Here is a 51,866-nt window from a genome sequence, read left to right as displayed (position 1 = left end):
CACGTGTTACTCACCCGTCCGCCGCTAATATCAGGGAGCAAGCTCCCTTCAATCCGCTCGACTTGCATGTATTAGGCACGCCGCCAGCGTTCGTCCTGAGCCAGGATCAAACTCTCCATAATACCGGCCGGCGATACGCAGCGCATTGCGTTGTCGATTTCACTCGTTCAGTCAGTCACGTACTGTAGTACGCTCCTTCCTTCTCTCGTTCATCTCCTAGCACTGCACTACGTCTCCCCAGCCGGAGATCCACTATATAATAGTAGATCTTAGAGAAACTTGAATAGCTCGAGTTTCTTGCTGGCATCATTTAAGATGTCAATTTTGAATCCGAAGATTCGATTTGTCTGTCCGCCGACGGGGTCGGCTTTAAGACTTTATTTGTTGACGTTTTGCTGTTCAGTTTTCAAGGTTCGTTTTGCGCTTCTTCAAAAGCGACTTCTCTAATTTATCATGGCTAACTCTCTGAGTCAAGCACTTTTTTAAATTACTTTTTCGCTGCTTGGTAACTAACTTGCCTCAGCGACGAATACTATAATAGCATGGGCTCTTTTCATATGTCAACACTAAAAACAAAAAAACTATCCAGAATTCTAATTACTCGCAAACGCCGTTACGTAGAACGGCGTTTGCGAGTAAAAGCGAAGCGTTACGAACACTTCATTATAGAAAAACGATAGTTATAGGTTATCCCGGTTTACACGGTATTCTCTATGGAATACATATTCATTTTTCGATTCACTTTCCACGATTTGAATAAAACCTTTCTCAATTAAAAACTCAACGAGGACTTCAAGGTTAATGGAATACATCTGTAATTCCTCATGTTCATGAAGCTCCTGGATCGTCCATACCTCTTTCGTCGACATGACGTCCATAATATGCCTTGCTCCGTCTAGTGTACGGTTATGGATGAAGAATTCACTTGCCAAGAATAGAAGTTCCAATCTTTTCTCTATCGGTTCCTCGCTCATGATCAATTCCTCATATAGTTTATAGATTGCTGGGTCGATCCTTTTGACTTGGGACCATACTGTCACTTCGGGGGACAATCCTTTTTCAATGACGGTGAGCCTTGCAAGATGATGAAGGGATTGAATTGCATGATGATACGCATCCATATAATTGTGTTGTTCAAAAAACATTTTCCCTTCCATATACACTCTTACTAATCTCGAGAGCTCGAGTCCCATCTTTATCTTCCGACCGTAAAAAGGAAATTCTTTCAGTTCATTTTTCAGTCGTTCAACAAATTCGTTGCGATCAAAGAAGATCTTTCCGTAGAAAAGCCAGTCTACCACTTTTCTTTTCGTGCCGAGCAGTAGCCATTTTCGCAATTGCTTTTCGCTAATGACATGCATTGCTGCTTTTCCAGTGCCGTCTGTGTAATGTTTTGTGTATATTGGCGTTTCTTCATTAGATGTAATGATTAACATGATTTCATCAAACGTGTCTGTTATCGGATCACCTGCTCCCCTTTTTTCAACGAGAATAACACCTAACGTTTCGGGCGAGCTTGCACGCTCCTGGTAAATCGGTCTTAACACCTGCTCCATTATGACACCTCCACCTATAATTTCTTCGACAGGGCTTTCTTAAAATCCTTCAATATAAAATCGTAAAATATGATGCAAATCGAATTTGTGCTATATTGATTGAGGAACGTTCAATTCTTTTAAAACGTTTCTCATTCGAGAACGATCATTCTAAGGAGGATTACTGATGAAACCTTATAAAAATAAAATTAACCGAATCCGGTCATTTGCTCTATCCCTCATTTTCATCGGGGTCGTCATTATGTATCTTGGCATATTCTTTAGAAATAATGAAATCATTATGTTGATCTTCATGGTTCTTGGACTTCTAGCCATTATCGGAAGTACGGTTGTTTACGCGTGGATCGGGACATTGTCGACAAGGGCTGTACAAATCGTCTGTCCGAATTGCGGCAAGCAGACGAAAATGCTCGGCCGTGTTGATATGTGCGGACATTGCAGAGAGCCGCTTACGTTGGATCCTTCGTTGGAAGGAAAAGAATTCGATGAGGCCTATAACCGTCCTGCAAGAAAAAAGGAGAAATCCGCAAATAAATAAGAAAACCGGTTCCGTCTTTCGACTTCGGAACCGGTTTTCTTATTTCGCTCTATTCGCGCCTGCAGCACAATCAGGACATGTTCCATATACTTCGAGACGGTGAGAATTGACTTCAAATCCCGTGACATGAGAAGCAAGATGCTCTACTTCCTCAAGTCCCGGATGATGGAAGTCGACGATCTTTCCACAGTTATCACAAATGATATGGTAATGATCATGTGTGACAAAATCGAAGCGGCTCGAAGAATCTCCATAAGTGAGTTCCTTGACAAGACCGGCATTCCGGAAAACACGTAGATTATTATATACGGTCGCAACACTCATATTTGGAAAGTCATCTTCTAGCGCTCTATATATTTCATCAGCTGTAGGATGTGTCTCGGAAGAAATGAGAAATTCTAAAATAGCATGCCTTTGCGGTGTAATCCGAACACCGCTTTCCTTCAATGTGACAAGCGCGTCTTTCAAGAATACTTCAGACATCGCCAACACTCCAATCCATAAAGATTACTTCTTTATAATCATTATAATTAGTTTACTGTGAAGGGGCATGTTTGTCAACTAAAGTGCTGTACTACAGGCGTATACAGACCTTTGATCAATACCCTTTCTCCGGGTCAACCAAGTTGGTCAAGTCCCTATTTCCATTTTGCCACTTCTCCAGATTTTGTGTAAAAAACTCGAGTGCTCTCTCAATATACTTCCCAGAATGGCTCGAGACATGCGGAGAAATAGTTACGTTCGATAAATTCCATAGCTCGCTTTCAGAAGGCAGTGGTTCTATTTCAAATACATCGAGGACAGCGTGGCCGATTTCACCGTTTTTCAAAGCATCTTTAAGGACGGTTTCCTTCACTAGATCGCCTCTGCCGAAATTCATGAAAATGGCGGTTTCTTTCATCGCCTTAAAATGGCCTTCCGTCAACAAGCCTTTCGTCTTAGGTGTGCTAGGCAATACGGAAATGACAATGTCAGCTTCCGGGAGCGTGCTAACGAGCTTGCCCATTTGGATCGTGTCATCCATAAATGGAGCCGGCTCGCCTGAATAATTGCAACCGATTGTCCGTACACCGAATGCTTGTAGCAACCGACCTATTTCCGATCCGATCGCCCCTGGCCCCAGGATGATTGCTGTTGACCCTCGCAATTCCGTTTGGCGCACTTTCGTATTCCATTCTTTTCTCTTTTGCTGCTCCGCTAATACAGGCAGCGCCCTTCCGAGTGACAGGATATAGGCAAGTGCCGTTTCCGCCATCGGTGTTTTATGGATGCCACGTACATTACTTATAATAATTCCCCTATCGGCAATTTCGGCAAGCGGCATCTTTTCCACCCCTGCAGAAGCGACCATTAACCATTGTAATGACGTTGCCTTTTCAAGTACATCTACACTAATATCTTCGCCATAGGTGGCGATAACTTCGAATTGATCTATTGGCTCTTCAGTAATCTTTTTATCGAAACTAAATTGGACTTCAGGAAAATCCGCCTTCAATTTCTTCATCTGTTCTTCTTTGATTCTGAAGGTGAACAATACGTTCATCTGATTTCCCCCTTACGCCTTCTTCGTCAATTGCTCCAATGTTGCAAGTGCTTCTTCAATATGGCCTTCCACTTTCACTTTCCGCCATTCCTTTACGACTGTCCCAGTAGGGTCGATTAAAAATGTGGAACGCTCGATTCCCATATATTCTTTGCCGAACATTTTCTTCAATTTCCAAACACCATATGCTTCTGCCGCTTCATGATTTTCATCCACTAACAATGAAAATGGCAATCCTTGCTTTTCGATGAACCGTCTATGTGAAGCCTCATTGTCGGGGCTGACACCTAAAATAACGGCGTTCAAGTCACTAAAGCTTTGAAACGCGTCCCTGAAATCACATGCCTGTGTCGTACAGCCCGGCGTCGCGTCTTTCGGATAAAAATAGAGGATGACGTACTTCTTCCCCTCAAAGTCACTTAATGAAACGATTTCCCCGTTTTCGTCCGGCAATGAAAATTGCGGAGCCTGCATTCCTTCTAACTTTTCCATATTGATCCCTCCAACTTTTTCTATATCCTAATCGTACCGGACAACCGATGCAGTTTCAATTTCTTTGGCGTATCTACTCAAGTTTGTTTAAAATAGAAGATGTACCGATTCGAACGGAGGAATTTAAAATGAACAGAACGAAGTCAGAACAAATCTACAAAGAAGCTTGCGAACATATCGTCGGAGGAGTGAACAGTCCTTCACGTGGTTATAAAGCTGTCGGCGGAGGGGCACCAACAGTGATGGAGCGTGCGGAAGGTGCTTATTTCTGGGATGTCGATGGCAATAAATATATCGATTACTTAGGTGCTTACGGTCCCATCATCACCGGGCACGCACATCCACATATTGCGGAGGCGATAACGAAGGCGGCAACAACCGGAGTGCTATATGGAACGCCGACACGCCATGAAGTGAAATTTGCTAAAATGCTAAAAGAAGCAATCCCTTCTATGGACAAAGTGCGTTTCGTCAACTCGGGGACCGAAGCGGTCATGACGACAATCCGGGTGGCACGGGCATTCACTGGAAGGACGAAAGTGATGAAGTTTGCTGGTTGTTACCACGGCCATTCCGATCTTGTGCTCGTTGCTGCAGGATCCGGTCCAGCAACGTTAGGAACTCCCGATTCAGCTGGCGTCCCGGCATCCATTGCACAAGAAGTGATCACAATCCCTTTCAATGATCCGCAAGCTTATAAAAATGCAATGGAAAAATGGGGAGACGAACTGGCATGTGTACTGGTTGAACCGATTGTCGGGAATTTCGGCATCGTTGAACCGAATGAAGGATTCCTTCCACTCGTCCATGAGCTTGCAAAGGAGAAAGGCGCACTTATCATTTATGATGAAGTGATTACAGCTTTCCGTTTCCATTACGGCAGTGCCCAAACATTAGTAGGAACGACTCCCGACTTGATTGCCTTCGGAAAAATCATCGGCGGCGGTTTGCCGATCGGTGCATACGGCGGGAAAAAAGAGATCATGGAAACAGTTGCCCCACTTGGCCCTGCTTACCAAGCAGGTACGATGGCTGGAAATCCGGCTTCCATGTTAGCTGGGATTGCTTGCCTCGAAGTTTTGCAACAACCGGGCATTTATGAGGAGATGGACCGCCTCGGAGCAATGCTGGAAGAAGGCATCCATCAATTGGCGGAAAAGCATGGCATCACGTTAACCATTAACCGTCTAGGCGGCGCGCTTACTATATTCTTTACGGATGTGAAAGTGGAGAACTATGAGCAAGCTGAACAGACAGACGGAGAGATCTTCGCCAAATTCTTTAAACTGATGCTCAAAAATGGCGTCAACCTTGCTCCTTCCAAATATGAAGCATGGTTCCTCACAATTGCGCATAAAGAGGAGGACATCATTCATACACTAGAGGCGGTTGATCGTTCCTTCGCAGAGCTAGCAGGCTAAAGAATTGTTGACGAGTTAGAAATCGTAAGGTAAAGTATCGGAAAATGCCTTATTCTCGTAAGTGCTATTTTTTAGAATACCTTTAGTAGAAAGGATAATCTTATGAAACTTGGTGCCCGCATTTTCAAGACGGGTATAGCGATTGTTGTCGCATTGTTTCTCGCAGAAATGCTCAGCTTGCCCAATCCGGTTTTTGCAGGCATAGCTGCCGTCTTTGCGATTCAACCTTCTATTTATAGATCATATTTGACTGTCATTGAGCAAATTCAAGGTAACTTGATCGGTGCCGTTACGGCCGTCATCTTTGTACTATTATTTGGACATCAAATTGTAATTGTCGGATTTGCTGCTGTTGTCATTATCTTGGTCATGCTGAAATTAGGCCTTGAAAAATCACTTTCATTAGCTTTAGTGACGATGATCGCTATCATGGAAATTAAAGGGGAAGCGTTCCTGTCCTTTGCGTCATTACGGTTTGTTACTATGGTCATCGGGGTGTTGTCCGCTTTTGCTGTCAACTTGCTATTCATGCCTCCCAAGTATGAAACGAAGCTTTTCCAGGCAATCCATCAAGCTCAGGATGATATTATCAGATGGATTCGGCTTGCAGGCAGGCAAGCTTCCGAACATGTCGCCACGAAGAAATCGTTAGTCAAATTGAAGGATCGACTTGCGAACGTCGATCAGCTCTATTCCCTCTATAGAGAGGAACGAAGCTACTTTAGGAAAACTACTCGATCGAAGGCAAGGAAGCTTGTTATCTACAGGCAGATGATTGCAACTTCAAAAAGTAGTTATGACGTACTTTCTCGGCTTCATAATTATGAAAATGATATGATCAATCTCCCGGAGCATTTCCGGATGATGATCCAAGAAAGGCTAGATGTATTACTCACGTATCACGAACAGATTCTTTTAAAATTTGTAGGGAAATTGAAAGCCGAGAAGATGAGAGAAAGTTTGAATGAGGAATTTATTCAGAGACATGAAGTAATGGACATTTTCGCAAAAGAAATTGCCATCACGAAAGAGGAAGAGGAATTTACGACTTATCATCTTCTCCATGTACTCTCTTCCTTGTTGAACTATGAAGAACAGCTCGAGCACCTAGACAGGCTAATTATCTCCAATCAACGCAGACACGGACACGAAGTCAGCGATGAAATGCAAGAGGAGTTTTAAGTAAATACAAAGAAGCCGAAACCCCTCCTTGGACAATAAACCAAGGAGGGTTTTTTCAGTTTTTCATTTTGGGGTCAAGCGCGTCTCGTAAGCCGTCCCCCATCAAGTTGAAGCCTAAAACCGTCAGCATGATGGAAATTCCAGGAAAGATCATCGTCCATGGGGCAGATTGCAAGTATGACTTCGAATCGGCGAGCATTTTTCCCCATTCAGGCTGCGGTGCCTGCGCCCCTAGTCCAAGGAAACCAAGTGCTGCCGCTTCAAGAATGGCAGTGGCAATGGCAAGCGTTCCTTGTACGATAACAGGTGCCATCGAATTCGGAAGGATATGTGAGAATAAAATTCGGGCATCCTTCATTCCGATTCCCTTTGCAGCCATAATGTATTCGTCTTCCTTAATGCTCAACACTTTCGAACGGATCAATCGACCGAAATTCGGCACATTGATAATCGCAATGGCAATCAAGGCATTTTCAAGTCCTGGCCCTAGCACGGAAACGATCGCAATTGCGAGCAGGATAGAAGGGAATGCGAGCATAATATCAAAAATACGTGAGATGATCGTGTCTGTCCATCGACCATAATAACCAGCTACAATCCCTAGGAAACTGCCGATGATGACCGAGGCGATGACGGATAAGAACCCAACTGAAAGCGATATTCTTGCCCCGTGGATAATACGCGACAGAATATCCCTGCCGAAATCATCTGTTCCGAGCCAGTACTCTGCTGAAGGCGGTTGAAGCCGGTCGGCAGCCATCTGTTCGTTGATTCCTTCTTTAGCAAACAAAGGACCGAAAAGGGCAAGTAGAATAAAAAAGAGAACGATGACCATTCCTACTACTGCTACTTTACTCTTCCTAAAACTGCGCCAAGCTTCCCGCCACGGGCCCATTGTCCTAGTGATCTCCGCTTCAACGATTCCATCCATCTTGGGCGTTAATTCAGACATTCCGCATCCCCCCTTCCTCAGTCATATTTAATCCTCGGATCGACCAAACTATAAAGCAAGTCGACGATTAGGTTGATCATGACAAAGATGAACGCAACAACGAGAATCCCGGATTGGATGACCGGATAATCACGGAAGTTGATCGCATCATATATATACCTCCCGATCCCCGGCCACGCAAAGATCGTCTCAGTCAAAATGGCACCGCCTAACAACATTCCTGTTTGCAAACCGATAATCGTCAACACTGGAATAACTGCATTTTTAAACGCATGCTTGTAAACGACCCAAAACATTTTCTGCCCCTTCGCCCGGGCTGTTCGAATGTAATCGGAGCGCATCACCTCGAGCATGCTTGAACGAGTCATCCTTGCGATGATTGCCATTGGAATCGTCGCAAGTGCGACACCCGGCAGGATGAGATGGCGAATCACTTGCCATAATTGGTCAAAGCGACCTTGAATGATCGTGTCGATAATATATAGATGAGTAATTGCATTGACCGGATCCCTCACCTGCTCCCTCCCCGTCGTAGGCAGCCAGTTGAATTCGATCGCAAATGCCCATTGCCCTAAAAGCCCTAGCCAAAAGATCGGCATGGAAACGCCTACGAGCGCTAAAATCATCGCTATGTAGTCAAACCATGAATTTTGGAACCATGCTGAAATGATGCCAGCGTTGACGCCTACGATAATCGCGATGACTATTGCAAAAAATGCAAGCTCCATCGTTGCAGCCAAATGAGGCCAAATCTCATCTGCAACCGGAAGCCGCGTGCGCATCGATTCCCCTAGATCACCTTGTAAAATCCCACCTACATATTTAAAGAATTGAATAAACCACGGCTGGTCCAACCCGAGTTTCGCGTTCATCACCGCTACCGCCTCAGCTGTCGCTTGCTGCCCTAAAATGACTTGGGCCGGGTTACCAGGAATCGCCCGGATCATCATGAATACAATGAAAACCATACCGAGAAGGACAGGTATGAGTTGCAATAATCTTCTGCCAACGTAGCTGAGCATCACTTTCACCTCACACAATTTATTCCGGCATACTTCACCCTTCCAAACAGACGCAATAGGAAAAGGGGGAAATCAAACGACTCCCCCTCCTGTTCAATGGAAAGTGAAAAGTGAATCGATCATTTGAATTCCACATTCGCTAACAAGTCTGAACCTGTCGGGTGCGGAACGAATCCAGTTAAATCTTTAGTTGCCGCAAGGAGTGGTGTGGAGTGGGCAATCGGTACCCATGGCGCTTCTTCATGAATGATTTCTTGTGCTTTCTTATAAAGCTCAATACGTTTATCCTCATCCACTTCTGTTTGCGCTTCGATTAACAGATCGTGCATTGCATCGTTTTTGAAATACGTATAGTTGTTGCTGCCGATATTATCCTCATCCAAAAGAACATAAATGAAGTTATCTGCATCTCCGTTATCTCCAGTCCAGCCAAGCATGAAAGCATCCGCCTCCCCTTTGCTTGCCTTGTCAAGATATGTCGGCCATTCATAGGACACGATTTTTGCTTTTATGCCAATATCCGCTAAATTGCTTTGGATGACTTCGGCGACTTTTGCCCCGTCTGGCATGTATGGACGCGGAACTGGCATTGCCCATAGTTCCATTTCAAAACCGTCCGGATAACCGGCTTTTGCTAATAACTCCTTCGCTTTGGCTGGATCATATTCATATCCTTTGATTTGATCGTTATAACCTGAAATGGATGGCGGCATTGGGTTTTTCGCGATATTCGCCCTTCCTTCGAAGAATGAATTAATGATTGTTTCCTTATCGATTGCGTAGTTCATCGCTTGGCGAACTTCTTTCTTATCGAAAGGAGGACGAGTCACTGTCAATCCTAGATAACCGATATTCATAGAAGGACGTTCAATCAATTGCAGATCGGCATTCCCTTCGATTTTTTCACCATCTGCAGGATTAATGCCATCCGCAAGATCGATTTCCCCGGCAATAAGTGCATTCAAACGCGCAGAGTTATCGGGTATCGAACGAAAGATAACTTTATCCAGTTTTGGCAATCCCTTTTTCCAATACCCATCAAATTTTTCAATCGTGATTGAATCATTCGCTTTCCATTCGACAAATTGGAATGGACCTGTACCGACAGGGTTCCTTGCGAATTGGTCGTCACCTTTTTCAAAAGCGGTCGGGCTTGCAATGGCAAACATGCTCATTGCAATATTTTTCAAGAATGGAGCTTGAGGCCGTTTCAGCTTGATGATGACTGTATAATCTCCGTCAGCTGTCACTGATTCAATTACATGGCCTTCATCCCCTTTAAAGCCACCGAACATGGAGTTGTAATATGGAAATCTATCCTCATCTCCGTTCGCCCATCGTTCAAAGTTCTTCACAACCGCATCCGCATTGAAATCTGTTCCATCATGGAATTTAACGCCTTCCTCCAATTTGAATGTATACGTCAAGCCGTCTTCCGTATTCCATTCTTTTGCAAGTCCCGGCTGAATTGTCGTATCTTGCTCGCCGAAATTCAACAATGTCTCGTATAGATTGACTGTCACCTTAAATGTTTCACCTTCCGTCACCCTCGACGGATCAAGTGATGTGGAGTCGCCGCCACGACCGAAAACTAATGTATCCTTCGAGCCGCTTCCACTGTTGCCACAGGCTGCGAGGACAGTAGATAGGACTAGCAATAGCAGTAACGCAGCTGACCACATTCTCTTTTTATTCATAGAGACCCCTCCAATTGTTTTATATCATTGTCGACCTCGCTCACATAAAGATGGCAGGCGACAGAATGACCGGTAGATTGTTCCACTAACTGCGGTGTAACTTTCATACAACTATCCATCCTGAATGGGCAACGCTTATGGAATGTGCACCCGGTTGGCGGATCAGCGGGATTGGGGATGTCTCCTTCTATGATGATCTGTTTCTTCTGAAAATCCGGATCCGGTACAGGAACGGCCGATAATAGCCCTTGCGTGTAAGGATGAAGAGGCTTTTCATAAAGCTGTTCACTGTCCGCAACTTCCACGATTTTCCCTAAATACATAACAGCGACTCGATCACTTATATGCCGGACGACCCCTAGATCATGTGCGATGAAAATATAAGTAAGATTGAACTCTTTTTGGAGGTCCTGCATTAAATTCAACACTTGCGCCTGGATAGACACGTCCAACGCGGAGACAGGCTCATCCGCGATAATCAGCTTGGGGTTCGTCATCAACGCGCGAGCAATGCCGATCCGTTGCCTTTGCCCGCCACTGAATTGATGAGGGTAACGTTTCGCATGATATTCGCTCAATCCGACAATTTCTAAAAACTCGCGAACTTTCTTCTTCCTCTCTTTCGCTTCCGTTACACCGTGGACAATGAGGGGTTCTTCCAAAATCTTGCCGATTGCATGCCTCGGATTTAATGATGCATACGGGTCTTGGAAAACCATTTGAATATGACGGCGTGTTTTTCTCATCTCTTCCTGGCTTAAAGACGTCAGATCTTTCCCATCGAACTCAATTATGCCGTCCGTAGGCTCTATTAAGCGCATGAGGACACGTCCTGTTGTCGATTTTCCGCACCCGCTTTCACCGACGATTCCAAGGGTTTCCCCTTCATGTACGTAAAACGAGATGTCATCGACTGCTTTTACATAGCCGGTTGTACTTCCAAACAACCCTTTTTTAATCGGGAAGTACTTTTTCAAATTGTTAACTTTCAATAAAGGCGTTTTGGTCATCCGACTTCACCTTTCCTTTGTGTATAGGAAACAACGTGTCTGATGACCATCCGCCGTTTCATAGAGCTCTGGGTTTTCTGTAAAGCATTGGTCAAATGCGAATTCGCAGCGAGCCGCAAACCTGCAACCGCTCGTTATGGAGCCAGGTTTCGGCACGTTCCCTGGAATGGAATGGAGTCGATCCTTTTTAATGCGCATATCCGGAACTGACTGGATCAGCCCTTTCGTGTACGGATGCTGCGGGTCGCTAAAAATGAATTTCGTCGGTGCCTCTTCAATGATTTGCCCTGCATACATGACAATGACCCGCTCGCAAGTTTCCGCGACAACTCCAAGATCATGGGTAATTAATAATATGGCCGTCCCGAATTGGGCATTCAAATCTTTCATCAGTTTTAAAATTTGCGCTTGAATTGTCACATCTAAAGCCGTCGTCGGTTCATCCGCTATTAGTATTTTAGGATTGCAGACGAGCGCCATCGCAATCATAACCCTTTGCCGCATGCCACCGGACAATTGGTGTGGATAGTCCTTCAGCAATGCATCAGGACGGGGCAGGCCGACAAGCTTTAACATCTCAATCGCTCGTACTTCCGCCTTCGTTTTTGACCAACCTTTTTCATGAATCAAAATCGCTTCAACCATCTGATTTCCGATCGTAAACAGCGGATTCAATGAAGTCATCGGCTCCTGAAAAATCATCGCGATGTCATTGCCACGAATATGCCTCATCTCTTTTTCCGATAGGTCGATTAAATTACGGCCGTTATATATAATTTCTCCACCTGCAATTCTCCCGGGTGGACTTGGCACAAGACCCATTATCGATAGGGAGGTTACACTTTTTCCGCAACCAGATTCCCCCACGATTCCTAAAATCTCGCCATCCTGGAGATGAAAATCGATATGATCAACTGCCGGAATTTTACCGGAATCTGTGAAAAAGGTAGTCTGCAAGTCTTTTACCTCGAGAATTTTATTCCTTTCATTCATCAGATCACCTTTTCGTTGTAAATGTTTTCTGAAACGTTGTGCTATATTCATTCTATTGCTGTGAAAAAGACAATATGAAATTTTCATGAGAATAGGTTTCTTTGCAAACAAAAAAAGCTACCCGAAACTTGGATAGCTTAAATGTTAAAGCGATTGAACTTGAAACAAATTGTAGTAAATGCCTTGTTGCGCCATGAGCTCATCATGGCTTCCAGCTTCCTTCAACTCTCCGTGATCAATGACAAAAATTTTGTCCGCGTGGGTGATCGTTGACAGCCGATGAGCGACAATCAGTGTTGTTCGATCACTGGCAAGACGTTCGAGGGAGTCCTGAATGAGCGCTTCACTTTCAAGATCCAAAGCGGATGTCGCTTCATCCAAAATGAGCAACGGTGGATTCTTCAAGAAAACCCGTGCAATCGCAATCCGCTGTTTCTGCCCACCCGATAATTTGACGCCTCGTTCCCCAACGGTCGTCTCATAACCTTCCGGCAACGATTCGATGAAATCATGTGCGTTTGCGGCTTTCGCTGCGGCAATTACTTCCTCATCGGTTGCATCTGGATTCCCCATCAAAATATTGCTTTTAACCGAGTCACTAAACAGGATGCTATCTTGAAGGACGAGACCGATTTGATCCCGTAACGATTTTATTTGAACATCTCGCAAATCGTACCCATCAATTCGGATGGAACCTTTCGTCACATCATAAAACCGCGGAATCAAACTAACGATTGTCGACTTTCCTCCTCCGCTCATGCCGACGAGAGCGACCGTCTCTCCAGGTTTAACTGTAAAATTGACATCCTTTAATACCGGCTCGTCTTCTTCCCCGTATGTAAAACCGACATGGTCGAACTGAATTTCGCCTTGGATCCGCGGCAACACTTTCGCTCCGTTTTTATCCTTAATGTCGTATGGCTCTTCCATTAGTTCAAAGACCCTGTCCATCGACGCAAACGATTGTGTCAAGGATGTTGAAGCATTGACCAATCGTCTTAGCGGATTGTAAAGACGGTCAATGTACGCGATGAAGGCGACCATCACTCCGACCGATAAAGACCCGTTAATGACTTGATAGCCTGCATAAGATATGACTAATAGCGGAGCGACATCGGTAATCGTATTGACGACTGCGAACGCTTTCGCATTCCATCTCGTATGATCAAGCGCCTTATCGAGGAAATTGCCGTTCGTCTCATCAAACCGCTTCTGTTCTTTATCCTCAAGGGCGAAACTTTTAATGATGCTAATTCCTGAGACCCTTTCATGCAAATAACTTTGCACATCCGCGAGTGCTTGCGAACGCTTCCTCGTTAAGGTACGCAGCTTTCCGAAGAAATGCTTCACGCTGTACGCGTAAAAAGGGAATGCTAGTAACGTTACGATTGTTAACGGAACGTCCATCGTAAGCATAATACACGTCGCAATGATGATTGTCGCCAAGTCGAGCCACACATTCATCAAACCGATCGTTACGAAGTTTTTCGTTTGTTCAACATCATTGATGACACGTGAGATCACCTCACCCGCCCGTGTATTTGAATAATAGCGCAGCCCAAGCTTTTGCAAATGAGCATACAAATTTTCACGAATATCATACAATATTTTATTACTTACGTATTGTGCAAAATATTGTCGATAATATTCAACAGGCGGCCTAATAATGAAAAACAGTAAAACGGTTCCCCCAAGCCATAGGAATAGCTGCTTTGTTTTTTCGGCATCGGTGAGTGTATCGGCTAGGATTATATCGTCGATGACAATTTTAATAAGGTACGGAATGAACAACGGAATTGCAAACTTGATAACACCAATGACAATTGTCAAGAAGATCTGCCAATTATACGGTTTTACAAACTGTAAATATCTCTTAATACTCTCTCCCATTTCCATCCTCCTTGCACAAATAAAAAGCCCAACTGCATATACGCAGGCAGGCTCTTACTGATCCTTTTTCTTTACCTGTTTGTGGAACTGATACCTGGAAGTCCACACTTCAATGAAGTCTGGTGCAAATGGGCCTTTGCGCTGTTTGATCCACATGAGCAACTTATCCAGATTACGCTTCAATATTTGATCGATCACTTCAGGATAATTCATCTTCTTTTTATGATCATCATATTCGTCTTCATCCAAGATCATATACGTCATATCTGGAAACACTTTCACATCTAGATCATAATCGATGTATTTCAATGATTGGTTGTCATAGACGAACGGGGAACTCATATTGACATAATAGTACACCCCATCTTCCCGAAGCATGCAAATGATATTGAACCAATGCTCGGCGTGGAAATAACATATGGACGGTTCTCTCGTCAGCCATGTCCTACCGTCCGCTTCGGTGACAAGTGTCCGTTCATTTGCACCGATCACAATATTGCGCGTCCCTTTCAATACAGTTGTTTCCTGCCAGACACGGTGGATATTGCCATCGTGTTTATAGCTATGTACTTGTATCGTGTCTCCTTCTCTCGGTATTGACATGTGTAAAACCACCTTTAAATTTCGAAAACCTCAATATTCGTACATTATACCAATTTGGCATACAAAATTGAAACGTTTACCCTCAAAAATTTCCACATAAAAAACCGGCAGCATTATGCTGCCGGCCGGTGATGTCATCCATTACTGAGACTGTTTTCCGAAACTTCCTGCTCTACCAGAAGCTTGAGCTTTGTTCATCTCAGCTTGCTGGTTTTGCTGGCGAACCTCGTTTACGTCCGTTTCAGATCCAAACTCCTCTTGCATTGGGTTCTGGTTTTGTTTACGAACCTGGTTTGCATTTGTTAACGAAGCTTGGGGGATTTGCTTTTTTGTCATGGATTTTCACCTCCGTAACCAATATGATGTTCAATCGAGGGTGAATTATTCTCTATTTTTTTTCAAAAAACGACTGATTTTTTCGCTTCGTCCCATATTTTCTGTACAGGTACTGCCTTCGGCAATGCTTCCACTTCTTCTGGTGTAAAGAAGCGAAAGCCTTCGGGTGCTTCCTGATCGGTTACGGCCATATATCCTGTGATATCCCATGTCAAATGAGAAAAGACATGTTTGAAATCGATCAATGACGTCAAAGATCCGATTGTGATTCCAACGTTGGCTTTTACAATTTCTTGAATGTCTCCCCCATCATTTTCTACATTCGGAAATTCCCACATATTTGCTAAAAGTCCTTTGGAAGGTCGTTGTGCCAATAACCATTTTCCTTCAGTATTTCGAATAGCAATCGAAAGAAGCGGAACTGTTTTCATCTTCATTTTTTTGGATTTTACGGGCAGTTCCTCTTGTCTGCCTTCGTGAAAAGCTGTGCAGAAATCACGAACCGGGCATAACAGACATCTCGGTCGAGGTGTGCAAATCGTCGCCCCGAGTTCCATTAAGCCTTGATTAAACGAGGAAGGATCTTCTTTGTCAATCAACTTCATAACGACTTCCTCGAATATTTTCCGTGTTCGCGGAATCGCAATATCTTCTTCGATTAATAAAATACGCGATAGCACTCGCATCACATTCCCGTCGACAGCATGCTCGGGAACACCGAAAGCGATGCTAAGTACGGCGCCTGCGGTGTATGGCCCGACGCCTTTCAACTTGGAAATGTCCTTGCGATTCGCAGGAATCCGGCTTTCATATTCCGTTACAACTTCTTTTACGCCTGCTTGCAAGTTCCGTGCACGCGAATAATAACCAAGTCCTTCCCACAATTTCAGAACATCTTCTTCCTTTGCACCCGCCAGATCGGCAAGTGTCGGAAATTTTTCGATAAAACGTTCATAATAAGGAATGACCGTTTCGACTCGTGTCTGTTGAAGCATCACTTCAGACACCCAAATATGATAAGGATTTGACGTCTTTCTCCACGGCAAATCCCGCTTTTCTTCCAAATACCATGTGATCAATGCTTTTCTGAAAGCATTTTCAAGTTTCTGATCAAAGAGCTGCATGAAGTCCTCCGTTTTGCATATGCTTTTCGTTAATGAAAATAGGGTATATACTAAGTAAAAGATTAATGATTGCGTCCTGTTGACGTTTCCTCGCCGTTTTTAAAGGCGTTGTAAAGGAGTGATTATTTGGATACTGGAACACATATTGTCATGGGCGCCGCCATTTGCGGTTTGACATTGGCGGATCCAGTCGTTGCCTCGGATTCAGTCACAATGACAGCAGTATTTATCGGTGTCGTCACCGGTTCATTGGTACCGGACGTGGATACTGTCCTTAAATTGAGGAATAATGCGGTTTATATACGAAACCATCGTGGAATTACCCATTCGGTGCCTGCGGTCCTGCTTTGGCCACTTGTCATCGCGATATTGCTGTCGTTCATCTTCCCAACCTCGGCGTTCTATCATGTATGGGCATGGACTTTTTTGGCGGTGTTTATTCATGTATTCGTCGATATCTTCAATGCGTATGGCACACAGGCACTACGGCCATTTTCGGATCGGTGGGTCGCCATCGGTGTTATTAATACGTTCGATCCAATCATTTTCGCTTTGCATATTATCGCAATTGCTGCATGGATGTTCGGTGCGGAGCCTGTCCTGACATTCACACTTTTGTACATTGTGATTTTCTTCTATTACTTGTTGCGATTTGCCGTAAAAGCGGCGGTGAAGAATGCTGTGCGCCATACAATTCCAGATGCTGATGATATTTTCATCGCTCCGACGATGCATTTCTTCCAGTGGAGAGTAGCCGCATCCAATTCGGAATGTCATTACGTGGGGCGGGCATACGGCCGTTCCGTCAATATATACGATAAGTTCAAACGAGAACCCATGCCCAAATCGCCTTATATCGACGCTGCGATGGAGGATAAGAATATCCAGGCTTTCGTCTCTTTTTCACCAATCTATCGCTGGTCCGTCTCCTATGTCGGGCATTTGTACGAAGTCCGTCTCATCGATTTGCGCTACCGGAGCAAAAGCTACTATCCATTCGTGGCCGTTGCGCATATTAATGAAGACATGGAAGTGATCAATTCGTATACGGGATGGATTTTTTCGGAGGACAAACTCCGAAAAAAACTGAATTTCATTCCCAACTCATAAGCAAAAGAGCAGGGCGCCCTGCTCATGCAAAAGCTTGCCTTTTCTGCTTAACGCGAATGGGCAAGCTTTCTCATTGGAATCACTTATTATTTTCCAGTCTTTACGGATTGCAGCATTGCAATGGGCAGTGCTTCTTCTGCCCGCTCCCCGCCTAACCGATATCCCCAAGCGAAACGGCCTTTCAAGTAATCCACATGGAAGAAGACGCCTTCATCCCCTTCGATTCTATAGATTTCTCCAGGAATGATTGTTGCCGGGTCGATCATGTAAGATTTCGCCATTAGTGCCTTCCGCTGATAGACCGCAAACTCATTGATGATGCCCAGTTGCTCCGCCTTTCGCGCTTTTTCCATCAGCCTGCCAATTTCCGCCCGTAGTTCATGTTCATTCATTTCGCTATATTTTTTAGTATCCATCTTCTTCGTTCTCCTTTTTTTCAATGAATCGGTCGATCTGGTCAATTGGAATCCCTTTTTGGTACATCGCCTGCTTCACGCGTTTCCTTAATTCATATCCGGAATACTTTGACTGATACCGACGCCATGCCTTCTCGCCAACCGTGCCGACGATTGACTCCCATTCATCTTCATCTCTGTCAAAATCTATTTCGTCCATAACTCTTCCAATTAATTCAAAGGAGAATCCTTTACGGGCAAGCGCATTCTGGATTTTTTGCTTCAATTGTGCCGGGGCGACAGAACGATTAGACCTTGCCGCCTTTTCAGCTAGTTTTTTTGCGACTGCGAATTGTTCTTCTTCTGAATAGTTTTCAAGCACTTGCTGTTGCAACTCCTTCTCGACCCCTTTTTTCTGCAGCTCTTGTTGAATCGCCTTTGGGCCTTTATTCGATGCGTTTTTCTGGGTTCGGAGGAGTGCTTCTGAAAATGCCTCGTCGTCAAGGAATCCAAGCCTTCTCAATTTGACGATCGCTTCGAGGACGACCGCCTCTCCGAATTCTAAGTCCAGTAGTTTCTTTTTCACTTCGAATTCGCTGCGCATTCGGAAGGATAAGTAATGAAGTGCGCGGTTGAATGCTTTTTCGATTTCGTCTTCGTAGGTGATTTCGTCCATCGACCATTCGTCAAGTTGCATTCCTTTCGTGAGCCCAAACTTGACGAGGACAGATTCATGGACGCTGAAAGCATATGTTTCATCTAGGAATATATTATAACGTTCGCTATCACGTTTTTGTTGTGTTATTTTCGTTATAACAGGCAATCTTTCGACCTCCCTTGCTATCTATAAGTATACATGTTCTGATGTTGGAGGTCAGCTGATGTGGTTCTAAATGGATTTCCGCTACAGGCGGACGCTTTCCGCGGGCACGGCTTCAGCCTCCTCACTACGCTTTGCTTCGTTGCGGGGTCTTCAGCTCGTGCTGTTCCCGCAGGAGTCGCCGCCTTCCGCTTCAATCCAAAGAGTATACAACCATATATTAAAATGGAGGTGAATCGGATATGAAAGTTGTAATAGCTGGTGGTACAGGTTTCATTGGCCAATCCATCACAGATTTACTAGAAAAGAACGGTCATGACATTATCATTCTTTCACGAAGTAAAAAGACTGACAGGGAAAATATAAAATATGTACTTTGGTTACAGGAGGGTACGTTGCCGGAGGATGAGATTGGCGAAGCGGATGTGTTTATTAATCTTGCGGGCGTTTCCATTAACGACGGTCGTTGGACGGCGGCTCATCAGCGACGGATTTACGATAGTAGAATGGAAGCGACTGATGAATTAATACGGATCATTGGAAAGCTTCATAAAAAGCCTTCTGTTTTCATCAACGCAAGCGCCATTGGAATATATCCTGCCTCGGAAACGGCAATTTACACGGAGGAATCTGCTGAAATTGCGACGGACTTGCTTGGCAGGACAGTAAGTGATTGGGAGAAAAAAGCGGCTAAGCTGAAAGACGATGGTATACGAACTGTATTTACCCGGTTCGGACTCGTTCTCGGGAAAGATGAGGGAGCTTTGTCGCTAATGGTCTTGCCGTATAGGATGTTTGTCGGTGGTAGAGTCGGCTCGGGACGGCAATGGGTTTCATGGGTACATGTGTTGGATGTTGCTAGGGCTGTTTTACACATTATTCAAGATCCTCAAATGGAAGGCGCTGTTAATGTCACCGCTCCGTTTCCTGTCAGGATGGATGATTTCGGGAAGATGATCAGTGCTACTTTGCATCGGCCGCATTGGTTTCCCGTCCCTTCTCCAATTATGAAGCTTGCTCTTGGCAAAAAGAGTTCTCTCGTACTGGAAGGACAGTACGTGACGCCTGAAAAGTTATTGGCAAGCGGCTTTGAATTCGACTATCCGGTTTTATCCTTAGCACTGGATAACCTTCTGTAAATGACGTATATTTCCTAACTATCCGCACATCCTTCTCAAAAAGGAGAGTGCTCTCTATGGTTGACCAACATGGCCCTGGGATACTCATGGCTGCCTTCATTATTGTTGTTGGCATTTTGTTCAATCCGTTTTCAGCGAAAGCTGAGGAATTTCATTGGGGTTTCAAAAAAGCTACCAATGGTGTCCCCCCAAACGCCGGGCCCGCATTGGAATCGATGCTTGAGAAACACGGTGCCATCTATAAAGGCAAACCTGATGAAAAAATAGCCTATTTGACTTTCGACAATGGATATGAAAACGGCTATACCGAAAAGATTTTAGACACGTTGAAAAAAGAAGAAGCTCCTGCAACATTTTTTCTAACCGGCCATTATTTGAAAAGCGCAGCCCCTCTTGTCCAACGAATGGTGAAAGACGGACATATCATCGGAAATCATTCCTATGGACATCCGAATTTGGCGAATCTATCGGAAGAAAGAATGGAAGAGGAATGGAAAAAGTTCGATCAGCTGCTCTATAAGACAGTAGGCGTTGAACGAACTATTTATACGAGACCGCCCGAAGGAATTTTCAACGATTCCGTTTTACGGAAAGGCAATGAGTTAGGGTATCGTCATATTTTTTGGTCCGTCGCTTTCATTGATTGGCATGCCAATAAACCACGCGGTCGGGACTATGCTTATAACGAGCTAATGAATCAACTTCACCCTGGAGCCGTCATCCTTATGCATACGGTATCGCCTGATAATGCTGCAGCCCTGCCTGATTTCATTCGTGACGCGAAAAAAGCGGGCTATGAGTTTCGATCGTTGGACGACCTCGTTCTTGAATATGAGAATGTTGATTCAATTTTGCGTTAAAACTGAAAGCATCCCTTACCAAAGGATGCTTTTTCTTTTTCTTATGCCGAAAAGGGAAATGATAAACAACAGACCAAACAAAATCGAAATGAGGAGAAAATAGCTGACGTTTTCAATGAATTCAAGGAAAAGGCCGCCAGCAAATGGTCCTGTTAGGCTTCCGATACTGAAAAAGATACCACATAATAAATTACCTGTCGGCAATAGATCCTTCGGCGTCAAATCGGACATGAACGAAATGCCGAGCGAGAATACCGACCCAACAAATAGCCCAGCGATGAAAACAGTCAGCATGACGAGGGGGACTGAATTCCCCATTAAGCTCGCTGCCCAAAAAGCGATGGCGCCTCCCCCATAGGTTATGGGGAGAATCACATGTCTGCCCATTTTATCTGAAAGCATGCCAAGCGGTAGCTGGGACGTGATGCCCCCTATTGAAAAAATAGCGAGGATCATTGAGACAGACGTAAGTTCCATCCCATTTCGCAATGCATACACCGGATACATTGCATTTAATGAAGATTCCAGGAATCCATAGCCGAACGGACCTAAAAAAGCGATCCATGCAATCGCAATTGTGCTTTTCGACCGTCTCATGAAACTTCCCGTCTCCACATTACCTTTCAACACATCAGGGTAACCGTTCTTCAACTTGAATACGAGCATCCATGCAGACATGCATAATAAGCCAGAGACGATGAATGGAAGCCCTTCAAAGATATTGACAAGCGGTACAAATAGTGGACCTGCAGCGAAGCCCAAGCTGAAAGACAAGCCGTAAATTGCAATATTCCTGCCTAATCGATGTTGCTTGGATGTACTTGTTATCCACGTTTGTGTCGAGAAATGGATCGCATGATCTCCAATACCGATTAAGAGACGTAAGATAAACCAGAAGATCACATTTTTCCAAAACGGGAATAGAAGCAATGACGTGAAAACGAGAATGCCGCCTAAGACGATGACTGGTTTATAGCCGTATTTACGTAACGGCGCTTCCATGAACGGAGACACTAGAAGTGTACCTATGTATAAGCCTGTTGCATTTAAGCCATTCAATGCACTCGAAATCCCATCTTGCTCGAAAATGGCCGAAATGAGCGGCAGTAACATCCCTTGAGAAAAACCTGAAATTGAAACGATGATCACTAAAATCCAAAACCGACGCTGTTCGGCCGTTGTTGAAAGAACCATAAACAATACGCTCCTTATTTCTACGGAATCGCCTTATTCCGCTATAACTAACACCTATTGTGAAAGTTATTCCCACTTAGGGAAGTTTCACCTTATAATAGTAGCACAAGGAGGATTGATTGGAATGAAATTCGAAATGACTGAAAACGGTTTTGAAACAGAGACATCATTCGGCAAATTGCAAATCTCCGCGAATGATGATTGCGGCTTCCGACCGTACCAACTCTTAGTTTCTTCCCTTGCCGTATGCAGTGGTGGTGTTCTCCGGAAGATCCTTGAAAGAAAAAGGCTGCCCGCGGACCATATTAGCATTGAAGTGAAGGAAGTTTATCGGAATGAAGAAATAGCGAACCGTGTAGAAAAGATTCATCTTCACTTCCTTATTAAGAGGGAAAAGATTGAGGATGTCCAAATGGACAAAATACTGGAGTTAACAAAAAAGAACTGTTCGATGCATCAATCCGTCATCGATTCCATCGAAATCATCGAAACATACGAATTCGTAAATTAACTGAGTGAATATGAATAGGCCCAGTCCATATCTGAAATCAGAATACGGCTGGGCCTTTACTTATGAATAGAACCTTCACTTTCATTCAGCATATAATTCGTAGGCGTGAAACGGCACGGCCGTTAAACGTTCACGGATCCCCTCCTTTTCTAAAGGAATTGATTCGTCTCTACACTACGACTACGGCCTCCTTTTCATTTTGATTATTTGTAGTATAGCACGATAATTATCTATTGTAAACATTTTGTTAAGTTTAATTTCCGTTATTTTTCTGTAATCTCACCCTGCATTGAAATAAAATTGCGAATCGTATACGATTACATTGATGAAAAGAGGTGTACTTTTTGGATAAAGAGCAAAGCAATCGTCATGTGGATGATTTGAAAAAACGTCTCCATCAATTTTTGGAGAAGCTCGAATCGATTGAGCCTGAAACAACCGACCTCAATGAAATCGATCAGCTGATTAGCTTGGTCGATGAATTGGAAAACCAAATGAATAAGATAAAAAAAGATCAATGATTCACTAGGGGGAAATAAGAATGTACATAGAACAACTTGAGAAAAGCATGTATGACCTTATTTGTGAAACATCAACAAATTTACCGAAAGATGTCCGCCGTGCTGTAAGAGCTGCACGAGAAAAAGAAAATGCGGGCACTCGGGCAGCTATGAGTTTGGATACGATTGCAAAGAACATCAATATGGCAGACGATAAGCTTTCACCTATTTGCCAAGATACCGGATTGCCAACGTTCAAAATCAAAACACCAATCGGGGTCAACCAATTGGAAATTAAGGCTGCCATCAAAAAGGCGCTCGTTCAAGCGACAAAGGATGGCAAGCTAAGACCGAATGCCGTCGACTCACTCACCGGAGAAAATAGCGGTGACAATCTAGGCGAAGGGCTTCCGGTCATGAAATTCGAACAATGGGAAAAAGACCATATTGAAGTGAAGTTAATCCTAAAAGGCGGCGGCTGTGAGAACAAAAACATCCAATACAGCCTCCCTACTGAATTGGAAGGTTTAGGTCGTGCTGGCCGCGATCTTGATGGCATCCGCAAATGTATCCTGCACTCTGTTTATCAGGCACAGGGACAAGGTTGTTCTGCAGGCTTCATCGGTGTCGGCATTGGCGGTGATCGTACATCTGGCTACGAGCTTGCGAAAGACCAGCTTTTTAGAGCTGTAGATGACGTAAACCCGAATGCTCAGCTTGCTAAACTTGAATCCTATATTATGGAATCAGCAAATCAACTTGGCATCGGCACGATGGGATTCGGTGGAGAGGCGACATTATTAGGTTGTAAAATAGGTGTCATGCACCGTATCCCGGCTAGCTTCTACGTTTCCGTCGCATACAACTGCTGGGCATACCGCAGAATGGCTGTAGACCTCGATCCAACGACCGGAGAAGTGACGAATTGGCATTACAACGAAGGAGAAAAGCTTTCCTTCGATCAAGAAGAAGGACAAGCCGAAACAAAGCAAACATCACGCGTTGTCGAACTGACTGCCCCGATCAGCGAGGAACAGATTCGTGACCTAAAAGTCGGGGATGTTGTTAAAATTAGCGGTCGTATGTATACAGGACGCGATGCAATCCATAAGCACCTCTCGGAAAATGACTCCCCTGTCGATTTAGATGGCCAGATCATTTACCACTGCGGTCCTGTCGTATTGAAAAATGATGACGGCGGATACGAAATCGTAGCTGCTGGCCCAACAACGTCGATTCGAGAGGAACCGTACCAAGGGGACATTATGAAGAAATTCGGCATCCGCGCCGTTATCGGAAAAGGCGGCATGGGGCCTAAAACGCTTGCTGCGCTACAGGAACACGGCGGGGTCTACTTGAATGCAATCGGCGGAGCAGCACAATATTACGCGGACTGCATTAAAGCAGTGGAAGGTGTCGATCTTCTCCAATTCGGTATTCCTGAAGCGATGTGGCATTTACGTGTTGAAGATTTTACTGCAGTCGTCACGATGGACTCGCACGGAAATAGCCTCCATGCAGATGTCGACCAATCTTCGCTTGAAAAACTATCCCAATTTAAAGAAAAAGTGTTTAGCTAAATTAATTTAACTTAATCAATTAAGCTCTGACAATATCATTTCGATATGTCGGGGCTTTTTCATGTCCACTTTTTTTCCTTAACTTTCATGAGTTGCTTTTCCGTTTGAATTTGATATACTGTTAATTAGAATCATTATTACATCGTAATAATTATCATTAGTTGATTTTGATACTCATTCTCAAACAGGAGGTAGTTACATGACAACCCAAACGAAGGAAACGCCACAAAGCACTACGCATTGGACAGCGCATTTGGAACTTATCGCTGCAATCTTAGCGGGAATTCTGATTTTAGCTGCTTGGCTGATCGGAAAAGAAGGATCAACGACACTCTCAATTACTTTGTATATTGTCGCTTTTCTGATCGGTGGTTTTGCCAAAGCAAAAGAAGGCATCGAGGACACAATTGCCGATAAGCAACTGAACGTTGAGATGCTTATGGTGTTTGCAGCAATCGGCGCCGCAGTTATCGGCTACTGGGCGGAAGGTGCCATCCTCATTTTCATTTTTGCGATCAGTGGAGCCCTTGAAACGTATACGTTAAATAAAAGCCATAAAGAAATATCTGCGCTTATGGAGATGCAGCCCGAAGAAGCTTGGCTCATCCAAGAGGACGGTTCCACAGTTAGCGTAGCAACGTCTTCCCTCACTGTAGGTTCGCGTATTCTCGTGAAACCGGGAGAACGGGTACCTGTCGATGGTATCGTCATTCAAGGGACGACTTCCGTTGATATGTCAGCCATCAATGGCGAATCGGTTCCTGTCACAAAGGCCGAAGCCGATGAGCTATTTGCGGGAACAGTCAATATAAGTGGTGCAATCCAGATGGAAATGACAAAGCCGAGTTCAGAAACACTGTTTCAAAAAATTATTACTCTCGTCCAAAGTGCACAAAGTGAAAAATCACCATCCCAGCAATTCATTGAAAAATTCGAAGGCACATACGTAAAAATTGTCATTTTGACTGTCATTGTCATGATGTTTTTACCGCATTTTTTGTTCGGTTGGGATTGGACGACGACATTTTATCGCGCTATTGTTCTATTAGTTGTCGCTTCCCCTTGTGCGCTCGTCGCATCGATCATGCCCGCTACACTTGCGGCAGTTTCGAACGGAGCGAAGAGAGGCATTCTTTTTAAAGGCGGCGTTCACCTTGAGCACCTCGGTACATTGAAGGCGATTGCTTTTGATAAAACAGGTACATTAACTTCAGGAAAGCCAGTCGTTACCGATTTTATCGTCCGCGACAATGTAGACACCGACCAAACATTAGCGCTACTTTCAGGAATTGAAGCTCAATCAAACCACCCACTTGCTGTCGCTATCGTTAATTACGCAGAAGAGCAAGGTGTCTTCAAGAAGTACAATCCACAAATCGAGGATGTTCCGGGATATGGGATCCGTGCGTTTACCGATTCCGGTGAAGTTCTAGTTGGAAACCCTAAATTTGTCGGGAAAGAATTGGTTGGCCATTTCAAGGAAGGAATTGTTGAGAAGCTTTCTAACGCAGGAAAAACAGTTGTCTCTATGAGAGACGCAGACGGTATTCTCGCCGTTATTGCCTTAAAGGATACGTTGCGACCTGAAGCAGTTCAGGCAATTAAAGACTTGAAGAAATTGGGAATCCAGTCAATCATGCTGACGGGCGACAATGAAAGAACAGCGAACGCAATTGCGACCGAAGCAGGATTGGATCACTACGTAGCAGAGTGCTTACCGGAGACGAAAGTGGAAGAAATGAAACGTCTTCTGAAGGAATATGGAGAAGTCGGAATGGTCGGAGACGGGATCAATGACGCGCCTGCGCTTGCGACCGCCACGTCGGGGATCGCAATGGGCGAAGGCACTGACGTTGCCCTCGAAACAGCTGATGTCGTCCTTATGCAAAATGATCTGACACGTATCTCGTACGCTGTAAAAGTTTCGAAGAAGATGCAACGGATCGTTAAACAGAATATCTTCTTCTCCATTGCTGTCATTGCGGTTCTCATCATCTCGAACTTCATGCAAGTCGTCGATTTGCCATTAGGCGTCATCGGTCATGAAGGAAGTACAATCCTTGTAATTTTGAACGGACTCCGCATGTTGAATAAAGTTGAATAATAAAAAGAGCAATGCATTTAACTTACTGCATTGCTCTTTTCTTTTGCGAGCTTCGCTTGCTTCCGTTCTGTCATGACCGCGTTCAATTGCCCACCAAGCATTAGGATAATTGCTGAAAAATAAAGCCACATCATCAGGACGATAATTCCACCAATGCTCCCGTAGGTCTTTGAGTAGTTTCCGAAATTCCCAACATAAAAGGAGAATGCATAGGAAGTCAGTATCCATCCAGCTGTTGCGAAAAGCGCGCCGGGTATTGCGCTTTTTAATCGGATCTTCAGATTTGGGACGGCCCAGTAAAGTGCGGAAAAAACTAAAAAGATTAGGATTGGTGGTATAACCCATCGCATACTCCCCCAAAACTTCAGGAAGCCTGCTTCCATACCGAAATAAGAGAATGCTAGCGTTCCAATCTGTTGACCGAAGACCGGCAACACCAAGGCTATGACCAATACGACAATCAAAGCGATGGTGAAGACGACTGACATCGCTCTTGCTACGATGAAAGATCTCGATTCTTCAACATGGTAAGAACGATTCAATGCTTTGGTAAGAGCATTCATACCTTTAGAGGCCGACCATATTGTGGCCAATGCTCCGATTGATAGTAATCCCCCATTTCGGCTTTCCAAGATTTCTTCAATGGTAGTATGAACGAGCGTATACACACTTTCAGGTGCGTAATCCCTTATGAATAAGAATACCTGAGATTCATCGATATTTAAGAAGGGCAACAGTGTAATCAAGAAGATTAATAGAGGGAATAGGGATAATAGAAAGAAGAAGGCTAACTGAGAGCCTAAGCCTGTAATATCCACTATCCTGATTCTCACTAGGAGCTCCTTCCAAAATCCTTTTGTCGTTGTCACATCGAATTTTTCCAAATCTCCATCCTTCACGTCCGCGAAGAATTTCATAATTTGTGAATTTGCCATGAAACCGTTTTTTTCTTTTTTGGAAGGCGAGTTTTCTTTTTTGGGAGTAAACGGGTCTTTGTTTTTCACATTTGACTCACTCCTTCCGGTGCTTACCTCTTTTTTACTTCACTCGCCTCTTTCGATTCATTTACAATTTCCTTGTATTCCTCTTTAGAATCAACGAACGCTTCCTTCGTTTCGACAACAAGCTCTTTTACTTGTGGAGTTAACGTCTTCAATTCATCGACCTGACTTTTAATATATGCAGCGTCGCCAGAAATTTGTTCATAAAGCGATACGTATTTGTCTTTCTGTTGTTGAAGCTTTTCTTTAAGGACATCCGGATTTTTCGAATAATACCCTACTTGTTCAATCATCGCGCTTGTTTTCCTCTTCACCTGATAACGGGTACTTCTATCGAACATGCTGACAGCTCCTCCTAAAATTGCTCCCAACATGATAAATTTCCCAAATTTGCTGTTTCCCACGTAAAACCCTCCAGTAACATTCTAATTTGCATATCTTATTATACCCTTCGATTGAAAAAACAAACAATCGACATGCTTTTACAAAAAATAGCTTGACTAATTCGAAGAAGTTTCGGAATATATAGCTCAAGACTATCAATATTCCTAATAGTCTAATGTATTAGTTATTAACTAAGAATACTAAGAAAGGGAGTCGATAGTGGGGGAACTATCATTGGGGGAGTTTTCAATTGAAATGGTTTTTTCATTTCAGCTAGATTTAACACACTTAGAACAAAAGGGGGAGTCGATTTGTTCGAACAAATCGTAAACACAATTGTTGATATTCTTTGGAGTCCTATCTTAATCGGCTTTATTGTTTTTTGTGGTCTTTATTTCAGTATTCGGACAAGGTTTTTACAGATCCGTCACATCAAGGAAATGGTTAAACTCGTAACTTCAGGTAAGGGTTCGGATGCTGGGGTATCTCCGTTCCAGGCGTTAGCGATGTCATTATCAGGCCGTATCGGTGTAGGGAACATTGCAGGTACCGCAACAGGGATCGCTTTTGGAGGACCTGGTGCCGTCTTTTGGATGTGGGTCATCACCTTCATCGGTGCAACGTCAGCTTATGTAGAGTCGACACTTGCTCAAATGTACAAAGAAGAGCAAGACGGAGAATATCGTGGGGGTCCTGCGTTCTATATTGAAAAAGGACTCGGATGGAAATGGTTCGCAATCATTTTTGCAATCGCTACACTTACTGCAATGGCTTTCTTGATGCCTGGGATACAGTCGAATGCAATCGCAGATAGTATTCACAATGCTTTTGGTCTTGACAAAACACTTACTGGAATCATCGTTGTTGCACTTGTCGGTTTTACTATTTTTGGTGGTGTCAAACGAATTGCTAAAACTGCGGAGCTTGTCGTTCCTTTCATGGCAGCAGCGTATGTGTTAATTGCAATTGTTGTAATAGTGGTTAATTTTGTCGAGATTCCTGCAGTCTTTGCATTAATTTTCAAAAGCGCTTTCGGAGCTGAACAACTATTTGGCGGAATCCTTGGTTCTGCAATCATGTGGGGAGTAAAACGCGGACTCTATGCGAATGAAGCCGGTCAAGGTACAGGCGCTCACCCTGCGGCTGCGGCTGAGGTCTCCCATCCAACGAAGCAAGGTCTTGTACAAGCGTTTTCCATTTATCTCGATGTATTCTTAATTGTTACAGCTACTGCAATGATGATTTTATTTACACAACAATATAATGTAATAGACGAAAATACAGGACAAACAATCGTTGAAAACGTCCCAGGCGTTGAACCGGGAGCCGGTTATACGCAAGCGGCAGTTGATACCGTCCTCCCAGGTTTCGGTGCAGGGTTTGTCGCCATCGCCTTGTTCTTCTTTGCGTTTACAACTATTTATGCCTATTACTACATCGCAGAGACCAACTTGGCCTATTTAGTCCGGGGTAAATTTAGAGGCATTGCGTTTACCCTCCTGAAGCTCGTCCTTTTGGTTTCCATTTTCTATGGATCCATAAGAACAGCATCAACAGCATGGGCATTGGGCGATATCGGACTCGGAATAATGGTATGGCTAAACTTGATTGCCATTCTCTTGTTATTCAAGCCGGCAAATATTGCGCTTAAAGACTATGAAGAACAATTGAAACAAGGAAAAGATCCGGTCTTTAATTCATCCAAATATGGAATCAAAAATGCGGACTTCTGGAAAGATGGTTATATCAGTCCAGAAGAGAGAAAGAATAGAAAAAATAATTCGAATTCCGGTGGAAACGGTCTTGTTAATCGAGAAGGGGTACAGGAAAGAGATAAAGTAAATTTATAAGAAGAACAGATTTTACGGGGAAAACAGCATCGGTTGACAGCTCGGTCGATTAATGTGATGATTATGTCCGAAGCTAATGAAGGGTGGACGACATAATGGATCTATCTCAACCTACACCTGAAAATGTAACGTATATGATTGAAAGAATTAAAGAGAAACTACGCATGGTCAACGTAGATGCAATGAAAGCTGAAAACTTCAGCACATCCCAATACGAGGACTTAGTTTACATGTACGAAATGGTTATGAAAAGGGACAATATTAGTCCTAATGAAATGCAAGCCATCGCTGCTGAACTAGGAGCATTGCGTAAATAACGACCACACTACCGGTATGTCAGAAACTTTCTGGCATACCGGTTTTTCCATAAAAAAAAAAACAGGTGATGACTTCACCTGTTTTAAATCGTTCATTCAACTGATGTACCGTCTTTTAAAACGAGGGGCTGAATAAGCACTTCAACCCTTCTGTTCTTGCTTCTCCCTTCAGCCGTGTCGTTCGAAGCGACGGGTTGATTTTCACCATACCCTTTCACACTAAACAGCTGTGGATCCAATTGATCATTACTGACGATCGTCTTTAGGAAGTTAATCGCACGCATCATGCTCAGTTCCCAGTTGGACGGAAATTCCGCGTTATTGATCGGCACGTTATCTGTATGTCCCGTTATGACAATTTGACGTGGCTTTTCAAAGACGAGTAGATTGGATATATCTTTTGCCAAAGAATCATATTCCGGCTTGATCGTCGCCTTTCCTGACTCGAATAGGATACTGTCCCGAATCGTGATGAGCAATCCCTCTTCAATTAATTTCGTCTGGAACTGATTTTCGAGCTCGTGAACGGCAATGTATTCGTCCAGCTTATCCTGAATTTCCTCAAGGGACTGTTGGTCCTCTAAGTAGGAAGAGTTTTCATTTTCCTCTCCTGCACTGTCTTTAGGTACCGGCACGGGAGTCGGAGAGGCGTTATCCATCACGCCTGTCCCCCCGTCGAAAATCTGATTGAATACGGAAGATATCTGACTGAATTTAGCTTCATCTAATGCACTTGAAGCGAATAAGACAATGAACACAGCCAACAGTAAAGTCATAAGGTCAGCATATGGCAATAGCCAAGATTCATTAATATGACCTTCATCCCCACTCTTTTTCTTACGTTTCCTCGACAACCTGTCCCGCCCCCTTGTCGCTCGTATTTTTCGCTGCGAGCTTTCGACGTTCTTCCATCGATAAATATGACGCCAATTTCTGTTCAATCACTCTCGGCGCTTCCCCTTCAAGGACGGACAGGATACCTTCGATCATCATCATTTTTTGGCGTACCTCTTCCTTCGACTTGCGTTGCAGCTTATTCGCGAAAGGATGCCAAAGTACATATCCAGTGAAGATCCCTAACAATGTCGCTACGAATGCTGCAGCAATGGCTGCCCCAAGCGCTTCGACATCATTCATGTTTTTCAGTGCAGCGATTAAACCGACGACCGCACCCAAAACCCCAAGAGTCGGAGCATACGTCCCAGCTTGTGAAAAGATAAGTGCACCCGACTTATGCCTCTCTTCCATGGCCTCCACTTCTTCGGTAAGGACATCACGGATGTAATCTGCATTTTGACCATCGATTGCAAGCCCTAGACCGTTTTTCAAAAACGGATCGGTAATATCATCAGCTTTCGCTTCTAATGATAATAAGCCTTCCCTTCTTGCAATATCCGCCCAACCCGAAAACATCTTGATTAAATCAGAGTCAGCTGTCAATTGCTGTTCCTTGAAAATGATACCGAACAGCTTTGGCACCCGTTTGATCTCCTTCATCGGGAAAGCGATTACGACCGCTGCCATCGTTCCGACGATAATGATGAGGATCGCAGCTATATTTAACAGGTTATCCGGCGTTACACCCTTCATCGCCATACCGACAAAAAGTGCCACAATGCCAAGGATAAGTCCAACAACGGTTGATAAATCCATATAAGTACCTCCATGTCCTACAGTCTACTTCTTCTTATTTCGACATAATTCCATTTTTCTTTAGGGATAATAAATAATAAATATCGATCTTCCAAGATAAATCCTGAGATCCTGTCATATATTTGTCAAGATGCATCCGCGCGGTTTGTTGCTTTTTCCCTTTGCCTGTTTTCTGACAGTAGAGTACTATGAATACATACGGACTAAGGAGGTTTTTTTGTTGTCGACATTTGAACAAAAATTGGAAAACTACGCTAAGTTAATTGTGGAAGTCGGGGCCAACATCCAAAAGGATCAAGTTCTCTATATAAGCGCTTCCATCGAGACTGCAGAACTTATTAGAAAGGTGGCAGACAAAGCTTATACTGCCGGCGCGAGACACGTCATCGTCGACTGGGTTGATGATGCACTGACGAGACTTCGTTTTGAAAAGGCACCTGCTGAATCATTTTCCGATTTTCCGGAATGGAAAGTGATGGAGCGCGAAAAATTAGCAGAAAACGGAGCTGCATTCGTCAGTGTCGTTTCACAAAGCCCTGATTTGCTGAAAGGGGTTGAACCTTCCCGAATTGCGGATGCACAAAAAGCTAGTGGGAAGGCGCTTAGCAATTATCGCAAAATGTTGCAGGCCGACCGTTTTAGTTGGTCCGTAGTAGCAGCTCCTTCCAAAGCATGGGCTGCAAAGATGTTCCCGGAGTTGGATGAATCTGAACAAGTTCCTGCACTTTGGGAGGCAATTTTCAAAGCCGTTCGGGCTGACCAGGATGATGCTGTCAGCGCATGGAAGGAACTTGACCGCAATTTGAATGAAAAAGCTGATTATTTGAATGAAAAAGCTTATGCCAAATTGCATTACAAAGCACCGGGCACAGACTTGACAATCGAATTGCCGAAAGGACATATTTGGGCTGGCGGCGGCAGTGTGAACGTCGACGGAAATGCATTCATGGCAAATATGCCGACTGAGGAAGTATTCACAGTCCCGCATAAAGATGGCGTAAACGGCTACGTAAAAAACACGAAACCGTTAAGCTACGGTGGTAATATCATCGACGATTTCACAATTACATTCGAAAATGGAAGAATTACTGAAGTGAAAGCCGGCCAAGGAGAAGAAGTGCTTAAGCGTCTGATCGATACAGATGAAGGGGCTAAGCATCTAGGGGAAGTTGCATTAGTTCCGCATGCTTCGCCAATTTCTGAATCTGGACTATTGTTCTACAACACATTATTCGATGAAAATGCGTCCAACCACCTGGCAATCGGCAGTGCGTATTCCTTCTGCATCGAAGGAGGTAAAACGATGTCGACGGAAGAGTTGGAACAACATGGACTCAACCAAAGCATCACACATGTCGACTTCATGATTGGTTCCGCAGAAATGGATATTGACGGCATTTTAGAGGATGGTACAATTGAACCTGTATTCCGTAATGGAAACTGGGCCTTCTGAATTTGGACACAATTCGTTAAAACATTTGAATCATCTCTTTAATTATCGCAGGTTTATAGTATAATGAATGTATAATAAATATTCATTGTAGAGAGGGGTCTTATCATGGGCTTGATGTATACTACAGTTATTGGATACGCAGTTATGCTTGGTATAGCGGCATTATTTACAATGCATTATCTCGCAAAGGCTCTGGATTCTTCCGATGCGTCGAAAGTGGATCCGAAGCCAGACGTAAAATAAACAAAGAGTTGCCACTTGGCAGCTCTTTTCTTTTTCTGTACACTAATAAAATTAAGGAAACCATTAGCAAGACAGTTGAAAGTAATCTATTATCATGAAAATCTAGTTTCGAAAAGGGAGGCCATTGCATGACTATACTGTCAGAAATAATTGAATATAATAAAGAATTTGTCAACGAAAGGAAGTTCGAGGAATACGCCACTACGAAATTTCCAGATAAGAAGATCGTCATTTTAACTTGTATGGACACAAGACTTACGGAACTACTTCCAAAAGCGATGAATTTAAAGAATGGCGATGCGAAAATAATTAAAAGTGCCGGTGCTATTGTCACCCATCCTTTTGGGAGTGTTATGAGGAGCATTCTGATTGCCCTTTATGAATTGGGGGCAGATGAAGTATATATAATTGGTCATCATGATTGTGGCATGAGTTCCATTGACACGGAACAAATTATCGGAAAGATGGTTGAGCGTGGAGTGGATCGAAGCCTCTTCAAAACATTGCGTTATTCCGGTGTCAATATGAAAGATTGGCTCCGTGGCTTCAATGACGTTACGGAAAGTGTGAAAAGCAGTGTCGACCAAGTACGTAATCATCCCCTCATGGATCGGAAAGTACCTGTGCACGGACTTGTGGCCCACCCCGACACCGGTCGTCTCGATATCATTGTGAACGGATACGACTCAATCGACGAAAACTGACATCGTATTTCCTAGGAAATATACAAATTCGGAGGACGTTCGCTACAGTTATAAAAAACATAAAAGCAGATTCTTCATGTGAAGAATCTGCTTTTTATTTTGGACACCAGTTTCCGCCAGGCGGTCTTACCCTTTCAATAATCGTCCGCCAAGCTCGCGTACATATAATGATCTTCCCAAAAACCGTTAATGTACAACAGCTTCCTCAGTAACCCTTCACGGACAAAACCTGCATTCTCCAACACTTTCACAGAACCGATATTTCGCGGTGAAACAAACGCCTCCACCCGATGTAATGAAAGAGTTTCGAATGCGAATTTCGTAACGATTTTCACCGCTTCCGTTGCGAGTCCCCTTCCCGTTTCACGTTCGTCGATCGAATAACCGACGAACCCGCTTGAAAACGGAAGCCTTTTTATACTGTATAACGATATGTGACCAATCAACCTGCTTGTTTCGGCGTCAAAAATACCAAAATTGTATTCGCGTCGATCTCTCATTTGATAAATGGATTCCCTTATTTTATCCCGTTGGACAGAAACCGTATAATAACTTGAGTCGTGACGAGGCTCAAATACTGTCCAATACTCTCGATTGGCCTTCAGCAGCTCGGTGAAAATGGCCGCGTCATCTTCTGTTAATATACGCAAATAACAAGTTCGTCCTTCAAGCAGAATCAATGCCCCTTCACCTTTCTTCGGAAGCTATTTTCAAAAACTCTTCGACATCTTTCACACATAATGCCACACCTTTGGCCCAGAATTCCTCTTTTGTAATGTCTTCTCCAAGATGCTTCATCGCAAGATCTTCGACAGACATGACCGCTGTATCGCGTAATAGTGCGAGATATTTCTGTTCAAACGACTCCCCTTCCGCAAGAGCCTTCGCATAAATGCTCAATGAGAACAAGTATCCGAATGTATATGGGAAGTTGTAAAATGGCACCCCTGTAATATAGAAATGCAGCTTCGAAGCCCAGAAATGCGGATGGACGGTATCAAGCGCACCTGCATATGCCTCTTTTTGTGCTTCTTTCATTAATTGATTCAGTCTTGCGGCTGGGACGATACCGTTTTTCCGCTCCTCATAAAAACGTGTTTCGAATAAGAAGCGTGCGTGTATATTCATGAAGAATGCCACACTTCGCTGAACTTTATCCTCAAGTAGTGCAAGTTTTTCTTCTTCCGTTTCAGCAGACTTGACAGAAGCGTCTGCGACGATCATTTCTGCGAATGTCGATGCTGTTTCCGCAACGCCCATTGCATATTGTCGATTCATGTAGTGTACTGGACGCAATGCGTATGAGTGGAATGCATGGCCTAACTCATGAGCCAACGTCGCGACATTGGACATTGAGCCGCTGTACGTCATGAAAATACGAGATTGCTCTGAAACCGGCATCCCTGTACAGAATCCTCCCGGACGTTTATCAGCACGGTCTTCCGCTTCTATCCAGCTATCTTCAAATGCTTTCCGTGAGAAGGATTCCAATTCCGGACCGAATTTACCGAAATGCTCTAGGATGAACTCTGCACCTTCCTGGAAAGACATTTTTTTAGTGGACGATGTGACAGGCGCATCTAAATCATACCAATTCATATTTTCATTTCCTAATAGTTCAGCTTTCTTCTTCAAATAGTCCACAAAAGGAGCTTTATTGGCACTGATTGCCCCCCACATTGCATCAAGCGTCTCTTGGCTCATCCGATTTCGCATGAGTGGCTCCTTTAAAACGGAGTCCCAGCCGCGCTTTTTATAGACCGCCAAACGGAAGCCTGCCAGATGGTTTAATGCAGATGCAAAGAAATCCTCTTTCGACTCCCACGCTTCTTCAAGTTTTTCAAAAGCTTCCTTACGTACGTTCACGTCCGCATGTGAGCTTAAATTATTCGCCTGACCGACAGATAGCTTCTTCTCTTCCCCGTCGACTGCCATTTCAATTGTAATATCACCGACAAGTTGGTCGTAAAGTTGTCCCCAGCCTTGATAACCATCGACGCTCAACGCCGTGATAAGAGCTTCTTCTGCCTCAGATAGTTTCAGTTGAACTTCTTCGCGCCACTCCTGTAGAACAAAATCGAATTGTGATAGTTGCTCTGTAGCAAGCAATTCTGTCCAAACCGTTTCATCCGTCTTTGCAACTACTTGCTTAATTTTTAAGATGGCCGTCTGGTAGCGTGCCCCGAGAGAACCGACTTCCGCTTGGAGAATCAACGCCTTTTTATCTTTCGTATTTGCAGCGAGGAAACAACCGATGACAGCTCCTGCTTGCCGTAGGTTTTTTCCTGTATTTGTAATCTCTTCAATGATATGAAGAATACGATCTGCCTCTTCTTTCGTTGTAGGCGTTTGAGCAGCTGATGCGAGATTTTCCAATTCCCCAATTTGCTCTTTTACTGAATCTAGATGCGAACGAAGTTCCTCAGAACCGCTCCCGCCTTTAAAGAACACATCCAAATCCCATACTTGTGAATATACTTTTGTTGTAGTCAATGAATATCCCCCTAATCATTTAGAAAATTTTAAAAAAGCCTGTTTTGATTATACCATGAATCTTCGGGGTTCGAAATATTAGATTTGTGACGGAAACTTCATACTTTCTTTCGCACAAATCCCCATTCCTATGTATACTGTTCAGAGGGAGGATGTACTTATGTCTAGAATACTTCTAATGAACCTGTCACTTTGTACAGTCATCATATTGAATATAATCGCAAGTTTTTTCTCATTGAACGGGCTGACAACGGCAGAAATTACAAAACGGCTGCCGCTGCTCTTCATCCCGGCGAACTATGTCCTTATTAGCAGTTGGGGACTCTACATTTTATTCTTTTTCTGGATCTTTAACTTCCATAAGACTCGCCACAAGATGAGCACTACGCAACAAAACCGCATCACTTTCCTTTTCGTATTAAACTGCCTTCTGCAATTTGTTTGGATTTTCCAATGGCATTTCGAATTGTTTACGGGTACGGTCTTTACAAGAATTGTTCATCTACTTGTGTTGTTGCTCCTTTACTTGTCGTACCCGAAGCGGGAAAACCAATTGCTTGGAAGAGCGCCAATCAGTTTGCTGACAGGCTGGGTTTTCATCACAGTTCTTTCAAACTCCAGTTATTTGCTTATGATCCATGGCTGGACAGGGTTTGGATTAAGCGATCCTTTATGGGCCGTCATTTATCTAACGGTATCCACAGCGTTCGCTTTACATTTTATGTATCATCACAAGGATTATGTAATGAATCTCGTTTTCGTATGGGCTTTTGTCGGCATTGCAGTCATGAACGGGACGGAGGAGCTGTTCATCTCCGCTGCCGCCATCTTCCTATCAGCCGTCATCATCGCATGTATCTTCCTGTTTTCGAACAGACGCACAGAGCATTAAAAATTATAAGGGCTGTCACTGAAAGTCAATGAAAACTGACTTTGAGTGACAGCCCTTTTATTGTCATTTGAAATGAAAAACTCCTCAAATCCGTTGCTTTCCGTTCCGGCGCTCGCTTTCCGCGGGCATGGCTTGAGCCTCCTCGGGTGGTGCTCCCAACGCTTCGCTTTTGGTCGCAAAAGCCGTTCTTCGTAACGGCTTTCCCTGCGGGGTCTCAAGACTCATGCTATTCCCGCAGGAGTCGAGCGCCTGCACTACAAGCAACAAGTGCCCCAATATAAATATTAACGAATATGCTAAATAGACCCGCATGCTATTGCAACTCTTGATGAGGACAACAGAATCTAGGCTTAGTCTCCCTGTGGTTGAGTAAAGACCTTCACTAATGGATAGTTCTAAGGTGATTAATGGACACAACCTTTATCTGAACCCAGTAATCTTGAATGACCAACTGCTCTAGGGTCAGCATTTGCTCCTGTTCGCTTTCATTCATATTATTCTTCGGTTACAGGAAACATTGTTGATTGGAGCGGAGGGCGGCGACTCCTGCGGGAACAGCACGAGCTGAAGACCCTGGACTGAGCATAGCGAGGGAAGCGGCTGAAGCCGTGCCCGCGGAAAGCGTCCGCCTATAGCGGAAATCAACATTTCTAGTTTTACTTATTTTTAAAAGAAAAGACTATAGACAAACACCAATATTCCAGGTGATTGTCTATAGCCTGTGAGGAACATGTTTACCATGCCCCTGCTTTTTTATGTTCTTTGAATAAGTCTCGGTGCGCTTGTAAATAATATTGCGGCAACTATCGCACATAAAATGATGGATGGAATCATATAGGAGCCATTGTATACCAAAGAGTATAGCCAAACTGGCTGATCTCCGGCCGCATCAGCGAAAAACACCATTCCACCAATGAAGTGAGTCAAATATCGAAGAAGACCTCCCAAGACGGTCCCGACAACAATCGCTGCCGCCATCGAGCCTTTACGTCCCTCCGATTTGCTTTTAAGTACCCAAGTAATTGTTGTAGCCGCCAATCCAACAACCGTGTAAGCTACAAAATAGTCCAATGCGCCTTGCACCGGGTGGATGATATAACCCCCTATTACCGCTTGGAGAAGCCCCGAGATTAATCCCGTTAATAAACCACCCGCAATTCCCCAACGATAGGCCATCAAAATAACCGGCAACATGGATAATGTGATGGATCCCCCTTGAGGCATTTTGAATAACGTTAAGTTATCCAATACAAACGATAATGCTCCTAAAATAGCGACCTCTAACAACAACTGAAGACGTTTACGATCCAATTGAAACTCCTCCTCTTTTTTTGTCGGAGGGATACGGAAAGAGAAAGGCATTAATCCAATCATGTTTGAATAAAGCCTGACATGGCTACGGTTATAAAAACAGATTTATTCCTTTGCAACAAAAAACGACATCCCGGATAGAACCGAGACATCGATATCGTTGTCAGTTTCCTATCCACATCCCTACGCAAGCATGAACTTACAGGTTCGAAGGGTCAGGACATCTGTCCAATCTCAGCCAATGAAGGCACCCCTTGTGGTCTTGTAATTCAATTGTCAACTCCATTGTATATGTTACAGTATTTTTAAGCAAGATGGTATTGTATTGAAACTACTAATAAGAATGGGGGGTTCCCTTTGACCAATCATAAACTATTATCCGCTCTTTGTTATTTCAGCATCTTCTTTTCGCCGCTTCTTTTACCCGCAATCGTCTATTTTGTCACGGATGACTATGAAGTAAAGGGGCATGCGAAGCGTTCGCTCATATCACATTTGGCGCCTGTCGTTTTATTAATTGCCGGTTTCATATTATTTTCATATTCAATGATTTCATATGAAGCGAGAATGCATACAATGTTAACAGGACAATTCGACTTTTGGGGACTCGCTCCTTTTCTGTTCATGCTCATTTATGGACTACTATTTTTGATCGTCGTCATCTGGAATGTGTATCAAGGCGTGAAAGTGTTGAAATAAGCACACTCGCTTTTTGCGTAGAATAACTATGTTATAATCAGATGAAAATTACGTTTTTGAAGAAAGGACCTGTAAATAATGATTGTTAAAAATAACGAAGAAATTGAAGCGTTAAAGAAAATCGGCCGTATCGTAGCGGAGGTTCGGGAAGCGATGAAGGCAGCAACTGTGCCTGGTGTTACGACAAAAGAGATCGATGAACTCGGAGGAAAGCTATTGGCAGAGCGTGGAGCCGTTTCAGCACCGATCGACCAATATGAGTTCCCGGGCTATACATGCATCAGTGTCAATCATGAAGTTGCCCACGGCATTCCTGGTTCAAGAGTCATCCAAGACGGCGACCTTGTCAATATCGATGTATCCGCTTCTCTTGGCGGGTATTTTGCAGATACAGGCATTTCATTTGTAGTCGGTACAAGTGACGAGAAAAAACAACTGCTTTGTGACGTGGCGAAGAGCGCATTTGACCGCGCCATGACGAAAGTGAAAGCCGGCTCTAGATTGAACCAAATCGGAAAAGCAGTTGAGCGGGAAGCGAGAGATAATGGCTTAAAAGTCATCAAAAACTTGACGGGTCACGGAATCGGAACTTCTTTGCACGAGGAGCCGCAACATATTCTTAACTATTATGACGCTTGGGATAAAACATTGATGAAAGAAGGTATGGTGTTGGCAGTTGAACCGTTCATCTCTGAAAAAGCTGAGCATATTATCGAGCTTGGAGACGGATGGACATTTGTCACGCCGGATAAATCCCTCGTCGCTCAAATTGAACATACGATTATCGTGACAAAAGACGAACCGATTATTTTAACGAAACTTGATTGATATAATAAAAAGGGCTTGCCGAAATTTCTCGGCATTGCCCTTTTTCATCTCTTCGGATTTTTTGTCGCTTTTTGACTGCCTGTCGTTTTCGAATTACCTTCGGTCAACTGACCTTTATACCATACTTTCTGAACAGGCTTAAAGCCTTTCGTAAGCTTTCTGTACGTCCGCTCCTCAGGATACGAGAGCAAAGTCAGCACTTCCCCATCCTCTCCTGCACGTCCTGTCCGACCCGAGCGGTGTAAATATTGCTCGATCGTATGCGGAACGTCGACATGGATGACATGCGTCAATCCTTGGATATCTAATCCTCTTGCAGCCAAATCTGTCGCGATTAAAATTCGAATAGCACCCTTTCGGAACTTTTCCAATGTGTCCTGCCTTTCGAACTTCGTCATCGATGAATACAGGACAGCTATCGGAGCTTCGTTATATTGCAACTTTAATTCCTTCATCCGTAGCTGGTCCACATTATTCATAAAGGCAAGTGCTCTGATTGACGGCAAATGGGATAGCCCGCGCAACAGATCCGTCTTGTTCCTTGCCTCCGTTTTTACGAATGAATGGACGACTTTTCCTGTCAATTGCATGTCTTCGACGGAAACTTTCAATCGGATCGGGTCATTCATCAGCTTTTTGGCGACGATTTCGATTTCATCGGTAATTGTTGCGGAAACGACAGCGACTTGGCGTTCAGGATTCGCCGCTTCGATCAGATTTTTTACGATGACACGATAATCGCGTGATAGGAGCTGATCTCCTTCGTCCAATACGATATAACGGATATCATGCATCTTTAACCGTTTCGCTTTTACGAGTTCGACGAGGCGTCCCGGAGTCCCGACTACGATTGTCGGCTTTTTCTTCAAACGTTCGATTTGCCGCTGCATATTGGCACCGCCAATTAATTGGGTCACCGTGATATCCGTTCCTTCTACCCACTCACGAATGACATTTACGATTTGTATCGATAGCTCTTGGGAAGGAGCCATGATCAGCGCTTGCGTCTGCATTTTTTTCCCATCAACTTGTTGAAGGATCGGCAACACATAAGCAAGTGTTTTCCCAGTTCCAGTCGGCGATTCTGCTACGACATCACGGCCATTCAAGAGTTCTGGAATCATTTGGTTTTGAATCGGTGTTTCCCTTTCAAACTTCCACTTACTTCTAATACTATCGTCCATTTTTTCCAAGAAGGACATTCTCATCCCCGCTTTCACTGTTCCTTATCTTATAATGAACCGGATTCGCATTTCTTTCAAGTCAGTTTGGTTTTCTTCTTGCTTTTGTCGCCTGTTCAAATGCATAAGCATAGCCGATTAGTTCTGGCTCGGAATACGCCTTGCCGCAAAGCGTAATGCAAAAAGGTTCGCCTTCTTCCGTAAACGAAGCGGGTACCGTAATTGCGGGATACCCTGCTGCCGCGCTAAAACTACATCCATGATCTTGAGGGAATACGAGACAATCAATCCTATGCTCATCAAAAGCCCGATCGAGAGCCAATTCGCCTGCCAAGTGTCGGTTGCGCAACAAAGCCTTAATATATTCCGGCTCGGTCAACGTCCCACTCGTCCGGTCGACTTTTTCTAACATCACTTGCCCATATTTCAACGTTTCTTCTGCATGTTCCTTATTGTATTGGATAATATCGGATAATGTGCGGATTGGATTTGTCGCCGGGGTTTTCCCGAGATATTCATTTAGTGCCGCTTTGAATTCATACAGGAGGACGTCATAGCCTAAATCATCTTCCATCGTCCCCAAATCAATCTCATCAATAAGTTCCGCGCCTAATGATTCCAGGTGGCGAAGAGCGTCTTCGAACTGACTTTTTCGTTCCGTCGAGATCTCCCCTGCGAATATTGATCGGGCGATGCCGATTCTTTTTCCAGAGAGCGATGTTTCATCGAGTAACGATAGCCAATCAACCCCCTTGAAACGATCAGCTCCCTTCGTAACTGGATCGGTTTCATCATAGCCGACCATGAGCCCAAATGTTATTGCGGCGTCTTCCACCGTACGTGCTAGTGGACCTGGGGTGTCTTGGGTGAAGGACAGCGGGATAATACCGCTTCTACTGATTGCTCCGACAGTCGGTTTAATGCCGACGAGCGCATTTTGGGCGGATGGATTAATGATGGAGCCGCTCGTTTCAGTTCCGATAGAAACGGCTGCCATATTAGCTGCAACCGCGGCAGCCGCGCCGGAACTCGATCCGCCGACATCAAAGAGCCCATACGGATTTTTCACTTGTCCTCCGCGTGAACTCCACCCATTTCGCATGCGATCTGACATAAAATTCGCCCATTCGGTCATATTCGTCTTACCTAAAATGACTGCACCCGCTTCACGGAGTTTTTTTACTAAAAAAGCATCATCCTCAGCGAAATGGTTTTGCATGGCCAAAGATCCACAGCTCGTATGCATACCATCCCCTGTATCCATATTATCTTTCAACAATACCGGGATGCCGTGCAAGAACGACCGCACGATTCCTGCGCGACGTTCCTCATCAAGTGCCCGGGCTATTTGGACTGCCTGCGGGTTCACCTCTAAAACAGCATTCACATTTCGGTCTCTTTGTCCGATCGTCTGCAAATACATGACGGTCAATTGTTCTGACGTCAGCTTCCCGACAGACATTCTTTCCTGCATTTGCCGGATGGTTGCTTCCTCCAGCCATTCCAATCGTAGTTCATCCAATTTCTTAGTCAAGCAAATCCCCCCTAGATGAGCTTTACTCTATTCTCATTGTATACTGTTTCATCAATTCATATAAAGATAGTTCATATAATTGTTTACCGTTTACTTTATAAATACCTTCATCGACCAGCCTTTCAATAATGATATCTCTCTTGTTGTCAAGTACTGGATTTTCTTGTTTTTTCACGTTCCTAATTCCTCCTACAAAGTTGACAACTATCTATTCCACTTTAATGAAATCCGTAAACAATGAAGAATTAACCAAAAAAACCCCGCTGCGATCAATGCAGCAGGGTGATTTCATGACCATTTATTATTTTTATACTTACGGTAATAATTAATTTGCCTCATGAAAAGGTAAAGTTTTCTTTTGAAGCTCTTATCTCTTTTATAAAATAGCGGATTCGCATATTTTCCTGCTCGCAGTAGCTGATTGACCTCTTTACGGATTTTCGGGTTGTCGACAAATTTCCGTAGGACGATTTTCGGAACAACTGTAAAAAGGAATTTTTCATCTAATAATGTCAACGGCTTTTCGACGTCGTAAATGAGGTCATCCACAAAGTTCTTCGCCAAGTTATGCCCGCAAGATGTGATGTAATAACTAGAACGGCCTTGTCGAATATTTACTTCAAACACTTTGAACTTGCCGTCACGATGATCGAATTTCAAATCGAAATTTGCGTACCCGACGTAATTGAGAGCTTCTAAGAACCCTTTCAGCTTCAGCATCATTTCTTCATTATACCGGGTGATGACCGCGGTATAATTGCCGATAGCCGTCAAAGTATGCTCTTGAAGAACGACTTGTCCAAACGTGATCAGCTCGGAGTTCCCTTTGCAATTAATGTAGAACACGGAGTCCCACATATATGTATCATCACCCGGAATGAAGTCTTGGATAATCAAATCGTCACGATAGCCACTTTTCTTGATTGTGTCGATGACTTTCTGGATTTCTTCATATGAATCGACTTTATATACTTTTTGCATTCCTTCAAATGGGTGCTTGTAATATTGCACTCCATTGCTCGGTTTAATGATGACCGGGAACATAACTTCGTCGTCGAAACGATCGTCGGTTTCACATGAGTAGAAATAGGTCGATGGCGTATCAATGCCATGCTCCTCACAAAGCCGGTAGAAATTCTTCTTTACAAGAAGATTATTCATTAACTCCTCGTCAATATAATTGAAAACGAAATCTTCCGCTAGTACTTCACGGTTTTCGATAATCAAGCGGACGTATAAGTCATTCGTTCCAATCAGAAGCAGTTTTTTCCCTTGCGCCTTATATTTTGTTGCAACTTGTTTCAGGAAGCGAACGAACTCGTCCCTTTCCCCTAATTTCGGGTTCAACTCAATCGCGCCAGGAATTGTACTCAGACTCGTAAAAGATAAAGGTTCTTTACCAACGAGGATCGGGTGGATTCCGTAAGCCTCATGAAATGAAATGGCCATATTGTATGCGTTAATATCAGTCCCTACTATAATCGGGATGAATGGATGATTTGTCATAATTTCCTCCAACATGCTTTTCTCTATCTTAGTGTAGAGTTCCAGAATTTCGATGTCAATAAAGCAGGAGTCCTTATCTTACATATTCACGTTGGTAACAATGTTGCACCTATCCGCTTCCAAACATTCCAAGGATGCTCGGATGGCGGAGTGGACTCGAAAGTGAGAATTTCTTTTGTCGTTGGATGCGGGAAGGACAATGTATGTGCCCATAATGCAATTTGCTGACCTGGCCGGTTCACTTGCTGGCCATATTTCTGGTCTCCGTAAAGTGGAGCACCGGATGTTGCCATTTGCACACGGATTTGATGTGATCTTCCTGTATGTAGCCGGATGGCGAGCAAGCTCATCCCGTCCTTCTTTTCCAATGTTTCATAGTCAAGAACTGCCTTCTTTCCCCCGGGATGGGACACCTTGACTGCGTGCACTATATTTTTCTTTACATCCTTCCATAGATGATGCGTAAGGATACCTTTCTCATCCAAAGCACCTCGAACGACTGCGAGGTACGTCCGCTTCATTTCCCTTTTTCGTAAGACGTCGGATAGACGGGATGCCGCTTTTGATGTTTTCGCAAAAACGAGCACACCCCCGACAGGACGGTCCAGCCGATGGACGAGGCCTAGATAGACATTTCCCGGTTTCTGATAGCGCTTCTTCAAATCTGCTTTCAACAATGAGAGCAAATCAGCATCCCCACTCTCATCCCCTTGCACCGGTATATTGACGGGCTTCTCCACTACTAACAAATGATTATCTTCATATATAATGCGTATGTTCAACTTTCACAGTTCCTTTCAATAATATTGCCGGACAAATTTCTCTATTCAAGTATTCATTCTTCATTCCGGTTCACCTCCATTCCGTCTATCATACTATAGTTCGCCCACTTTATCCGCCAGGCATTTTTGCCAATCTAGTTTTTGTGGGTATTGATATAAGTTTGGTATTACTTTTCTAAATAGAAACTAGAACGTGTTGATTTCCGCTCCAGGCGCACGCTTTCCGTGGGGCGGGCGGTGAGCCAATCGAACAGCGAAGGGTTCGATTTGCCGTATTTCTGCGTCCTTTGCAGAAATTAAGGCATCCTACAATATTCTGCTCGCAACGCTACGCTTATGCTCGCAAACGCCGTTCTTTGTAACGGCGTTCGCTAATCCCACAGGAGTCGGCGCCTTCTGCTCCAAATTGGAAACGCAAATTTATTTGTACCAATAACTTGCTTCTATTACTTTAAACATCATTCAAGTAAAATAAAATACTTGAAGTCCTTTCAAATTTCGATAGTGGTTTAGGATTCCATGTATCCTCCAATTGATTGGAGTGGAGATTGGCGACTCCGGCGGGAACAGCGCGAGCTGAAGACCCCGCAGGAACGGAGTGACGAGGAGGCTGAAGCCGTGCCCGCGGAAAGCGTCCAATCGAAACGGAAATCAATGGTATGTGCTGAAAGGTAAGCTCTTACATTCCATCTACAAACATTTTGCTTAAATATTTTTACCAAAAGAAAAAGCCGAACTGATTCATTCGGCTTTTTGCTTCGGTATCCTTATTCTTGTACTAAGTAAATCGGCTCATCTGTTGGCCATGCTGAAAAGTCAGAGATGATTCCGTCCACTCCAAACTTCTGTGCCTTTGAGACTAGCCTTTTATCTTTCTTTGACCAAACGAGCACTTTGCTGCCACGTTTATGCACATTGTCGACCGTCCTCTTGCTCACAAAAGAAACGTTAAAGTTTATATAAGATGCAAAGGATGTCAGTTCATCCAATCTTTTTGCGGATAGAAGAGATTCGGAAGGATGAATAAGAACCGCCACTTCAATTTCAGGCAAGAGAGTATGTACTTTCATCATAGAATCGGCATCGAATGATTGGATAATAATTGAACTGAATTCGTAATAATCCTTTACTAATTCAACGACTTTCTCTTCAATTCCCGGATAGTTTTTAGGGTTTTTCAACTCTATCAAAAATCCGACCTGGTCGTAAAATTCTTCCAGTAATTCGTTAAGTGTGATGATCGATTCGCCTTCGAACTCCCTACCGAACGTTCCGCCGGCATCCAATTCTTTTAACTCCGCTAACGTCATCTCTTTAATGTAACCGCTTCCATTTGTGGTACGATCGATTTTGTCGTCATGCATGATAATCAGTTCCCCGTCTTTGGAAAGGTGAACATCCGTCTCCAAATAGTCTGCACGAAGTTCAACTGCTTTATGAAAAGCAGCAAGAGTATTTTCTGGAGCCAAACTGGAAGCACCTCGGTGGGCTACACTAATCATTTTTGAATGATGAACCTTTTTCGACTGATCATTGTAACCGACTAGAAGAAAAAGGCAAGCCCCTACAATCGCCAAGCAAAACAGACTATGTTTTCTCATATGAATTCCCCACATTCTCTCATCGGATTTACAATTTCCGAATTATCTTTCTATTAGAATATCATAAATCATTAGTCTTGAATACCTTTATATTCATTGTAGGTGAAAAGTATTACAGTTTTTGAGAAAGTCATAAAATAAATGTATGCGTTTTCAAAGACAACCAATTTTAGTAATCATCAAAATACTATTTACAAATAGTTTATGCACTGATATATTGGATATCACTTAAAACTACGAAATATTTTTTCTAGTTCTAAGAATATTTTTTTTGCATCTAGGAGGAGACATCATGTTAAGTAATCCTGTTATCGCCACCACGTTAATTTTCGCTCTTCTCGCATTGGGCGAGTGGCTATCCATTGTGTCACGGGCAAGAATCCCGATGCTTCTCACTGCGATGGTAGGATTTCTTCTCCTCGTATGGACAGGCATCTTCCCGGAAGATATCTTGGAAAAATCTCAATTACCTGCTCTAGGAGCCATTTTAATTGGCCCGGCAATTTTGCATATGGGTACGATGATCCCTTTTTCATTGCTAAAGAGCCAATTCAAAGCCGTTCTCATCGCACTTGGTGGCATTACTATATCCGGCATTCTCATATTGACGATTATCCCGTTAATTTTTGATTATCCAACAGCGGTTGCAGGAGTTGGCCCGATCAGCGGCGGCGTCATCGCTCTTATCATTACTTCCGAAAAATTAGCTGAAATCGGTCTTACAAGCTTAGTTATCATTCCAGCACTTATCGTGGCTTTCCAAGGAGTAATGGGAATGCCGCTGGCGATGAATTTCATGAGAAAATATGCAATGAAACTACAAAACGACATGGATAACGGAACTTTCATCCCAATGTCGCAGGAAACGGATCTATTGAAAGATGAGGAAAAAGGCAAAAAACAAAGCCCGTTTAAATCTAGCGCGACACTCAAATTGTTCTATGTGTTTGTCGGTGCTGCGATCGGTACAGCGCTTGGAGAAATTACACCAATCCACGCTACCTTATGGTGTCTCGCAATTGGAATCATCGGCCTAAAGATTGGAATCTTCGAACCGAAAACACTTGAAAAATCGAACTCGTTTACATTGACGATGATTGCTATCATGTTCGTTGTAATTGGAACGATGGCTGGCGTCACACCTACACAAGTGCTCGATAATTTACCGAGCGTCGTCCTCATTCTCGTTATCGGTACATTCGGCATTGCCCTTGGCGGATTCATTATGTCGAAGATTGTGAAATGGCATCCGTATAAAGGCATGCCAGTCGCATTGACAGCATTGTTCGGTTTCCCAGCAGACTATATCCTTTGCGAAGAAGTGAGCCGAAGCGTCGCTAGAAATAAAAAAGAAGAAAAAGCTATTTTCGATGAGCTATTGGCACCGATGCTGATCGGCGGGTTTACGACTGTCACGATCGCATCCGTTATTATCGCAGGAATTCTCGTTCAAACATTATAATTCGGAGGGGTACATGATGACAAAAACGATTATTCGAAATGGATCACTGATTGATGGAAACGGAGGAGAACCGAAGAATGGCGAGATCGTCGTCATTGAAGGAGATAAAATCGTGTATGTCGGCGATGAAAGTAATTATGCAGCAACAGGCGATGAACAAGTCATCGATGCAGCGGGCGGATCGATCCTTCCAGGCTTCATTGATACACACGTCCATATGATGTTGGAATACTCACCGGTGCATGAACGATTGGCAACTCCTTTTTCATTTATGTATTATAAGGCGGCACAATACTTGAAAGCGACGTTGGATGCGGGGGTCACTTCTGTGCGGGATGCCCTCGGCACAGATTTAGGCGTAAAAAAAGCAGTCGAAGAAGGCCTTATTCCTGGACCACGTCTTCAGCTCAGCATTAACGCTTTGACAATTACCGGCGGTCATGGCGATGGCTATACGGTTTCCGGCAATGTAATCGACTTGTTGCCTTCCCCTTACCCGGGCATGCCGAACGGGGTATGCGATGGAGTGGAAGAGGTGCGCAAAAAAACACGTGAAATGCTTCGCGCTGGCGCTGAAGTTATAAAGGTGCATGCGACTGGCGGTGTATTGAGCGCAACCGACCATCCTGAATTCACTCAGTTTTCCTTCGAAGAATTGAAAGTTATCGTAGAAGAAGGGCGTTTCCGTAAAGGTGTTAAGGTCATGGCCCATGCGCAGGGTGCGGAAGGGATTAAAAACGCGGTCCGCGCTGGAGTCCATTCTATTGAACACGGCATCTTCATTGACGACGAAGCAATTGAACTGATGCTTGAAAACGGGACATACCTTGTTCCGACGCTCCTTGCTCCTGTCGCTGTTTTGGAAACTGCCGCGGATACGGGAATGCCCGAAACAGCTGTCCAAAAATCGAAGGAAGTCATTCAACAACATACTGAAAGCTTCCAAAAGGCTTACAAGGCAGGCGTTAAAATCGCAATGGGGACTGACGCGGGTGTCATGAAGCACGGGACGAATCTTCGCGAATTGGGATTGATGGTGGATGCAGGCATGAGCCCAATGGATGCGATTGTCGCCTCGACAAAAACAGCCGCCGAATGTTTAGGCTGGGAGAACCAAGTCGGAACCGTGGAAGCTGGAAAGTTAGCGGATATTATCATTGTGAAAGGTGATCCACTTAAAGATATCCATTCCCTTGCAAATAACGATAACATCCAAGTCGTTATCAAAGGCGGAAAAATAGAAAAAGACTTAACAGCATAATGAAAGCCACTGCAAACTTCGCAGTGGCTTATTTTCAGTCAACGTGATAACAATGTTATACTATTTCTAATTGTTAGGAGGCTGATACGATGGATATTGAAAAATACCTTGACCGTTTCCATGCGGTTCGCGAGCAACCTTCCCTACAGCAATTGAAGGACTTGCAAAGCCTGCATATGACCGAAATCCCTTTTGAAAACCTCGATGTCATTCGCCGGGTTCCGATCTATTTGAATCTACATTCGATATACGAAAAAATCGTCGTGCGCAATCGAGGCGGCTATTGTTATGAATTGAACGGTTTATTCCATTGGCTTTTGGAATCGTTAGGTTACGATGCCACCCTCATCGCCGCCACTGTCTATCGGCCGAATGGGCATTGGGCAAAGCCGGAAACGCATGCGGCCATCATCGTCCATATGGATGAACCTTATCTCGTCGATGTCGGATTTGGGGATTCTACTATTGTCCCGATTCCTTTAAACGGCTCCCCACAAACAGATATTAACGGCACATATTCCATACAGCAATCCGGGGAGGACGAATTTGAACTGATTAGAAACCGGAATGGCGAGTCACGCCCATTATACAAGTTTTCAATCACTCCAAAGCAGCTAGTTGATTTCCATGAAGGTTGCGTATTCAATCAAGTCTCTCCAGAATCGACATTCACGCATGTTGATATTGTTACAAAAGCGACACCTACAGGAAGAATTACGTTAAAAGACATGGAGTTGACGATTGTCAATCATGGAATCGCACGTTCAAGATTCCTTTCTGCAGAAGAAAAAAAAGCCGTTCTGTTGGACTCATTCGGAATCAACATATAAAAAAGATGAACGGTAAAGGATTTTCCCCTTACCGTTCATCTTTTATATTCACTACTCGATTATTTTGATTTTCACTTTTTTTACGCCCCACTCCATTGCACTTTCATACGTCGGGATGAACACGTCTATTTTATGTCCTTTAATGGCACTTCCAACATCTCCTGCTATGGCTTCCCCATAACCTTCTACCCAAACTTTCGTTCCAAGGGGGATGAGTTTTGGATCTACCGCAATCACTTTCTGATCTGGGTTAGACCGTAAATCTAATCCATACGCAGTTGTCCCCGAACAACCTGTACAATATGCCGTATACGCAGTTGCCGTCACAGTAAACTCCTTTCCTTCACTTGCTGGCGGACTTGTGACCGACGAGTTGTATGCAGGCTCTTTCGGAATCGATTCCTCCGTGACTGCAGCAACTTTAACGGTCTTTGACAGAGCGATTTTTTCATCATTCTCTCCGCTAATTGTCAACACATCACCCGGATAGATTACATGATCATCTAAATTATTTAAACTCATTAATTCATCCAATGTCATACCGTGATTTAAGGCGATTCGGAATAGGTTATCACCTTCCTCAACTGTGTACATAGTCGTTTCTTTCTTTAATAAATCGAGTGGCGGATAAAATAACGGAAATACATTTTCCCAAATATCAAAGAAAGGAATAGTATCATAAGTTATCTCCGCTTCAGTAGTAAACGCTATCTCTTCATTCTCTATTAGACCTAATGTAGATGCTTCAATCACAACACTAAATGAGAGTGTCATAATTGTGGTCAGCACAATCATTTTCAACTTCATCAAGTAATATTGCTCCTCTCTTCTTGCCAATTTCAAACAGTCTTGTCCAAAAACTTTTAAATTCAAACATTTTTTTAAAAAAAGAGAAGAGAAGATGGCAAACAAGAACTTGATTCGCATAATAAGACAATCATAGAAGAGATGAATTTTGTTTACTTCATGTCAAGAAAGGGCAAATTAAAGAAAACAGTGAATAAGGGGCGAATGACATGAATTTTAGAAGATTAATCAAAACAGCTATTAAATGGGCGCCAGTCGTTTATCCTATAGTCCGAAAGATGTTGGCGAATAAAGAAAAGACTAAAGCCCCAATCAGAAGACGCTAAAAACCCTTATTGCAATAACCCTTTTGCGCATATATTCAATGATCTTGCGAATCCTAAAAGGAAACGTATAGGGAGGTATATGATGGACAATGAAAAGCGCTCCACTCCGGATGATGACGAAACAAGCAAGTTCCTTTATGTAGATCATCCTGAAGGGATCCCTTCAGCGAATCGCA

Annotated in this window: 54 protein-coding genes, 1 rRNA gene and 1 riboswitch (1 of these 56 only partly in view); of the genes, 24 read left to right on the top strand and 31 right to left on the bottom strand. The window is 43.8% G+C overall.

What is annotated here, in order from left to right:
- Together MHZ92_RS16930 and MHZ92_RS16925 are read right to left on the bottom strand one after the other, a co-directional pair.
- Nucleotides 1–122 (bottom strand): 16S ribosomal RNA (locus tag MHZ92_RS16930); the annotation flags it as partial.
- A gap of 558 nt (nt 123–680) precedes the next feature.
- Nucleotides 681–1,556: a nucleotidyltransferase-like protein gene (locus tag MHZ92_RS16925; protein ID WP_239432884.1), complete on the bottom strand. Its 876-nt coding sequence runs from the start codon at nt 1,554–1,556 to the stop codon at nt 681–683.
- 166 nt (nt 1,557–1,722) lie between these two features.
- Between MHZ92_RS16925 and MHZ92_RS16920 the strand changes: the two genes are divergently transcribed.
- Nucleotides 1,723–2,094 carry a YgzB family protein gene (locus MHZ92_RS16920; RefSeq protein ID WP_239432883.1) on the top strand — a complete coding sequence of 124 codons (372 nt, stop codon included), beginning with the start codon at nt 1,723–1,725 and terminating at the stop codon, nt 2,092–2,094.
- A gap of 39 nt (nt 2,095–2,133) precedes the next feature.
- On the opposite strand, the gene perR is transcribed toward MHZ92_RS16920, so the two are convergent.
- From perR to bcp, 3 genes are all read right to left on the bottom strand, one after another.
- A complete protein-coding gene (gene perR / locus MHZ92_RS16915; protein WP_239432882.1) occupies nt 2,134–2,577 on the bottom strand; it encodes a peroxide-responsive transcriptional repressor PerR in 444 nt (147 codons plus the stop codon).
- A gap of 115 nt (nt 2,578–2,692) precedes the next feature.
- On the bottom strand, nt 2,693–3,637 hold the full coding sequence (locus MHZ92_RS16910; RefSeq protein WP_239432881.1) for a D-2-hydroxyacid dehydrogenase: 945 nt from the start codon (nt 3,635–3,637) through the stop codon (nt 2,693–2,695).
- A 12-nt stretch (nt 3,638–3,649) separates the two neighbouring features.
- On the bottom strand, nt 3,650–4,129 hold the full coding sequence (gene bcp, locus MHZ92_RS16905) for a thioredoxin-dependent thiol peroxidase (protein ID WP_239432880.1): 480 nt from the start codon (nt 4,127–4,129) through the stop codon (nt 3,650–3,652).
- A 128-nt stretch (nt 4,130–4,257) separates the two neighbouring features.
- Between bcp and MHZ92_RS16900 the strand changes: the two genes are divergently transcribed.
- Together MHZ92_RS16900 and MHZ92_RS16895 are read left to right on the top strand one after the other, a co-directional pair.
- On the top strand, nt 4,258–5,550 hold the full coding sequence (locus MHZ92_RS16900; protein ID WP_239432879.1) for a glutamate-1-semialdehyde 2,1-aminomutase: 1,293 nt from the start codon (nt 4,258–4,260) through the stop codon (nt 5,548–5,550).
- 102 nt (nt 5,551–5,652) lie between these two features.
- Nucleotides 5,653–6,732, top strand: a complete 1,080-nt coding sequence (locus MHZ92_RS16895) for an FUSC family protein (protein ID WP_239432878.1) — start codon at nt 5,653–5,655, stop codon at nt 6,730–6,732.
- Nucleotides 6,733–6,787: 55 nt separating this feature from the next.
- On the opposite strand, the gene nikC is transcribed toward MHZ92_RS16895, so the two are convergent.
- From nikC to mutY, 9 genes are all read right to left on the bottom strand, one after another.
- Nucleotides 6,788–7,684, bottom strand: coding sequence for a nickel transporter permease (gene nikC / locus MHZ92_RS16890; RefSeq protein ID WP_239432877.1), 897 nt, complete (start codon nt 7,682–7,684; stop codon nt 6,788–6,790).
- Between the two features lie 17 nt (nt 7,685–7,701).
- A complete protein-coding gene (locus MHZ92_RS16885) occupies nt 7,702–8,706 on the bottom strand; it encodes an ABC transporter permease (protein WP_239432892.1) in 1,005 nt (334 codons plus the stop codon).
- A gap of 119 nt (nt 8,707–8,825) precedes the next feature.
- Complete coding sequence (locus MHZ92_RS16880) at nt 8,826–10,403, bottom strand: ABC transporter substrate-binding protein (protein ID WP_239432876.1); 1,578 nt, start codon at nt 10,401–10,403, stop codon at nt 8,826–8,828.
- Nucleotides 10,400–11,413, bottom strand: coding sequence for an ABC transporter ATP-binding protein (locus MHZ92_RS16875; RefSeq protein WP_239432875.1), 1,014 nt, complete (start codon nt 11,411–11,413; stop codon nt 10,400–10,402). The genes MHZ92_RS16880 and MHZ92_RS16875 overlap by 4 nt, the downstream gene beginning before the upstream one ends.
- A gap of 6 nt (nt 11,414–11,419) precedes the next feature.
- A complete protein-coding gene (locus MHZ92_RS16870) occupies nt 11,420–12,406 on the bottom strand; it encodes an ABC transporter ATP-binding protein (RefSeq protein WP_239432891.1) in 987 nt (328 codons plus the stop codon).
- 144 nt (nt 12,407–12,550) lie between these two features.
- Complete coding sequence (locus MHZ92_RS16865; protein ID WP_239432874.1) at nt 12,551–14,296, bottom strand: ABC transporter ATP-binding protein; 1,746 nt, start codon at nt 14,294–14,296, stop codon at nt 12,551–12,553.
- A 54-nt stretch (nt 14,297–14,350) separates the two neighbouring features.
- Nucleotides 14,351–14,899: a nucleoside tri-diphosphate phosphatase gene (ntdP, locus tag MHZ92_RS16860; RefSeq protein ID WP_239432873.1), complete on the bottom strand. Its 549-nt coding sequence runs from the start codon at nt 14,897–14,899 to the stop codon at nt 14,351–14,353.
- Between the two features lie 141 nt (nt 14,900–15,040).
- On the bottom strand, nt 15,041–15,235 hold the full coding sequence (locus MHZ92_RS16855) for a gamma-type small acid-soluble spore protein (RefSeq protein ID WP_239432872.1): 195 nt from the start codon (nt 15,233–15,235) through the stop codon (nt 15,041–15,043).
- Between the two features lie 62 nt (nt 15,236–15,297).
- Complete coding sequence (gene mutY / locus MHZ92_RS16850) at nt 15,298–16,359, bottom strand: A/G-specific adenine glycosylase (RefSeq protein ID WP_239432871.1); 1,062 nt, start codon at nt 16,357–16,359, stop codon at nt 15,298–15,300.
- A 126-nt stretch (nt 16,360–16,485) separates the two neighbouring features.
- Between mutY and MHZ92_RS16845 the strand changes: the two genes are divergently transcribed.
- Nucleotides 16,486–17,469 (top strand): metal-dependent hydrolase, encoded by a 984-nt coding sequence (locus MHZ92_RS16845; RefSeq protein ID WP_239432870.1) that lies wholly within the window; start codon nt 16,486–16,488, stop codon nt 17,467–17,469.
- 86 nt (nt 17,470–17,555) lie between these two features.
- Here MHZ92_RS16845 and MHZ92_RS16840 read toward each other — a convergent pair whose 3' ends face one another.
- Nucleotides 17,556–17,885 carry a YfhH family protein gene (locus MHZ92_RS16840; protein WP_239432869.1) on the bottom strand — a complete coding sequence of 110 codons (330 nt, stop codon included), beginning with the start codon at nt 17,883–17,885 and terminating at the stop codon, nt 17,556–17,558.
- Nucleotides 17,875–18,687: a recombination regulator RecX gene (recX, locus tag MHZ92_RS16835; protein WP_239432868.1), complete on the bottom strand. Its 813-nt coding sequence runs from the start codon at nt 18,685–18,687 to the stop codon at nt 17,875–17,877. Before recX ends, MHZ92_RS16840 begins: the two co-directional genes overlap by 11 nt.
- A 239-nt stretch (nt 18,688–18,926) precedes the next feature.
- Between recX and MHZ92_RS16830 the strand changes: the two genes are divergently transcribed.
- Complete coding sequence (locus MHZ92_RS16830) at nt 18,927–19,823, top strand: TIGR01777 family oxidoreductase (protein ID WP_239432867.1); 897 nt, start codon at nt 18,927–18,929, stop codon at nt 19,821–19,823.
- Between the two features lie 56 nt (nt 19,824–19,879).
- Entirely contained in the window at nt 19,880–20,683 is an 804-nt protein-coding gene (locus MHZ92_RS16825; RefSeq protein WP_239432866.1) for a polysaccharide deacetylase family protein, read from the top strand.
- A 15-nt stretch (nt 20,684–20,698) separates the two neighbouring features.
- On the opposite strand, the gene MHZ92_RS16820 is transcribed toward MHZ92_RS16825, so the two are convergent.
- Nucleotides 20,699–21,877: an MFS transporter gene (locus MHZ92_RS16820; RefSeq protein ID WP_239432865.1), complete on the bottom strand. Its 1,179-nt coding sequence runs from the start codon at nt 21,875–21,877 to the stop codon at nt 20,699–20,701.
- A gap of 124 nt (nt 21,878–22,001) precedes the next feature.
- Here MHZ92_RS16820 and MHZ92_RS16815 point away from each other — a divergent pair, with 124 nt between their 5' ends.
- The 4 genes from MHZ92_RS16815 to MHZ92_RS16800 all read left to right on the top strand — a co-directional run bounded on the left by MHZ92_RS16815 (nt 22,002) and on the right by MHZ92_RS16800 (nt 26,572).
- On the top strand, nt 22,002–22,388 hold the full coding sequence (locus MHZ92_RS16815) for an OsmC family protein (protein WP_239432864.1): 387 nt from the start codon (nt 22,002–22,004) through the stop codon (nt 22,386–22,388).
- A gap of 344 nt (nt 22,389–22,732) precedes the next feature.
- Complete coding sequence (locus tag MHZ92_RS16810; protein ID WP_239432863.1) at nt 22,733–22,909, top strand: SE1561 family protein; 177 nt, start codon at nt 22,733–22,735, stop codon at nt 22,907–22,909.
- 20 nt (nt 22,910–22,929) lie between these two features.
- A complete protein-coding gene (locus tag MHZ92_RS16805; protein ID WP_255723626.1) occupies nt 22,930–24,468 on the top strand; it encodes a fumarate hydratase in 1,539 nt (512 codons plus the stop codon).
- A gap of 199 nt (nt 24,469–24,667) precedes the next feature.
- Nucleotides 24,668–26,572, top strand: a complete 1,905-nt coding sequence (locus MHZ92_RS16800) for a heavy metal translocating P-type ATPase (RefSeq protein ID WP_239432862.1) — start codon at nt 24,668–24,670, stop codon at nt 26,570–26,572.
- Nucleotides 26,573–26,589: 17 nt separating this feature from the next.
- On the opposite strand, the gene MHZ92_RS16795 is transcribed toward MHZ92_RS16800, so the two are convergent.
- Together MHZ92_RS16795 and MHZ92_RS16790 are read right to left on the bottom strand one after the other, a co-directional pair.
- Complete coding sequence (locus MHZ92_RS16795; protein ID WP_370644772.1) at nt 26,590–27,576, bottom strand: YihY/virulence factor BrkB family protein; 987 nt, start codon at nt 27,574–27,576, stop codon at nt 26,590–26,592.
- Nucleotides 27,577–27,599: 23 nt separating this feature from the next.
- The gene (locus MHZ92_RS16790; RefSeq protein WP_239432861.1) at nt 27,600–27,977 is read right to left on the bottom strand and encodes a YtxH domain-containing protein; all 378 of its coding nucleotides are present in this window, start codon (nt 27,975–27,977) and stop codon (nt 27,600–27,602) included.
- A 291-nt stretch (nt 27,978–28,268) separates the two neighbouring features.
- On the opposite strand from MHZ92_RS16790, the gene MHZ92_RS16785 reads away from it, so the two are divergent.
- Together MHZ92_RS16785 and MHZ92_RS16780 are read left to right on the top strand one after the other, a co-directional pair.
- Nucleotides 28,269–29,807 (top strand): alanine/glycine:cation symporter family protein, encoded by a 1,539-nt coding sequence (locus MHZ92_RS16785; RefSeq protein WP_239432860.1) that lies wholly within the window; start codon nt 28,269–28,271, stop codon nt 29,805–29,807.
- Between the two features lie 95 nt (nt 29,808–29,902).
- On the top strand, nt 29,903–30,124 hold the full coding sequence (locus MHZ92_RS16780; RefSeq protein ID WP_239432859.1) for a DUF1128 domain-containing protein: 222 nt from the start codon (nt 29,903–29,905) through the stop codon (nt 30,122–30,124).
- 92 nt (nt 30,125–30,216) lie between these two features.
- On the opposite strand, the gene motB is transcribed toward MHZ92_RS16780, so the two are convergent.
- Both motB and motA read right to left on the bottom strand, forming a co-directional pair.
- A complete protein-coding gene (gene motB, locus MHZ92_RS16775) occupies nt 30,217–30,978 on the bottom strand; it encodes a flagellar motor protein MotB (RefSeq protein WP_239432858.1) in 762 nt (253 codons plus the stop codon).
- Nucleotides 30,962–31,777, bottom strand: coding sequence for a flagellar motor stator protein MotA (gene motA, locus MHZ92_RS16770; RefSeq protein WP_239432857.1), 816 nt, complete (start codon nt 31,775–31,777; stop codon nt 30,962–30,964). The genes motB and motA overlap by 17 nt, the downstream gene beginning before the upstream one ends.
- 220 nt (nt 31,778–31,997) lie before the next feature.
- Between motA and MHZ92_RS16765 the strand changes: the two genes are divergently transcribed.
- The 3 genes from MHZ92_RS16765 (at nt 31,998) to MHZ92_RS16755 (ending at nt 34,177) form a co-directional block, all read left to right on the top strand.
- Complete coding sequence (locus tag MHZ92_RS16765; protein WP_239432856.1) at nt 31,998–33,230, top strand: aminopeptidase; 1,233 nt, start codon at nt 31,998–32,000, stop codon at nt 33,228–33,230.
- 105 nt (nt 33,231–33,335) lie between these two features.
- Nucleotides 33,336–33,473, top strand: coding sequence for a hypothetical protein (locus MHZ92_RS16760; protein ID WP_239432855.1), 138 nt, complete (start codon nt 33,336–33,338; stop codon nt 33,471–33,473).
- 128 nt (nt 33,474–33,601) lie between these two features.
- Nucleotides 33,602–34,177 carry a beta-class carbonic anhydrase gene (locus MHZ92_RS16755; protein WP_239432854.1) on the top strand — a complete coding sequence of 192 codons (576 nt, stop codon included), beginning with the start codon at nt 33,602–33,604 and terminating at the stop codon, nt 34,175–34,177.
- Nucleotides 34,178–34,311: 134 nt separating this feature from the next.
- On the opposite strand, the gene MHZ92_RS16750 is transcribed toward MHZ92_RS16755, so the two are convergent.
- Both MHZ92_RS16750 and MHZ92_RS16745 read right to left on the bottom strand, forming a co-directional pair.
- Nucleotides 34,312–34,857 carry a GNAT family N-acetyltransferase gene (locus MHZ92_RS16750; protein ID WP_370644770.1) on the bottom strand — a complete coding sequence of 182 codons (546 nt, stop codon included), beginning with the start codon at nt 34,855–34,857 and terminating at the stop codon, nt 34,312–34,314.
- A 7-nt stretch (nt 34,858–34,864) separates the two neighbouring features.
- Entirely contained in the window at nt 34,865–36,670 is a 1,806-nt protein-coding gene (locus MHZ92_RS16745) for a M3 family oligoendopeptidase (protein WP_239432852.1), read from the bottom strand.
- A gap of 160 nt (nt 36,671–36,830) precedes the next feature.
- On the opposite strand from MHZ92_RS16745, the gene MHZ92_RS16740 reads away from it, so the two are divergent.
- Entirely contained in the window at nt 36,831–37,562 is a 732-nt protein-coding gene (locus MHZ92_RS16740) for a tryptophan-rich sensory protein (protein ID WP_239432851.1), read from the top strand.
- A 753-nt stretch (nt 37,563–38,315) separates the two neighbouring features.
- On the opposite strand, the gene thiT is transcribed toward MHZ92_RS16740, so the two are convergent.
- Nucleotides 38,316–38,873, bottom strand: coding sequence for an energy-coupled thiamine transporter ThiT (gene thiT, locus MHZ92_RS16735; RefSeq protein ID WP_239432850.1), 558 nt, complete (start codon nt 38,871–38,873; stop codon nt 38,316–38,318).
- A gap of 163 nt (nt 38,874–39,036) precedes the next feature.
- Nucleotides 39,037–39,138: riboswitch (TPP riboswitch) on the bottom strand.
- Between thiT and MHZ92_RS21650 the strand changes: the two genes are divergently transcribed.
- The 3 genes from MHZ92_RS21650 to map all read left to right on the top strand — a co-directional run bounded on the left by MHZ92_RS21650 (nt 39,096) and on the right by map (nt 40,400).
- A complete protein-coding gene (locus tag MHZ92_RS21650) occupies nt 39,096–39,182 on the top strand; it encodes a hypothetical protein (protein WP_370644774.1) in 87 nt (28 codons plus the stop codon). (Overlaps the previous riboswitch by 43 nt.)
- Before the next feature lie 48 nt (nt 39,183–39,230).
- Nucleotides 39,231–39,572, top strand: a complete 342-nt coding sequence (locus MHZ92_RS16730; RefSeq protein WP_239432849.1) for a DUF4870 domain-containing protein — start codon at nt 39,231–39,233, stop codon at nt 39,570–39,572.
- Between the two features lie 78 nt (nt 39,573–39,650).
- A complete protein-coding gene (map, locus tag MHZ92_RS16725; protein WP_239432848.1) occupies nt 39,651–40,400 on the top strand; it encodes a type I methionyl aminopeptidase in 750 nt (249 codons plus the stop codon).
- A gap of 44 nt (nt 40,401–40,444) precedes the next feature.
- On the opposite strand, the gene MHZ92_RS16720 is transcribed toward map, so the two are convergent.
- The 5 genes from MHZ92_RS16720 to MHZ92_RS16700 all read right to left on the bottom strand — a co-directional run bounded on the left by MHZ92_RS16720 (nt 40,445) and on the right by MHZ92_RS16700 (nt 45,403).
- Nucleotides 40,445–41,602 carry a DEAD/DEAH box helicase gene (locus MHZ92_RS16720; protein WP_239432847.1) on the bottom strand — a complete coding sequence of 386 codons (1,158 nt, stop codon included), beginning with the start codon at nt 41,600–41,602 and terminating at the stop codon, nt 40,445–40,447.
- Between the two features lie 61 nt (nt 41,603–41,663).
- Nucleotides 41,664–43,115, bottom strand: a complete 1,452-nt coding sequence (locus MHZ92_RS16715; RefSeq protein ID WP_255723622.1) for an amidase family protein — start codon at nt 43,113–43,115, stop codon at nt 41,664–41,666.
- A 22-nt stretch (nt 43,116–43,137) separates the two neighbouring features.
- Nucleotides 43,138–43,290, bottom strand: a complete 153-nt coding sequence (locus MHZ92_RS16710) for a Fur-regulated basic protein FbpA (RefSeq protein ID WP_239432846.1) — start codon at nt 43,288–43,290, stop codon at nt 43,138–43,140.
- A 113-nt stretch (nt 43,291–43,403) separates the two neighbouring features.
- Entirely contained in the window at nt 43,404–44,621 is a 1,218-nt protein-coding gene (locus MHZ92_RS16705) for a carboxylate--amine ligase (protein WP_239432845.1), read from the bottom strand.
- A gap of 86 nt (nt 44,622–44,707) precedes the next feature.
- On the bottom strand, nt 44,708–45,403 hold the full coding sequence (locus tag MHZ92_RS16700) for an RluA family pseudouridine synthase (RefSeq protein WP_239432844.1): 696 nt from the start codon (nt 45,401–45,403) through the stop codon (nt 44,708–44,710).
- Between the two features lie 519 nt (nt 45,404–45,922).
- Here MHZ92_RS16700 and MHZ92_RS16695 point away from each other — a divergent pair.
- The gene (locus MHZ92_RS16695; RefSeq protein ID WP_239432843.1) at nt 45,923–46,078 is read left to right on the top strand and encodes a hypothetical protein; all 156 of its coding nucleotides are present in this window, start codon (nt 45,923–45,925) and stop codon (nt 46,076–46,078) included.
- Nucleotides 46,079–46,170: 92 nt separating this feature from the next.
- On the opposite strand, the gene MHZ92_RS16690 is transcribed toward MHZ92_RS16695, so the two are convergent.
- A complete protein-coding gene (locus MHZ92_RS16690) occupies nt 46,171–47,004 on the bottom strand; it encodes a glycerophosphodiester phosphodiesterase (protein WP_239432842.1) in 834 nt (277 codons plus the stop codon).
- Nucleotides 47,005–47,296: 292 nt separating this feature from the next.
- Between MHZ92_RS16690 and MHZ92_RS16685 the strand changes: the two genes are divergently transcribed.
- The 3 genes from MHZ92_RS16685 to MHZ92_RS16675 all read left to right on the top strand — a co-directional run bounded on the left by MHZ92_RS16685 (nt 47,297) and on the right by MHZ92_RS16675 (nt 50,557).
- A complete protein-coding gene (locus MHZ92_RS16685; protein WP_239432841.1) occupies nt 47,297–48,466 on the top strand; it encodes a hypothetical protein in 1,170 nt (389 codons plus the stop codon).
- A gap of 16 nt (nt 48,467–48,482) precedes the next feature.
- On the top strand, nt 48,483–49,727 hold the full coding sequence (locus MHZ92_RS16680) for a metal-dependent hydrolase family protein (protein ID WP_239432840.1): 1,245 nt from the start codon (nt 48,483–48,485) through the stop codon (nt 49,725–49,727).
- Between the two features lie 89 nt (nt 49,728–49,816).
- Nucleotides 49,817–50,557 (top strand): arylamine N-acetyltransferase family protein, encoded by a 741-nt coding sequence (locus MHZ92_RS16675; protein WP_239432839.1) that lies wholly within the window; start codon nt 49,817–49,819, stop codon nt 50,555–50,557.
- A gap of 51 nt (nt 50,558–50,608) precedes the next feature.
- Here MHZ92_RS16675 and MHZ92_RS21515 read toward each other — a convergent pair whose 3' ends face one another.
- Nucleotides 50,609–51,364 (bottom strand): 3D domain-containing protein, encoded by a 756-nt coding sequence (locus MHZ92_RS21515; RefSeq protein ID WP_304649732.1) that lies wholly within the window; start codon nt 51,362–51,364, stop codon nt 50,609–50,611.
- A 408-nt stretch (nt 51,365–51,772) separates the two neighbouring features.
- Between MHZ92_RS21515 and MHZ92_RS16655 the strand changes: the two genes are divergently transcribed.
- Nucleotides 51,773–51,866, top strand: partial view of a hypothetical protein gene (locus tag MHZ92_RS16655; protein ID WP_239432837.1) — the 5' end (the start) only. It continues 107 nt past the right edge of the window; 94 of the gene's 201 nt are visible here — the first part of the coding sequence; the start codon lies at nt 51,773–51,775; its stop codon lies off the right edge, out of view.

Origin of the sequence: Sporosarcina sp. ACRSL, from assembly GCF_022346605.1 — a bacterium.
In the GTDB taxonomy this organism is placed as follows: Bacteria; Bacillota; Bacilli; order Bacillales_A; family Planococcaceae; genus Sporosarcina.
Note: the sequence above shows the minus strand (reverse complement) of the source record. Positions and strands in the feature narration are given on the sequence as shown.

Bases quoted from the DNA above. Each gene is read 5' to 3' on its own strand.
- MHZ92_RS16895 (WP_239432878.1), top strand. From the start codon at position 5,653: ATGAAACTTGGTGCCCGCATTTTCAAGACGGGTATAGCGATTGTTGTC.
- MHZ92_RS16720 (WP_239432847.1), bottom strand. From the start codon at position 41,602: ATGTCCTTCTTGGAAAAAATGGACGATAGTATTAGAAGTAAGTGGAAG.
- MHZ92_RS16760 (WP_239432855.1), top strand. From the start codon at position 33,336: ATGGGCTTGATGTATACTACAGTTATTGGATACGCAGTTATGCTTGGT.
- MHZ92_RS16825 (WP_239432866.1), top strand. From the start codon at position 19,880: ATGGTTGACCAACATGGCCCTGGGATACTCATGGCTGCCTTCATTATT.
- MHZ92_RS16820 (WP_239432865.1), bottom strand. From the start codon at position 21,877: ATGGTTCTTTCAACAACGGCCGAACAGCGTCGGTTTTGGATTTTAGTG.
- MHZ92_RS16880 (WP_239432876.1), bottom strand. From the start codon at position 10,403: ATGAATAAAAAGAGAATGTGGTCAGCTGCGTTACTGCTATTGCTAGTC.
- MHZ92_RS16855 (WP_239432872.1), bottom strand. From the start codon at position 15,235: ATGACAAAAAAGCAAATCCCCCAAGCTTCGTTAACAAATGCAAACCAG.
- MHZ92_RS16695 (WP_239432843.1), top strand. From the start codon at position 45,923: ATGTATCCTCCAATTGATTGGAGTGGAGATTGGCGACTCCGGCGGGAA.
- MHZ92_RS16885 (WP_239432892.1), bottom strand. From the start codon at position 8,706: ATGCTCAGCTACGTTGGCAGAAGATTATTGCAACTCATACCTGTCCTT.
- MHZ92_RS16900 (WP_239432879.1), top strand. From the start codon at position 4,258: ATGAACAGAACGAAGTCAGAACAAATCTACAAAGAAGCTTGCGAACAT.
- MHZ92_RS16675 (WP_239432839.1), top strand. From the start codon at position 49,817: ATGGATATTGAAAAATACCTTGACCGTTTCCATGCGGTTCGCGAGCAA.
- ntdP (WP_239432873.1), bottom strand. From the start codon at position 14,899: ATGTCAATACCGAGAGAAGGAGACACGATACAAGTACATAGCTATAAA.
- MHZ92_RS16755 (WP_239432854.1), top strand. From the start codon at position 33,602: ATGACTATACTGTCAGAAATAATTGAATATAATAAAGAATTTGTCAAC.
- MHZ92_RS16690 (WP_239432842.1), bottom strand. From the start codon at position 47,004: ATGAGAAAACATAGTCTGTTTTGCTTGGCGATTGTAGGGGCTTGCCTT.
- MHZ92_RS16830 (WP_239432867.1), top strand. From the start codon at position 18,927: ATGAAAGTTGTAATAGCTGGTGGTACAGGTTTCATTGGCCAATCCATC.
- MHZ92_RS16705 (WP_239432845.1), bottom strand. From the start codon at position 44,621: ATGACAAATCATCCATTCATCCCGATTATAGTAGGGACTGATATTAAC.
- MHZ92_RS16870 (WP_239432891.1), bottom strand. From the start codon at position 12,406: ATGAATGAAAGGAATAAAATTCTCGAGGTAAAAGACTTGCAGACTACC.
- MHZ92_RS16680 (WP_239432840.1), top strand. From the start codon at position 48,483: ATGACAAAAACGATTATTCGAAATGGATCACTGATTGATGGAAACGGA.
- motA (WP_239432857.1), bottom strand. From the start codon at position 31,777: ATGGATTTATCAACCGTTGTTGGACTTATCCTTGGCATTGTGGCACTT.
- perR (WP_239432882.1), bottom strand. From the start codon at position 2,577: ATGTCTGAAGTATTCTTGAAAGACGCGCTTGTCACATTGAAGGAAAGC.
- MHZ92_RS21515 (WP_304649732.1), bottom strand. From the start codon at position 51,364: ATGAAGTTGAAAATGATTGTGCTGACCACAATTATGACACTCTCATTT.
- MHZ92_RS16910 (WP_239432881.1), bottom strand. From the start codon at position 3,637: ATGAACGTATTGTTCACCTTCAGAATCAAAGAAGAACAGATGAAGAAA.
- map (WP_239432848.1), top strand. From the start codon at position 39,651: ATGATTGTTAAAAATAACGAAGAAATTGAAGCGTTAAAGAAAATCGGC.
- MHZ92_RS16875 (WP_239432875.1), bottom strand. From the start codon at position 11,413: ATGACCAAAACGCCTTTATTGAAAGTTAACAATTTGAAAAAGTACTTC.
- nikC (WP_239432877.1), bottom strand. From the start codon at position 7,684: ATGTCTGAATTAACGCCCAAGATGGATGGAATCGTTGAAGCGGAGATC.
- bcp (WP_239432880.1), bottom strand. From the start codon at position 4,129: ATGGAAAAGTTAGAAGGAATGCAGGCTCCGCAATTTTCATTGCCGGAC.
- MHZ92_RS16685 (WP_239432841.1), top strand. From the start codon at position 47,297: ATGTTAAGTAATCCTGTTATCGCCACCACGTTAATTTTCGCTCTTCTC.
- MHZ92_RS16920 (WP_239432883.1), top strand. From the start codon at position 1,723: ATGAAACCTTATAAAAATAAAATTAACCGAATCCGGTCATTTGCTCTA.
- MHZ92_RS16740 (WP_239432851.1), top strand. From the start codon at position 36,831: ATGTCTAGAATACTTCTAATGAACCTGTCACTTTGTACAGTCATCATA.
- MHZ92_RS16780 (WP_239432859.1), top strand. From the start codon at position 29,903: ATGGATCTATCTCAACCTACACCTGAAAATGTAACGTATATGATTGAA.
- MHZ92_RS16925 (WP_239432884.1), bottom strand. From the start codon at position 1,556: ATGGAGCAGGTGTTAAGACCGATTTACCAGGAGCGTGCAAGCTCGCCC.
- MHZ92_RS16865 (WP_239432874.1), bottom strand. From the start codon at position 14,296: ATGGGAGAGAGTATTAAGAGATATTTACAGTTTGTAAAACCGTATAAT.
- MHZ92_RS16840 (WP_239432869.1), bottom strand. From the start codon at position 17,885: ATGGATACTAAAAAATATAGCGAAATGAATGAACATGAACTACGGGCG.
- MHZ92_RS16815 (WP_239432864.1), top strand. From the start codon at position 22,002: ATGAAATTCGAAATGACTGAAAACGGTTTTGAAACAGAGACATCATTC.
- mutY (WP_239432871.1), bottom strand. From the start codon at position 16,359: ATGCAGCTCTTTGATCAGAAACTTGAAAATGCTTTCAGAAAAGCATTG.
- MHZ92_RS16805 (WP_255723626.1), top strand. From the start codon at position 22,930: ATGTACATAGAACAACTTGAGAAAAGCATGTATGACCTTATTTGTGAA.
- MHZ92_RS16800 (WP_239432862.1), top strand. From the start codon at position 24,668: ATGACAACCCAAACGAAGGAAACGCCACAAAGCACTACGCATTGGACA.